The following is a 55,598-nucleotide window of genomic DNA, read 5'->3' on the forward strand; positions in this document are numbered from 1 at the left end:
ACAAGTCGCCCCGGTACCGGCGCTACGGCTGGGCCTCCGCCCGGCTCGACGACGTCGCCGGCTGGCCCGGCGCCCGGCTCACCGCCCTGCTCGCCGTGGCCGCCGGAGGGCGCCCACGCGAGGCGGTCGGCGCCTGGCGGGCGGACGCGGGCCGGCATCCCAGCCCCAACGCGGGCCCGGTCGAGGCCTCGTTCGCGGGGGCGCTCGGCGTACGGCTCGGCGGCACCCTCGCGTACGGCGGACGGGTCGAGCACCGGCCGGTGCTCAACGGCGGAGCCGGGAGGGACGTGCGGGTCACGGACATCGAACGCGCGGTGCGGCTGTCGCGCCGGGTGAGTGTGCTGGCCCTCGTCGTGTGCGCGGCGGGGCGGTCGGCCATGGGACGGAGAGTCGGATGAGCGGCGGACTGCTGGTCGCGGGGACCACTTCGGACGCGGGCAAGAGCGTCGTCACGGCGGGGATCTGCCGGTGGCTGGTGCGCCGGGGGGTGAAGGTCGCGCCGTTCAAGGCGCAGAACATGTCGCTGAACTCGTTCGTCACCCGGGAGGGGGCGGAGATCGGCCGCGCCCAGGCGATGCAGGCGCAGGCCGCCCGGGTGGAGCCGTCGGCGCTGATGAACCCGGTGCTGCTCAAGCCCGGCGGCGACCGGTCGAGCCAGGTCGTCCTGATGGGCAGGCCGGTCGGCGAGATGAGCGCCCGCGGCTATCACGGCGGCCGCCAGGAGGCACTGCTGGGGACGGTCGTGGACTGTCTGGAACAGCTGCGGGGCGCGTACGACGCCGTGATCTGCGAGGGTGCGGGCAGTCCGGCCGAGATCAATCTGCGGCGCACGGACATCGTGAACATGGGCATCGCCCGGGCCGCGCGCTTTCCCGTGCTGGTGGTCGGCGACATCGACCGGGGCGGCGTGTTCGCCTCGTTCTTCGGCACGACGGCGCTGCTGGGCCCCGAGGACCAGTCGCTGGTCGCGGGGTATCTCGTCAACAAGTTCCGCGGTGACGTGTCACTGCTGGAGCCCGGTCTCGACATGCTGCTCGGGCTCACGGGGCGGCCGACGTACGGGGTGCTGCCCTACGCCCACGGTCTGGGCATCGACGAGGAGGACGGTCTGCGCGTGTCGATGCGCGGCACCGTTCGGGAGTCGGTCGTGGCGCCGCCGCACGGCGAGGACGTGCTGCGGGTCGCGGTCTGCGCGGTGCCGCTGATGTCGAACTTCACCGATGTGGACGCGCTGGCGGCCGAGCCGGGTGTGGTGGTGCGGTTCGTGGACCGGGCGGAGGAGCTCGTCGACGCGGACCTCGTGATCGTGCCCGGGACGCGGGGCACCGTGAAGGCACTGGCGTGGCTGCGCGAGCGGGGGCTGGCCGAGGCGCTGCTGCGGCGGGCCGCGGAGGGCCGCCCGGTGCTGGGGATCTGCGGGGGGTTCCAGGTCCTGGGCGAGCGCGTCGAGGACGACGTGGAGTCGCGGGCCGGACTCGTCGAGGGGCTCGGACTGCTGCCCGTAAGCGTCCGGTTCGGCCGGGAGAAGGTCCTGGGACGGCCCGTCGGGTCGGCGCTCGGGGAGCCGGTGGAGGGTTACGAGATCCATCACGGGGTCGCCGAGGTGAGCGGCGGCGAGCCGTTCCTCGACGGGTGCCGGGTGGGCTCGGTCTGGGGGACGCACTGGCACGGGTCGCTGGAGAGCGACGCGTTCCGCCGGGCGTTCCTGGGCGAGGTCGCGCGGGCCGCGGGCCGGCGGTTCACCGCGGCGCCGGACACCAGCTTCGGGGCCTTGCGGGAGGAACAGCTGGACCGGCTGGGAGATCTGATCGAGGAACACGCGGACACGGACGCGCTGTGGCGACTGATCGAGACCGGCGCGCCGAAGGGGCTGCCGTTCATCCCGCCGGGCGCGCCGCCCGCGCCCGGACATGACGTTGTGGTTGCGACAGAGGAGGCCCTGTGAGTACGCCGTATCCCTTCACCGCCATCGTCGGACAGGACGACCTGCGGCTGGGTCTCCTGCTCAACGCGGTCAGTCCCGCCGTCGGCGGGGTCCTGGTCCGCGGCGAGAAGGGCACCGCCAAGTCCACCGCCGTACGCGCGCTCGCCGCGCTGATGCCCGAGGTCGAGGTCGTGGCGGGGTGCCGCTTCTCGTGCGACCCGGGAGCGCCCGATCCGGCGTGTCCCGACGGTCCCCATGAGACGGGTACGGGCGTGTCGCGTCCGGCGCGGACCGTGGAGCTCCCGGTCGGCGCGTCGGAGGACCGGCTGGTCGGCGCCCTCGACATCGAACGGGCCCTCTCGGAGGGGGTGAAGGCCTTCGAGCCGGGGCTCCTCGCCGACGCCCATCGCGGGATCCTCTACGTCGACGAGGTCAATCTCCTCCATGACCATCTGGTGGACCTGCTGCTCGACGCGGCGGCCATGGGCGCCTCGTACGTGGAGCGGGAGGGTGTCTCCGTGCGGCACGCGGCGCGCTTCCTGCTGGTCGGGACGATGAACCCGGAGGAGGGCGAGCTCCGGCCGCAACTGCTGGACCGCTTCGGGCTGACCGTCGAGGTGGCGGCCTCGCGCGATACGGACCTGCGCGTCGAGGTCGTACGGCGCAGGCTCGCCTACGACGACGACCCGGCCGGGTTCGCCGCGCGGTGGGCCGGCGAGGAGGCCGCGTTGCGCGAGCGGATCGTCGCCGCGCGCGCCCTGCTTCCCCAGGTGGTGCTCGGCGACGGCGTGTTGCGGCAGATCGCGGCGACGTGCGCGGCGTTCGAGGTCGACGGGATGCGTGCCGACATCGTCATGGCCCGCACCGCGACGGCGCTGGCGGCGTGGGCGGGACGCGACGAGGTCGTCGCGGACGACGTCCGGCAGGCCGCGCTCCTGGCACTCCCCCACCGGCGCCGGCGCAATCCGTTCGACGCGCCCGGACTGGACGAGGACAAGCTGGACGAGGCCCTCCAGGACGCCGCGGACGGCGACGACGACCCGGACCCCGACGGGCCCGGCGGCGGGGTGCCCCCGCAGGGTGGCGGCCCCGACGACGGCGGTACGGACCCGGACGGGCCGGGCGAAGGCACGCCCGGCCCGGAGCAGGCCGGGAGCGGCGACGCGCCCGCGCCGGGTGCTGGTGCCGGGGATCAGCAGCCCGTGCGGGCCGGCGAGCCGTTCCGTACGAAGATGCTCAGCGTGCCCGGGCTCGGCGAGGGCGCGGCGGGCCGGCGGTCCCGGGCGCGTACCGAGCACGGCCGGACCACCGGTTCGCGGCGGCCCGAGGGCGCGCTGACGAAGCTGCACCTGGCGGCGACCGTGCAGGCGGCGGCTCCGCACCAGCGGGCGCGCGGGCGTTCCGGGCGGGGTCTCGTCGTGCGGCGGGACGATCTGCGGCAGGCGACGCGGGAGGGGCGCGAGGGCAATCTCGTGCTGTTCGTTGTGGACGCCTCCGGGTCGATGGCGGCCCGGCAGCGGATGGCCGCCGTGAAGGGGGCGGTGATGTCGCTGCTGCTGGACGCCTATCAGCGCCGGGACAAGGTCGGCCTGGTCACCTTCCGGGGCAAGGAAGCCGAGGTGGCGCTGCCGCCCACGTCGTCGGTCGACGCGGCGGCCGCGCGGCTGGAGACGCTGCCCACGGGTGGGCGCACCCCGCTGGCCGCCGGGCTGCTCAAGGCGCACGACGTGCTGCGGGTGGAGCGGCTGCGTGATCCGTCGCGCCGGCCGCTGCTCGTGGTCGTGACGGACGGCCGGGCGACCGGGGGCGTCGACCCGGTGGCGCTGGCGGCGCGGGCCGGGCGGCTGCACGCCTCCGAGGGAACCGCGTCGGTCGTCGTGGACTGCGAGTCGGGGATCGTACGCCTCGGGCTCGCCGCACAGCTCGCACGGGATCTGGGAGGCAGCGCGGTCACGCTCGACGAGCTGCGCGCCGACTCGATCGCCGGGCTGGTCAAGGACATCACCGCTACGGGAAGGGCCGCTTGATGCCACAGGGACAGCCGGTATCGGTACCGGACGACGGACTCACGACACGTCAGCGGCGCAACCGCCCGCTGCTGTTCGTCCACACGGGCATCGGCAAGGGCAAGTCGACGGCGGCCTTCGGGCTGGCGCTGCGCGCCTGGAACCAGGGCTGGCCGATCGGGGTGTTCCAGTTCGTGAAGTCGGCGAAGTGGAAGGTCGGCGAGGAGAACGCGCTGAAGGTGCTGGGCGCGAGCGGCGAGGGCGGCAGCGTCGACTGGCACAAGATGGGCGAGGGATGGTCGTGGGTCCAGCGCGGCATCCACGGTGACAACTCCGACAACGAGGAGAAGGCCCGCGAGGGCTGGGAGCAGGTCAAGCGTGACCTGGCCGCCGAGACGTACAAGCTGTACGTGCTCGACGAGTTCGCCTATCCGATGCACTGGGGCTGGATCGACACCGACGAGGTCGTAGAGGTGATGCGGAACCGTCCGGGCACCCAGCACGTGGTGATCACGGGCCGGAACGCCCCGCAGAAGCTGATCGAGGCCGCCGACCTGGTGACCGACATGTCGAAGGTCAAGCACCCGATGGACGCCGGTCAGAAGGGCCAGAGAGGCATCGAGTGGTGAGTGTTCCCCGACTGGTCATCGCCGCACCGGCGTCCGGCAGCGGCAAGACCACCGTCGCCACGGGCCTGATGGCGGCCTTCGCGGGGCTCGGGCTGGCGGTGTCCCCGCACAAGGTGGGGCCGGACTACATCGACCCGGGGTACCACGCGCTGGCCACCGGCCGCCCGGGGCGCAATCTTGACGCGTACATGTGCGGGCCCGGTCTGATCGCCCCGCTGTTCACGCACGGCGCGGCCGGCTGCGACCTGGCCGTCGTCGAAGGGGTGATGGGGCTGTACGACGGGGCCTCGGGTCAGGGTGAACTCGCCTCCACCGCCCAGGTGTCCAAGCTGCTGCGGGCTCCCGTCGTGCTGGTCGTCGACGCCTCCTCGCAGTCACGGTCGGTCGCGGCCCTCGTGCACGGTTTCGCCTCCTGGGACCCGGAGGTGCGGATCGGCGGGGTCATCCTGAACAAGGTGGCCTCGGACCGCCATGAGGCGCTGCTCCGGGAGGCGCTCGACGAGTCCGGGCTGCCGGTGCTCGGGGTGCTCCGGCGGGCGTCGCAGGTGGCGACCCCGTCACGCCATCTGGGCCTGGTCCCGGTGGCCGAGCGGCAGGCCGACGCCCTCGACGCCGTCCGGGCGATGGGTGAACGCGTACGTGCGGGCTGCGATCTGGACGCGCTGACGGCGCTGGCGCGCTCGGCGCCCGCCCTGCCCGACGAGGCGTGGGAGCCGCAGGCCCACCCCCGGGAGGGGGCCCGGCCGGTGGTGGCCGTGGCGGGCGGCGCGGCGTTCACCTTCGCCTACGCGGAGCACGCCGAGCTGCTGACGGCGGCGGGCGCGGAGGTGGCCGTCTTCGACCCGCTGCACGACGAGAAGCTGCCCACGGGCACGGCGGGTCTGGTCATCGGCGGCGGCTTCCCCGAGGTGTACGGGCCGGAGCTGTCCGCGAACGAGCCGTTGCGCCGGGCGGTCACGGAGCTGGCGCTCTCCGGTGCTCCCGTGGCGGCGGAGTGCGCGGGGCTGCTCTATCTGGCGCGTGAGCTGGACGGGCGGCCGATGTGCGGGGTGCTGGACGCCTCGGCCCGGATGTCCGAGCGGCTGACGCTCGGCTACCGGCAGGCGGTGGCGGTGTCCGACAGTGTGCTGGCCGTGGCCGGGACCCGGCTGCGCGGGCACGAGTTCCACCGGACGGTGCTGGAGCCCGGGGCGGGCGCGACGCCCGCCTGGGGCCTGCATCAGCCGGAGCGCCGGGTGGAGGGCTTCGTCCAGCAGGGCGTGCACGCGAGTTATCTGCACACGCACTGGGCGGCGGAGCCCGGGGTGGCCCGGCGTTTCGTGGAGCGGTGCCGGGGGTGACGCCGCTCCGCCCGCGCGGGCCGGGGCCGGGGGCGGTGTCACTCCGCGACGCCGACCACCAGCCAGATGAAGCCCACTCCCGCGACCGTGCAGAGCAGCGTGGAGCGGGCCGGGTGGTCGTGGTGCGCCTCGGGGAGGATCTCGGCGGCGGCGAGGTAGAGGAGCGCCCCGCCGAAGAATCCGAGATAACAGCCGAGCAGTTCCTCCGGAAGGGTGAACAGCAGCGTGGTCGCGGCGCCCACGATCGGGGCAAGCGCGTCCGCGTACAGCATCAGGAGCGCCTTGCGGCGGGCGTTCCCGTAGAGGCTGGTGATCGTGTACGTGTTGAATCCGTCGGCGAAGTCGTGGGTGATGACGGCGAGCGCGACGGCTGCTCCCATCCCGCCGCCGATCTGGAACGCGGCGCCGAGCGCGATGCCGTCCATCAGGCTGTGGCCCACCATCGCGGCCGCCGCCGTCAGCCCGACCTGCGGCACTCTTTCCTCGCCCGCCCCGTGTGCCGCCTGGCGTACGGCCAGCGAGCGCTCGACGAGATGGGCCGTCAGGAAGCCGCCCACGAACAGCAGCAGGGCGGCGGGGACGCCGAACACGACACCGCCCGCGGCCTCCACGGCCTCGGGCAGCAGGTCGAGACCGACGACGCCCAGCATCAGTCCGCCGGCGAAGCCGAGCACGAGGTGGCGGCGGTCGCTGACGCGCTGCGCGACCCAGCCGCCCGCCAGGGTCATCAGGAACGCGCCGAGCGCGACGAATACCGCCATGGGCCCTTGCTAGCGGATTGACCCCGCTTCCCGCACCTCAGGCCGCCCTTACCCGTGTCTCCCAGCCCTGCCCCCGGAAGGACCTTCTGTCATGACCCGAGCCGTGCTCGTCGTCGGCGTCGGCGCGCGTCGCGGCGTCCGGGCCGAGGAGGTGCTCGGGCTGATCCACAGGACGCTCCGGGAGGCCGGGCTCGCGGCCGGCGACGTGACCGAGCTGGCCACCCTCGACAGCAGGGCGGGCGATCCGGGGATCACCGGCGCGGCGGCGCGCCTGGGGGTGCCCGTGCGGTCGTACACGGCCGGAGCGCTGGCGGAGGTGTCCGTGCCCAATCCGTCGGCGGCACCAGGCAAGGCTGTGGCCACCGGGTCGGTCGCGGAGGCAGCGGCGCTCGTGGACGCCTGCGAACTGCTGGTTCCCAAGCGGAAGTCGGCGTCGGCGACCTGCGCTGTGGCGCGCCGGAGCGCGCCGGCCTGTGCCTCGGCATCGACGAATGGCTCCGGGCCGTTCACCATTGCTGCCATGCTGCCCCCCACTGAGCACATCGAGAGCGCCGGGCCCGACCTGCGGCACCACGGCGACGCGGAAGTACGCGGCCTGGATCTGACCGACCTCGCCGTCAACGTACGGACCGGCACTCCCCCGGACTGGCTGCGGCAGCGGATAGCCGCGTCGCTGGTGTCGCTGGCCGCCTATCCGGACGGGCGGCCGGCGCGGGCCGCGGTCGCTGGGCGGCACGGGCTGCCCGAGGAGAGGGTCCTGCTCACGGCGGGCGCGGCCGAGGCGTTCGTGCTGATCGCCCGGGCGCTGCCCGCCCGGCGGCCGGTCGTCGTGCATCCGCAGTTCACGGAACCCGAGGCGGCCCTGCGCGCGGCGGGGCACGAGGTCGGGCGGGTGCTGCTGCGCCCGGAGGACGGCTTCCGGCTGGATCCGGCGGTGGTGCCGGAGGACGCGGACCTGGTGGTCGTCGGCAACCCGACCAACCCGACCTCCGTGCTGCATCCCGCGGGGGTGCTGGAGCGGCTGGCGCGCCCCGGGCGGACCCTGGTGGTCGACGAGGCGTTCATGGACGCCGTACCGGGTGAGCGTGAGGCCCTGTGCGGGCGTACCGACGTCCCGGGGCTGGTGGTGCTGCGGAGCCTGACGAAGACCTGGGGGCTGGCGGGGTTGCGGATCGGCTATGTGCTGGCCGAACCGGCGACGATCGCCCTGCTGCAGGAGGCCCAGCCGCTGTGGCCGGTGTCCTCCCCCGCGCTGGCGGCGGCCGAGGCCTGCATGGAGCCGCGGGCCCTGGTCGAGGCGGCGGACGCGGCGGACCGCGTCGCGGTGGACCGGGCGCATCTGCTGGCCGGGCTCGCGGAGTTCAGCGAGGTGCGGGTGGTGGAGCCGGCCGCCGGGCCGTTCGTGCTGCTGCGGCTGGAGCGAGCGGGCGAGGTACGGGATCTGCTGCGCTCACGCGGATTCGCGGCGCGGCGCGGGGACACGTTTCCCGGGCTGGGCGGTGAGTATCTGCGGCTCGCCGTACGTGACCGTGTGACGACCAACAGGTTCCTGCAGGCGCTCGATCTGGCGTTGCAGGGGCTGCCCCGGAGAACCGTCGGCTGACGGCTCTCCGGGTGGGAGCGGCGCTCCGCCGTGCGGGCACCGCTCCCACCGGAAGGTGATCAGCCCCGGGCGCGCCTACGGGCGAGGACCGTGGCGCCCGCCCCGACCGCCAGCAGGACGGCGGCTCCTCCCGCGATGTACGGGGTCGAGGCGCTGGATCCGGTCTCGGCCAGGTCGCCGGAGCCCGTGGCGGCCTCGACCGGTTCGGAGCCTGTCTGGGGCTTCACGTCGACGGGCTCTTCCTTGCCACCGGTGCCGCCGCTGCCGTCCGTGTCGCCGGAGCCGCTGTCGCCGCCGGTCGATCCGCCGTTGCCGGAGGAACCCCCGCTCTCCGAGCCGCCGTTCCCGGAACCGCCGTTGTCGGAGCCTCCGTTGCCCGAACCGGCGCCCTCGGGTGTCTCGCACGTCGCCTCGGCCAGCGTGATCTCGCCCTCCACCTCGGCGACGTTCAGCTGCGCCGGGTTCACGGAGACCCGCAGCCGAAGCGCCGTCGCGGCCGCCGTCCGCTCGGTCGTCACGGTCTTCGACAGGTCGAGCGTCACATCACCGACGCCGGGCACCTCGACCTTCGTCGTGCCTGCCGACGTGAGCGTGGTCTTCTTGCCGAGCACCGTCACATGCCCCAGCACGTTCGACTCCGCGACGGGCTTGTGGCCCACCTCGCACACGGCCTTGGACGTGACCTTCTGGATCTCGATCAGCGAGAGCGCCCGCAGTCCCGGCACATGCACCCGCGCCGCGGCGAGGTTGCTGGACCCCTCCGCCTTGTGCGCGTCCACCCTGGCGTTCGCCGTGGCGACGTCGGCCTTCAGCATGGAGAAGGGACGGCCCTTGTCGACGCCGTCGAGCTCGACGGTGAGCGCGGTCTTCTCCGCGCTCGCCGGCGCGTGGACCTCGTTGAGCGAGGTCTTGAGAGGCACCTGGACCGACTTGTTGAGGAGCGAGACGTCGAGTCCGGCGCGGAGCACGACCGCGCTCGCCTTCCCGTGGCCTCCGTCCGGAGTGGCCGGGGCCGTCGCGGTGGCTGCGTGCGCGGGGACGGCGACGAGCAGTGCGACGGGAGCTGCGGCGATCGCCAGGGCAGCCGAACGGAAGGTGTTGCTGTTCAAGATGGTGGAACCCCCACAAGAGACATGGAGCCACCGGAGCCGTCCAATGGGGGACATCGCGGGCACCGGCGGCCTCGACTCCGTGAATCTTTACGCACGGAGAGTGAACTGGCGGATACCTTCCGCCAGTTCACTCCAAAGAGGGGTTTCCGTGTGCACATTCGAATCCAACGGCACAGGAGTTCCTCGGAATCACCCGTTCCACGCGTCCTGGACCTGCGTCACAGCTGTCACGGGCAACGCACCGAGGGAGTTCAACGAGAGCCGGGGCCCTGGGTCACCGCCGGTCAACACGGCACCCTCCGGGGGCCGGCGGGCGGTCAGCCCATCACCCGTCCGTTGAGCACGACCGCGCGCGGGGACGCGAGCACCCGTACGTCCGCCCTCGGGTCCTCGTCGTACATCACCAGGTCCGCCGGAGCCCCCTCCTCCAGCACCGGCCGGCCGAGCCACCGCCGTGCCCCCCAGGCCGTGGCGGAGAGGGCGTCGAGGGGCGGGATGCCGGCCTTCACCAGTTCGGCCACCTCGTCCGCGATCAGGCCGTGGGCGAGCGACCCGCCCGCGTCCGTGCCGGTGAAGACCGGGATTCCCGCGTCGTACGCCGCGCGCACGGTGTCGTACCGGTCGGCGTGCAGCCGCCGCATGTGGGCGGACCAGCGGGGGAATCTGGCCTCTCCCCCTGCCGCGAGGTCGGGGAAGGTGGCGATGTTGACCAGGGTCGGGACGATCGCCACACCACGCTCCGCGAAGAGCGGAATGGTGTCCTCCGTCAGACCTGTCGCGTGCTCGACGCAGTCGATCCCGGCCTCCACCAGGTCCCGCAGCGCGTCCTCGGCGAAGCAGTGCGCGGTGACCCGTGCGCCGAGCCGGTGCGCCTCGGCGATCGCGGCCTCGACCTCGCCGCGCGGCCAGCAGGCGGTCAGGTCCCCGGCGTCCCGGTCGATCCAGTCGCCCACGAGCTTCACCCAGCCGTCGCCGCGGCGCGCCTCCTGGGCGACGTAGGCGACGAGGTCGCCGGGCTCGATCTCATGGGCGAAGTTGCGGATGTAACGACGCGTCCTGGCGATGTGCCGACCCGCCCTGATGATCTTCGGCAGATCCTCACGGTCGTCCACCCACCGGGTGTCGGAAGGCGATCCGGCGTCGCGGATGAGCAGCGTGCCGGCCTCCCGGTCGGTGAGGGCCTGCTTCTCGCTGGTCACCGCGTCCACGGGCCCCTGGTGCCCGAGCCCCACATGGCAGTGCGCGTCGACGAGGCCGGGCAGCACCCATCCGGTGAGCGTCACGGCGTCGTCGGCGCCCGGCGGCCGCTCGTAGGTGATGCGCCCGTCGACCGCCCAGAGCCCGTCCCTCACCTCGTCGGGTCCGACGAGCACCTGCCCCTTGATCCGCAGCACCCGCGCCACCTCGTGATCACTCATGCAGAGCACTGTACGAGGCCGTCCGGCCAGGGAGCAGGGCGGTCAGTAACCTCGTCCCAGGCGCTGAGAGCGCACCGGACGACCCGAAGAGAGCAGCACCGTGACACACCCGTTCCTCGACCTGGCCCCGCTCACCCCCGCACGTTTCGCAGCGATCGAGCGGCGGGTGGCAGGCCTCCTCCACACCGAGCAGGACGTCGTCATCATGCAGGGCGAGGCGCTGCTGCCCCTGGAAGGCTGCATCCGGGGCGGCGCCCGGCCCGGCTCGACCGCGCTGAACATCGTCACGGGTCCGTACGGCCGGACCTTCGGCGACTGGCTGCGCGACTGCGGCGCCGAGGTAGTCGATCTGCCGGTGCCGTTCCACACGGCGGTCACGGCCGAGCAGGTCGAGCGCGCGCTGGCCGAGCATCCCGCCATCGACTTCGTGTCGCTCGTGCACGCCGAGGCGGCGACCGGCAACACCAACCCGGTCGCGGAGATCGGTGAGGTCGTGCGGGCACACCGCGCGCTGTTCATGGTGGACGCCGTCGCGTCGGTGGGCGCGGAGCCTCTGCTGGTGGACGACTGGGGCGTGGACCTGTGCGTCATCGGCGCGCAGAAGGCCATGGGCGGCCCGGCCGGGGTGTCCGCGGTGTCGGTGAGCGCGCGGGCGTGGGAGCGGATGACCGCCAACCCGCAGGCCCCGCGGCAGTCGTACCTCTCGCTGCTGGACTGGAAGGCCCGCTGGATCGACGGGGGCCGCAAGGCGCTGCCGCACGCGCCCGCCCAGCTGGAGATGCTGGCGCTCGACGCGTGCCTGGAGCGGATCGAGGCGGACGGCCCGGACACGGTCATGGCGCGGCACGCCTCGGCCGCCGCGGCGACCCGGGCAGGTGCCACGGCGCTCGGCGGCGGGCTGGAGCCGTACGTCCACGACGCCCGTGACGCGGCTCCGGTCGCCACGACACTGCGTGTGCCGGCGGATCTCGACGCCGCGGCGCTGGTCGGCCGGGCCCTCGCGGCGGACTCCTCGCTGCCGCTGATCGCCGGCGGCGGGTCCCTGTCCAAGGAGATGATCCGGGTCAATCACTACGGTGTGCACGCGACGCGGGACGCGGTGCTGTCCTCGCTGGCCGCCCTGGGCGCCGCGCTCGAAGAGGCGGGCCGGAAGACCGATATCGATGCTTCCCGCCGGGCTGTCACGGAAACCTGGCAGAACAAGTGAATTAATTGAAGCCCGCAACTTCGGCAATTCAACCGACGCGAAAGGGGAGCTGCTTTATCGGAAGCAGCTCCCCGCATTCTTCTTCCCCCGTTTCCTGAGGCTAAACGCCACAGTTTTCACCCGATCGGCCTACGCAATGCGAACGGATCTCAGGAGAGTTACAACGTTGTGACCGACTCCACATCGCGTCCGTTATGGCCGATAAATTCCGGACAACACTAGCGAAATCGCCCCTGGGTCAAGCCTGGCCCGCGCCCGCGTGATAGCACAACGGGCTCGCTGACCCAACCCCCTGGGGCGATGCAATTTTGATTTTTGCTGGGTAAATTCAATTCGCATGACCGCCGCACCAGCAGATTTTGCAAGTGCCCGAAGCGAATTCCTCAGAATCGACACCCCGCGAGTGGAGGACGGAGCCGCGATCTGGCGCATCGCCCGCGACTCCGAGGTACTGGACCTCAACTCCTCGTACAGCTACCTGCTGTGGTGCCGTGACTTCGCGGCGACCTCCGTGGTCGCCCGCGACGAGAACGGCGACCCGATCGCCTTCGTGACCGGATACATCCGCCCCGACCGCCCCGAGACGCTCGTCGTCTGGCAGGTGGCCGTCGACCAGGCCCACCGCGGCAAGGGACTGGCGGCCACACTGCTGGACGCACTGACCTCCCGTGTCGCCTCCGACCAGGGCCTGGCCTCGGTAGAGACCACGGTCACCCCGGACAACACCGCCTCCGACCGGCTGTTCACCTCCTTCGCGCAGCGGCACGACGTGCCGCTGGAGCGCGAGGTGCTCTTCGAAGGGGAGCTGTTCCCCGACGGGACGCATCTCCCGGAGGTCCTCTACCGCATCGGTCCGTTCTAGGGCCTCTCAGCGCCCCACCGCGCCCCGCCCGGGCGCGGATTCCCCGGGCATGCCTGACCCGCCGCCCGTCACACCCCCCTCGAGCAGGAGATCCGCTGTGACCATCACCCCGCCCGCCCTGAGTGTCTTCGAGACCCTGGAGTCGGAAGTACGGAGCTACTGCCGCGGTTGGCCCGCAGTCTTCGACCGCGCGCAGGGCGCCCGCCTGACCGACGAGGACGGACACTCGTACCTCGACTTCTTCGCCGGTGCCGGTTCACTGAACTACGGCCACAACAACCCGGTGCTGAAACGCGCGCTGATCGACTACATCGAGCGCGACGGCATCACCCACGGCCTGGACATGGCCACGACGGCCAAACGGGCGTTCCTCGAAACCTTCGAGAACGTGATCCTGCGCCCGCGTGACCTGCCCTACAAGGTGATGTTCCCCGGCCCGACCGGCACCAACGCAGTCGAGGCGGCGCTGAAGCTCGCCCGCAAGGTCAAGGGCCGCGAGTCCGTCGTCTCGTTCACCAACGCCTTCCACGGCATGTCGCTCGGCTCGCTCGCCGTGACCGGCAACGCCTTCAAGCGCGCCGGAGCCGGCATCCCGCTGGTGCACGGCACCCCGATGCCGTTCGACAACTACTTCGACGGCACCGTGCCCGACTTCATCTGGTTCGAGCGGCTCCTGGAGGACCAGGGCTCCGGGCTGAACAAGCCCGCCGCGGTGATCGTGGAGACCGTGCAGGGCGAGGGCGGCATCAATGTCGCCCGGGCCGAGTGGCTCCGCGCCCTCCAGGACCTCTGCCACCGCCAGGACATGCTCCTGATCGTCGACGACATCCAGATGGGCTGCGGCCGGACCGGCGGCTTCTTCTCCTTCGAGGAGGCCGGCATCGTCCCGGACATCGTCACGCTGTCGAAGTCCATCAGCGGCTACGGCATGCCCATGTCGCTCTGTCTCTTCAAGGGCGAGCTGGACATCTGGGAGCCGGGCGAGCACAACGGCACGTTCCGTGGCAACAACCCGGCCTTCGTCACCGCCGCCGCCACGCTCGACGCCTACTGGGCCGACGGTCAGATGGAGAAGCAGACCCTGGCCCGCGGCGAGCAGGTCGAGCAGACCATGCTGGCGATCTGCGGCGAGGAGCCGACCGCGCAGTTCCGTGGCCGCGGCCTGGTCTGGGGCCTGGAGTTCAGCGACCCCGAGCGTGCCTCCGCCGTCTGCGCACGCGCCTTCGAGCTGGGCCTGCTGCTGGAGACCTCCGGCCCGCAGTCCGAGGTCGTGAAGCTGCTGCCGCCGCTGACCATCACCCCCGAAGAGCTGGACGAGGGCCTGCGCACGCTGGCCCGGTCCGTCCGCGAGACCGCCTGAGCGGGGCCCGCACCCCGCGCAGGCACCACAGAGCAGGACAGAAGAGAAAGGCACCACCCCACCGTGATCGTCCGATCTTTCAGTGACATCGAGAACACCGACCGGCACATCAAGTCCGCTTCAGGTACCTGGGAGAGCAAGCGCATCGTGCTCGCCAAGGAGAAGGTGGGCTTCTCGCTCCACGAGACCGTGCTGTACGCGGGCACGGAGACGTCGATGTGGTACGCGAACCACATCGAGGCCGTTCTGTGCACCGAGGGCGAGGCCGAGCTCACCAACGACGAGACCGGCGAGAAGCACTGGATCTCCCCCGGGACGATGTACCTGCTGAACGGGCACGAGCACCACACCCTGCGGCCGAAGACCGACTTCCGCTGCGTCTGCGTCTTCAATCCCCCCGTCACCGGACGGGAGGACCATGACGAGAACGGTGTATACCCGCTGCTGACAGAGGAGGGCTGAACCATGACCACCGATGTACGCGCCGACCTGTACCCCTCGCGCGGCGCCGCCGAGATGACCACTCCCCGCCAGGACCCGGTCATCTGGTCCGCGCCGGGCGCGCCGGGACCGATCGCCGCGAAGGACCTCCAGTCCTTCGAGCACGACGGCTTCCTCGCCATCGACCAGCTCATCTCGCCCGACGAGGTGGCCGGCTACCACGCGGAGCTGGACCGGCTGATCGCCGATCCGCTGGTCCGCGCCGACGAACGCTCGATCATCGAGCCGAAGACGCAGAGCGTGCGGTCCGTCTTCGAGGTCCACAAGCTCAGCGAGGTCTTCGCGAACCTGGTCCGCGACGAGCGTGTGGTGGGCCGGGCCCGCCAGATCCTGGGCTCCGACGTGTACGTCCACCAGTCGAGGATCAACGTCAAGCCGGGCTTCGGCGCGTCGGGCTTCTACTGGCACTCGGACTTCGAGACCTGGCACGCCGAGGACGGTCTGCCGAACATGCGGACCGTGTCGGTCTCGATCGCGCTGACCGAGAACTACGACACCAACGGCGGGCTGATGATCATGCCCGGCTCGCACAAGTCGTTCGTCGGCTGCGCGGGCGAGACGCCGAAGGACAACTACAAGAAGTCCCTGCAGATGCAGGACGCCGGCATCCCGTCCGACGAAGTGCTGACCAAGATGGCCGACCGCCACGGCATCAAGCTCTTCACCGGCAAGGCCGGCTCGGCGACCTGGTTCGACTGCAACGCGATGCACGGGTCGGGCGACAACATCACCCCGTACGCGCGCAGCAACGTCTTCATCGTCTTCAACAGCGTGGAGAACGTGGCGCAGGAGCCCTACGCGGCTCCGATCCGCCGGCCCGAGTTCATCGGGGCGCGTGACTTCACGCCGGTGAAGTAGGGGCGTACGAAGGTCAGGTGGGGCGGGACGCATCGCGCGTCCCGCCCCACCCGCGTCCCGGCACGCCTGGCCGCGCTCGGGGCCCGCCCAACCGCGGACTGTCCCGACTGTGATCAGCATCATCTTCGTGAACCACATGTGCGTGGGAACCTCCCTGCGCCCGAATGCCCTCAAGGAAGACAGATGGACACGGGGCCTTGACTCCGCTTCCACGGGCGACAAAGGGAAGGGACATTCATGAAACTGTCAGTCAGAGGCGCGGCATTAGGAGCAGTCCTCGCCGCCACCGCCGTACTGGCGGCTCCGGGATCCGCATCGGCCGCTGACCCCAAGGACGGGGTCGTGGGCTGCTCGGCAGGTAAGGTCTGCCTCTTCGACGGCCACAGCCTCACCGGGAGCGTCCTGCAGCTCGACGCGGTGGACCACCGCAACATCGGCCCGGCGTGGAACGATCGGGCCGGCTCGCTGTGGAACCGCACCGACAAGCACGTGTGCGTGTGGACCGACGAGAACTTCCGCGGCGAGAACTGGATCATCGAGCCGGGTAAGACACAGGAACTCTTCTTCGCCTACGACAACTCGGTGACCAGCATCGAGGTCCATTACGGCTTCGGCTGCGGGGGCTGAGCCGACCGTTCCCCGATCCCGCCATCCGCTCCCGTTTCACCGGACGATGGCGGGATGGGGCCGGACAGGACCCCGAGGCCGTCACCGTGTCCAAGGCTCGGAGACCCGATGCGCCGCCTCCAGGTGCAGCCTGAGCCTGACCCGTTCGTCCCTCGCCCCGGACGGGGTCGGCCTGCTTGTCGGCCGGCTTCTCCGCGGACACGAGACGGTCGCATTCAGGACACCCGGGCACCGGCTCCGGCGCCGTTGTTAGGCTCCCACTGCCGGTCATGATCGTGATCGTGCACCAGGCGGAGCAGTGGGGGCTCAGTGCGAGCGATATCCAGGACGACGGCGATCACACTGACGTGTCTGCTGGCCGGGGTGGCGCTCGTCGGGTGCGGGGGCGGTGACGACGTGCCCGCGCAGAAGTCGGCCGATGCCATGCTCGACGAGGCCAACACCAGGATGGGCGAGCTGAAATCGCTCACCATCGAGATCTCCAACAAGGTGGGCGCCGACAGGGTGACGTGGCAGATGACGACCGACCTGAAGAGCCGGTGCAAGGTGCGGAACACCTTCTCCCGAAGCGGCACCCTGGAGCAGATCCGGATCGGCGAGACGGATTACGTCCGCCCGGACAAGGCGTACCTGGAGACGTGGAGCGGCACCGATCTCGGTACCGCCCGGCCGGGCAAATGGGCGAAGGTGCCCGTCGCCGAGGCGAAGCCGGGCGGCGGGCTGTCCCAGTGCACCCGTCCGTTCGAGTCGTTCGGCAAGGCGACCAAGGGTGAGTCCACCCGGATCGACGGCCGGGAGGCGCTCGGGGTGAGGGTCACCGATCCGTCGGACGAAGAAGGGGCGTACACCTTCTACGTCGCCACGGAGGGCGAGCCGTACCTGCTGAAGGCCGTGTACAAGGGCGGTGAAGGCGGGAAGCAGCTCACCACCACGTCGTTCAGCGATTTCGACGAGCCGCTGGACATCCGGCCGCCCGCGTCGGCCGAGGTGCTCGACATGAGTGACGTCACCGGCTAGCGCCACCTGTGTCCACGCACCCGCTCACCGGTCAGGCTTGTGGTTCCTGCGGCTTGACCTCGACTTCGCGCAGGCTCTGGTCCGTGCGCTCGGTGCGTGCCTCGGTGCGGTGCCCCCGGGCGATGTAGTCGCGCACGACCGCTTCGACGGCATCCTGAGGTGAGCCGACCCCTGCCAGGACCATCACCTCAACCACCAGCTCGGCGTCGAGGCTGATATTGACCTTGGCCATGGGTGGCCCCCCTTCGTCGGTCCGCGACCGTATCAGCCGTCAGGCCTCCGGTCAGGCGCTCGGCCGGAGCGTCGCTCCGGAGCCACGGGTACGCATCGACACCGCCATGATCAGGGCCACGAACCAGAACAGGCCCGTGACGGCACCGATCAGGCTGACCACGATGACCAGGCCCAGACGCTCCACTCCTCTGCGGTAGGCGATGAACGGCGGCACGCAGAGGGCCAGGAGCGCGATCGGCACCAGGACGAGCAGTTCCATGGGACTGATGGTCGAGATCATCGGGCCACTGTAGATGACTCGAAGCCCGCCGCGTGTCGGTCGTTAAAGCGCCCAACGCCTGTGCTCTGCGGGGCTGTTCACCTCCGACGTCACGTCCGGCCCGCACGACCCCCGGACGTCGGAGATCGGGGGCCAGGGCATGAGCGGACGCTGCGGCCGTCCGTCGCCGCGCGGGACGGACCGTGCGCCGCGACCGCTCGGCCGCCGGTGAGGCGCTGGTGCGGGCATCGTTACCCGTCACTGGGAGGTTACGGACACCCATTTCGTCCGTACCGGTCCGCTTCGCGTCCTCAACTTCCCAACGGCCTGGGGCGCCGTTCGTCGTTCTACTCGCTGGACCGGGGCGCAGGGCAGCGGCCACAGTGGCGCCCATGACTTCGCTCGTACAGCACATCACCATCGACTGCGCCGACGCCTACGAACTGGCCCTCTTCTGGGCCGAGGTGCTCGGTTCGCCCGTGTCCGACGACGACGCGCCCGGTGATCCCGAGGCGCTCGTGGAGGCGCCCGGGGCGGCGCTGCTCTTCGTCACGGTGCCGGAACCCAAGGGCACCAAGAACCGGGTCCATCTCGATGTCCGGCCCGAGGCACGCACCCGTGACGAGGAGGTCGAACGGCTGCTCGCCCTCGGCGCCACCCTGGTCGCCGACCACCGCAAGCCGAACGGGCGGGGCTGGGCGACCCTGGCGGATCCGGAGGGCAACGAGTTCTGCGTGGAGTGCGGCGCGGCGGAGCGCGCGGCGCTGAGCGGGACCCGGCTGCCGGTCACCGCCGACGACGTGACGCTGGCGGTGCGGCTGACGGTCGACACCCTCGCGGGGTCGCCGAAGGCCGACTGGCGTGTCCCGGCGGGGTCGTTGGCGTGGGACTGCTGGGAGACCGTGGAGCATCTGAGCGACGACCTCTTCGCCTACGCCGTCCAGCTCGGTCCTCGCAGGCCCTCGCTGGAGAGCGAGGTCCCCTACCGCTGGGCGCCGGACCGCGAGGGCGGCCCCCGGAACTCGATCTTCGCGAACCCGGAGGCGGGGACCGCCGGGCTGCTCCAGACGCTGGAGGCCAGTGGCGCCCTCCTGACCGCGATGGTGCGGACGGCGTCTCCCGCTCTCCGTTCCTACCACTCGCACGGCGTCTCCGACCCGGAGGGCTTCGCCGCGATGGGCGTGGTCGAGACCCTGGTGCACACCCACGACGTCGCCGCCGGGCTGTCGCTCTCCTGGACCCCGCCCCGGGACCTCTGCGACCGGGTGCTGGCCCGGCTCTTCCCCGACGCCCCGGCCGACGACGACCGGTGGACCGTACTGCTGTGGTCCACCGGCCGTGCGGATCTGCCGGGCCGCGACCGCGTCACCTCCTGGAAGTGGCACGGCGCGCCGCTGGACCGGTGAGCTGCCCGCGCGTCGCTGAAGTGCCCGGACGCGACGGATACCGGCCACATCGAGGCCGATCGCAGCAGTCCGGAGGCGTCCGGGCGGAGTCCGCCGGTAGCGTCACGGTCATGGAACAGCAGACCGGCACCGCACTCACCGACCAGGCGCCGGCTGACCCGGCGGCCACCGAGGACGCACTGGCCACACAGCCCGTCGGGTACTGGTGCGGCCTGGCCCACTCGGCCGTCACCCGCCATGTGCGGGACGCCATGGCCAGGACCGACGTGACGCAGCCCCAGTACTGGGTGCTCAACCGGGTGCACGGCGGGTCCGCCGCGCCCACTCGCGAGGAGGTGGTCGCCCAGCTCACGCCCCTCGCCGACGGACCGCAGGACATCTCCAGGGCCGTCGACCAACTGCTCCACCGCGGCTGGCTCGGCGCGGACGGGCAACGGCTCGGCCTCACCGATGAGGGGGAGGCTGCCCGCGCGCGGCTGCGTGAGCTGGTGACCGCCCTGCGCGCGGAGGTCCACCGGGGCATCAGTGACGCGGAGTACGTGGCCGCGCTCAAGGTGCTGCGCGCCATGGTGGCCAACGTCGAGGGCTCGCGCCCCGTCTGAACGGCTCCCCCGTCCGGGAGGCGTCGTCGGCCCGGGCGCCCGCGGACGGCCCGGGCCGGCACCACGGTCTACCGGTGGGAGAACCACTTCGCCGCCGGGAGCAGCCTGCCGTTGTGGTCGAACACCGCCTGGTTCTCCCAGGCGTTGCCCGACGCCGGGTCGGCCGGGTCCCAGCCGCTGCCGGTGACCGCGGTCCAGGCCGGCTCCCAGTAGACGGCACCGAGTCCCCGGCCGTTCGGGACGGCCTCGACGACGTTCATGACGTCCCGGAGGTTCGCGGCCTGGCCGGCCGGGGTCGCCGGGTAGCCGGGGACCAGCTGGCCGGCGGTGGCGACGTTGTTCTCCAGGCCGTCGTCGTCCGCGAGGGTATGGGCGTAGGCGGTCTCGGCGACCATCACCGGCTTCCCGTAGCGGGAGGCGGCGTCGTCCAGGTTGGTCTGGAGTTCGGCCAGCGAGCCGTGCCAGTAGGCGTAGTACGAGAGGGCGATGACGTCGAAGGGCACCTTCTGCGCCACCGCGTTGTCGAACCACCAGCGGGTGCCCGCGTTGTCGCCGCCCTCGGCGAGGTGCAGGGCCACCTTCGTCGTGGAGGAGACCGCCTTGGCGGCGTTCGCCCCGGAGGTGAGGAGGCCGGCGAGCTGGGACCAGTTGTCCGTGGACCCCTCGGGCCAGAGCATCCCGCCGTTGATCTCGTTGCCGATCTGCACCATGTCGGCCGTGGTGCCCTGGGCCTTGAGCGCGTTCAGCACGTCGTACGTGTGGTTGTAGACGTCCGTACGGAGCCGGCCGTAGCCGTGCCCGGCCCAGGCCGCGGGCTTGTTCTGCTTGCCGGGGTCGGCCCAGGCGTCGGAGTAGTGGAAGTCGACGAGCGTCTTCATGCCGAGGGCCTTGGCGCGCTTGGCCATGGCCAGGACATGGGCCTTGTCGTTGTAGCCGTCGGCCGGGTCCACCCAGACCTTGAGGCGTACGTAGTTCATCCCGGAGCTCTTGAGGATGCTCATGGCGTCCCCGGCCCTGCCGCTCGCGTCGCTGTACGTCGCTCCGTGCGCCTCGTTCTTCGGGAGGGTGGAGAGGTCGCCGCCCCGGACACTCAGCCCGGTGGACCCGGGGGTGAAGCTGATGTCGTCGAAGTTGGCCCACTCCCCCGCGTGCGCGTCGGAGTTGAGGCTGATCGTGCAGGCGCCGCCGGTCACCTTCACGGAGGTGACCAGCCGGACCCAGTCGCCGTTCGCGGTCGGCGGCAGGTCGGTGCGCTGCTCGGCGGCGCCGCAGTTGCGCAGGGCGATGTAGGCGCTGTTCTGGCCGCCGCCGGAGCGGACCCAGGCGCTGAGCGTGTACGTGCCGTCGGTGAGGCCGCTCAGGTACTGGTAGGTCTCGACCTTGTACGCCGATGCCGACCAGTGGCTGAGCCGGGTGCTGCCGCCGTGGCCGCCCGCCTCGGTGAAGGAGGCGGCGTCCTGCCCGCCGGCCGAGTACGTCGACCAGCCGGTCGCGCCCGACTCGAAACCGGTGTTGACGGGAGTGGTGGCCGCGTGGGCGGCCTGGGCGGGGAGCGCGGCGAACACGAGGCCGGACAGTGCGGCCACCGTCCCGGCCGCTTTCGCGCGGGTGTGCGTCGTTCCGTACATCGTCGATGTCCCTTCGACCGTTGTGCGGGGTGAGCGGGGGTGGGCCTCAGCCGTCGAGCCGTACGGCGCGGACCGCCCCCGCCGGAACGGCGAGCTTGTCCACGGCGGGCTCGCCGGTGAGGAGTTCGGTGCCGGGGGCGTCCAGCGCCACGTCGGCGTCGGCGTCCGAGTGGTTGATCACGAAGAGGTAGCTGCCGGTGTCGCCGGTGCGGCGCACCACCTCGACGTCGTACGGGAGAGCGGTGCGGGGCTCGATGCCGGCGTCGGCGGCCGCACGGGCCAGGACGGTGTCCAGGGCGGGGCCGGAGAGCCGGGTGGAGAGGTACCAGGCGGTGCCCTCGCCGAGCTTGTTACGGGTGACGGCGGGGCGGCCGGCCGGGATGCCGTCGGCGTACGCCCAGACGGTCTCGGCGCCGCGCGGGATCACCACGTCCGACCACACGTCGCCGGTCAGCTCCGGGCCTTCGGGGGCGCCCTCGGGGGTGATGAGGCGGACGGTGCCGCCCTCGCCGAGCGGGGAGAACTCCTCGACGGTCAGGCCCAGCACGTCCCGGAGCGCGCCCGGGTAGGGGCCGGGGTGCACCGCGTCGTCGGTGTCGACGATGCCGGAGAAGTACGAGACGACGAGGGTGCCGCCCTGCTCGACGTACCGGCGCAGGTTGCGGCCGGTCTCCTCGGTGGCGAGGTAGAGGGCCGGGACGACGACGAGGGGGTAGCCGGAGAGGTCGGCGTCCGGGTGGGCGAAGTCGACGGTGAGGTGGCGGTCGTAGAGCGAGGCGTAGAAGGTGTCGGCCCGCTCGCGTGCGTCGTGCTCCTCGCTGGGGCGCCACTCCAGGCGCTGCGCCCACCAGGACTCCCAGTCCCAGAGCATCGCCACATCGGCGACGGTGCGGGAGCCCCGGATGCCCTCCAGCCGGCCCAGACCCGCGCCCAGCGCGCTCACCTCGCGCCACACCCGTGAGTCGGTGCCGGCGTGCGGGACCATCGCGGAGTGGAACTTCTCGGCGCCGCGCCGGGACTGCCGCCACTGGAAGAACATCGCGCCCTCGGATCCCCGGGCGACGTGGGCGAGGCTGTTGCGGGCCATCTCGCCGGGGCGCTTGGCGGGGTTGCGGGGCTGCCAGTTGACGCCGCTGGTGGAGTGCTCCAGGAGCAGCCAGGGGGCGCCGCCCGCGACCGAGCGGGTGAGGTCGGCGGCCATGGCCAGGTTGACGTGGGTGCGGCGGCCGTCGGTGATCAGGTAGTGGTCGTTGGTGACGAGGTCGACCTCGCGGCCCCAGGCCCAGTAGTCGACGGAGTCGCACTGGCTGAGGGCGGTCATGAAGTTGGTGGTGACGGGGATGCCGGGGGCGAGCCGGTGCAGGATGTCGCGTTCGGCGGTGAAGTTCTCCCGCATGGTGGCGTCGGCGAAGCGGGCGTAGTCCAGCTGCTGGGCGGGGTTGCCGACGGTCGGGGTCGTGCGGGGCGGGTCGATGTCGTCGAGGGTGCGGTAGCGCTGGCCCCAGAAGGCGGTGCCCCAGGCCTCGTTGACCGCGTCGACCGAGCCGTGCCGGGCAGTGAGCCAGCGGCGGAAGTGGGCGGCGCAGTTGTCGCAGTAGCAGGCGCTGACGGGGACGCCGTACTCGTTGTGGACGTGCCACATCGCGAGTGCGGGGTGGTTGGCGTAGCGGCGGGCGAGCTGCTCGGTGATGTTCGCCGCCGCCTCGCGGTAGGGAGCGGAGCTGTGGCAGATCGCGCCGCGTGACCCGAAGGCGAGGCGCACCCCGTCGCGGCTGAGCGGGAGCGCCTCGGGGTGGGCGCGGTAGAACCAGGCGGGCGGTGCGACGGTCGGCGTGCCGAGGTCGGCGCGGACGCCGTTGACGTGCAGCAGGTCCAGGAGCCGGTCGAGCCAGCCGAAGTCGTAGGTGCCCGGTTCGGGCTCCAGCAGCGCCCAGGAGAAGATCCCGACGCTGACCATGGTCACGCCGGCTTCCCGCATCAGCCGTACGTCCTCGTGCCAGACCTCTTCGGGCCACTGCTCGGGGTTGTAGTCGCCGCCGAAGGCCAGCTTGCGCAGACCGACCGGGTACGGCGTGTCTTCTGAGTGCGGCATGGACAGCTCCTGGCTCTTTCGGACAACTTCTGGGAACGTGCACACACACTCTCGGCGGCGCAGGGCCAACATAACCGCACAGCAACAACCATTGACAAGTGTCGGTTTCGTTTCTCTACTGTGAACGCTCACAGCGCCTTTCCGGCCGGCCCTCAGCGCCTGTTCATCTCGTCAGGGGAGAAACCATGAAGTACCGCACCGTCGCGGTGTCCACAGCCGCCGCACTCGCCGCCACCGCCCTGCTCTCCGGGTGCGGTTCGGACGACGGCGGTGACGAGCCGGCCTCCTCCGGGCCCGCGTCGCTGACCTACTGGGCGTGGGCGCCCGGCATGGACAAGGTCGCGGACATCTGGAACAAGGGCCCGGGCAAGGAGGCCGGCATCACCGTCACGGTGAAGAAGCAGGCGTCCGGCGACGACCTGGTCACCAAGATCATCACTGCGGCGAAGGCCCACAAGGCCCCCGATCTGGTCCAGGCCGAGTACCAGGCGCTCCCCACCCTGGTATCCAACGACGTCCTCGCCGACATATCCGAGGAGGCGGGCGACGCGAAGAGCGAGTTCGCCGACGGGATCTGGCAGCAGACGACGCTCGGCTCGGACGCCCTGTACGCCCTGCCGCAGGACTCCGGCCCGCTGATGTTCTACTACCGCGAGGATCTCTTCGAGCAGTACGGCCTGACCGTGCCCACCACCTGGGACGAGTTCGCCGAGACCGCCCGCGCCCTGAAGAAGAAGGCACCGGACAAGGACCTCACCACGTTCTCGTCCAACGACTCGGGCCTCTTCGCGGGTCTCGCCCAGCAGGCGGGCGCCAAGTGGTGGACGACCGGCGGCGACAAGTGGAAGGTCGCCATCGACGATCCGGCCACGCAGAAGGTCGCCGACTTCTGGGGCGGCCTGGTCGAGGAGGGGGCCATCGACAACCAGCCGATGTACACCCCGGCCTGGAACAAGGCGCTCAACACCGGCAAGCAGGTCGCCTGGGTCAGCGCCGTCTGGGCGCCCGGCACCCTGACCACGGCGGCGCCCGAGACGAAGGGCAAGTGGGCCATGGCCCCGCTCCCCCAGTGGAAGGCCGGCGAGAACGTCACCGGCAGCTGGGGCGGCTCCTCCACGGCGGTCACCAACGACTCGAAGGACAAGAAGGCCGCCGCGGCCTTCGCGAAGTGGCTGAACACCGACCCCACCGCCCTCGCCGCACTGGTGAAGGAGGGCGGCATCTACCCCGCCGCGACGGCCGCCCAGACCGGCGGCGCGCTCTCGAAGGCGCCGGACTACTTCTCGAACCAGCCCGGCTTCTACACCGAGGCCGCCGAGATCGCCCAGGGCACCGCCCCGGCCGCCTGGGGCCCGAACGTCAACGTCGCGTACAGCGCCTTCAAGGACAACTTCGCCGCGGCTGCCAAGAACACGTCGGACTTCGGTGCCGCGCTGTCCGCCATGCAGGACGCCACCGTCGCAGACCTGAAGAAGCAGGGCTTCGGAGTCTCGGAGTGACTCGCACACCCCGCGGAAAGGCGTACGGGGTCAAGAGCGCCCCGTACGCCTTCCTGGTCCCCGCCACCGTCCTGTTCCTGCTCTTCTTCGCCCTGCCCATCGGCTACGCCGTGTACCTCAGCTTCCGCCGCACCGAGGTCAAGGGGCTCGGTCTCGGCAAGGGCGCCCGCGACGAGATCTGGGCCGGGCTCTCCAACTACACCGACGCCCTCTCCGACTCGGAGCTGCTGCACGGAGCGCTGCGCATCCTCGGCTACGGCGCGATCGTCGTCCCGGTGATGCTCGGTCTCGCCCTGCTGTTCGCCCTGCTGCTGGACACCGACGGACTGCGGCTGCGCGGTTTCACCAGGCTGGCGATCTTCCTGCCGTACGCGATCCCCGGAGTCATCGCGGCGCTGATGTGGGGCTTCCTCTACCTGCCCGACGTCAGCCCCTTCCTGTACGTGCTCGACGCGATGGGACTGCCTCGGCCCGATCTGCTGGACGGCGGGCCGCTGTACCTCTCGTTGGCCAACATCGCGGTGTGGGGCGGTACCGGCTTCAACATGATCGTGATCTACACCTCGCTGCGGGCGATCCCCGCCGAGATCTTCGAGGCCGCACGGCTCGACGGCTGCTCGCAGCTCCAGATCGCACTGCGGATCAAGATCCCGATGGTGGCGCCGTCCCTGATCCTGACCTTCTTCTTCTCGATCATCGCGACGCTCCAGGTCTTCAGCGAGCCCACCACCCTGAAGCCGCTCACCAACTCGCTGTCCACCACCTGGAGTCCGCTGATGAAGGTCTACCAGGACGCCTTCGTCAACAACGACATCCACGCGGCGGCGGCCCAGGCGGTCATCATCGCCCTCGCCACACTCGCCCTGTCCTTCGGCTTCCTCAGGGCGGCCAACTCCCGTACGAAGCAGGGAGACTCCCGATGAGTAACCGGTCCCTCGCCGCGCCCGGCCGCCGGCGCCTCCCGCTCGTCCCCACGGCCGCGCTGCTGCTCGGCGCCGTGTACTGCCTGCTGCCCGTCGTCTGGGTGCTGGTGGCCTCGACGAAGTCCGGCAGCGAGCTGTTCTCGACCTTCACCTTCCTGCCCGGCTCCGGGTTCACCGACAACGTCGCCGACCTCACGGAGTACCGCGACGGGGTCTACTGGACGTGGATGGCCAACTCGGCCTTCTACGCCGGGGTGGGCGCCCTGCTGTCCACGGCGGTGTCCGCGGTCTCGGGGTACGCGCTGGCTGTGTACCGCTTCCGCGGCAAGGAGACGGTCTTCAACATCCTGCTCGCCGGGGTGCTGATGCCTCCGGTGATCCTGGCCGTGCCGCAGTACCTGCTGCTGGCCGAGGCCGATCTGACCGACTCCTACCTCTCGGTCCTGCTGCCGCTGATCCTCTCCCCGTACGGCGTCTACCTGGCCCGCATCTACGCGTCCGCCGCCGTGCCGGCCGATGTGATCGAGGCCGGGCGCATGGACGGGGGCGGCGAGTGGCGGATCTTCCGGACCATCGCGCTGCCGATGATGCTGCCGGGGCTGGTGACGGTGTTCCTGTTCCAGTTCGTGGCGGTCTGGAACAACTTCCTGCTGCCCTACATCATGCTCGGCGACGACGAGAAGTTCCCGGTGACCCTGGGGCTCTACACGCTGCTCCAGCAGGGCGCCAACACCCCGGCGCTCTACACGCTGGTCATCACGGGCGCGCTGCTGGCGATCATCCCGCTGATCGCCCTGTTCCTGGTGATCCAGCGGTTCTGGAGCCTGGACCTGCTCTCCGGCGCCGTAAAGTCCTGACTGCTCCTCAACAGGGCGACCTTTGATGAAAGATCATGCAACATGAGCCGCACAGAACAGAACGGCGCGGGACGCCGCAGGCCGCCGACGATCCACGACGTCGCCCGGGAGGCCGGGGTCTCCCGGGGCACGGTCTCCCGGGTGCTCAACGGCGGTCACAACGTCAGCCCGGCCGCGCTCGACGCGGTTCAGTCCGCCATCCGGCGGACCGGCTACACCGTGAACCGGCATGCCCGGTCCCTGATCACCGGACGATCCGACTCGGTGGCGTTCCTGCTGACCGAGCCCCAGGAGCGCTTCTTCGAGGACCCGAACTTCAACGTGCTGCTGCGCGGCTGCACCACCGCGCTCGCCGCGCACGACATCCCGCTGCTCCTGATGATCGCGGGCACGGAGGCGGAACGGCGCCGCAACATGCGTTACATCGCCGGGCACGTGGACGGGGTGCTGCTGGTCTCCAGCCACTCCGGCGACCCGGTCGCCGCCCAGCTGCACGAGGCCGGCGTACCCCTGGTGGCCTGCGGGAAGCCGCTCGGGCAGGGGTCGCGGGTCAGCTATGTGGCCGCCGACGACCGGCACGGCGCCCGGGACATGGTGCGCTTCCTGTACGGGTCGGGGCGCCGCCGGATCGCCACGGTCACCGGGCCCCTGGACACCCCGGGCGGGGTGGACCGGCTGGCGGGTTACCGGGAGACGCTCACGGAGTGCGGGCTTCCGGTCGACGAGGCCCTGATCGTGCCGGGCGACTACAGCCGGGCGGGCGGTGAGGCGGCGGCCGCGCTGCTGCTGGAGCGGGCGCCCGACGTGGACGCGGTGTTCGTCGCGTCGGACCTGATGGCACAGGGGGTGCTGACCACGCTGGAGCGGGCCGGCCGGCGTGTGCCGCAGGACATCGCGGTCGGCGGTTTCGACGACTCACCCGCGGCGCTCGCGGCGCGCCCGGAGCTGACGACGGTCCGCCAGCCGTGGGACCGGATCAGCGCCGAGATGGTGCGGGTCCTGCTGGCACAGATCGGCGGGGAGAACCCGGCCGCGGTCATCCTCCCCACCGAACTGGTGCGCCGGGACTCGGCGTAGCGGGCGGGCGGAACCGGGATAGGGGCGTCCGGACTGCGAGCCCGGGGCCCGGGGCCGCGTGCGCGGGGCTGGGCTGAGCTGGGGCGGGGTGTGCAGGGGCGGGGCTGGGGCGGCGTGTGCAGGGGCGGGAAAATCTGGTGCACCCGGCGTCGGCCAACCCGTCCTTCGGGGACGAGGACGACGAGGACTTCAGGACCCGGGAGGCCTCGTTGTCCCGGCTCCTCCTGGACTACGACCGGGAGTGCGCCGCCTCCGACGAGGTCATCGCCGCGCACGACCTGGGTGAGGCCGGCCGTAACCGGAAGTTCAGCGCCGGTCCGGCCTCGCTGCGCTGGATGGTGCTCCACATGATCGAGGAGACGGCCCGCCACGCGGGCCACCTCGACACGATCCGCGAGCTCCTCGACGGGGAGACCGGTTACTGATGAACCGGTCCGCATTGCGGCCGGCGGATCAGACGGCGTCCAGCGCCGGGTAGTCGGTGTAACCCTTCGCGTCGCCGCCGAAGAAGGTCTTCGGGTCAGGGGTGTTGAAGGGGCCGCCGGCCTTCAGGCGGGCCGGCAGGTCCGGGTTGGCGAGGAACAGGGCGCCGTAGGAGATGATGTCGGCGATCCCGTCGTCGATCACCGTGTGGTGCCCGGGGCCCGTCGGCCCTTCGGAGAAGACGTTGAGGACGAGAGCCCCCGTGAACTGCTTGCGCAGTGCGAGCGTCAGCTCACGGCCGTCCGCCTGCTCCAGCACATGCAGGTACGCCAGTGCGAGCGGCTCCAATTCGGCGACGAGCGCCGTGTAGACGGCGTCCGGCTCGGGCTCGTCGATGCCGTTGTAGGGGTTTCCGGGCGAGATGCGGATCGCGGTCCGCTGGGCGCCGATCTCGGCGACGACCGCCTTGACCACCTCGACGGCGAAGCGGATACGGGCGGCGTCGGAGCCGCCCCACTCGTCGGTGCGCAGGTTGGTGTTGGGCGCCAGGAACTGCTGGATCAGGTATCCGTTGGCTCCGTGCAGCTCGACGCCGTCGAAGCCGGCCTCCACCGCGTTACGGGAGGCCGTGACGAAGTCGCCGATGGTCGCGCGGATCTCCGCGTCGGTGAGCTCGTGCGGCTCGACGAAGTCCTTCGGGCCCGCCTGGGTGTGGACCTGGCCGGGGGCGGCGACCGGGGAGGGTGCCACGGGGATCAGCCCGTCCGGCAGCAGGACGGGGTGGCCGATCCGGCCCGCGTGCATGATCTGGGCGAAGATCCGGCCGCCCGCCGAGTGGACGGAGTCGGTGACCTTGCGCCACGAGGCGACCTGCTCGGCGCTGTGCAGACCGGGGGTCGAGGGGTAGCCCTGGCCCACCACGGAGGGCTGGACACCCTCGGTGATGATCAGTCCGGCCGAGGCGCGCTGGGTGTAGTACTCGACGGTGAGGTCGGTGGCGGTGCCTCCCTCCCCGGCCCGGCTGCGCTTCATGGGGGCGAGGGCGATGCGGTTGGACAGCTGGGTGCCGGAGAGGTCGACGGGGTCGAACACGGTGGTCACGGGAAGCCTCCGAAGTATTTACATGGTCGGCCAACTAAGTGGGCGTCCGGTCACTGTAACCCATTAATTGGCCGACCAAGGTAAAGTTCACGAGGACGTCATGAACCCCGGCACCGACCGGGCCGCGACACCGCCCCGAGGAGCCTCGATGAAGGACGACAGCACCGCCCCCGCCGATGACGCCTGCGCCGGCGCGCTGCCGAGCGCCGCCCTCGGCGGCCCGGTCAGCCATGCCGTGTCCCGGGTCGCCCGGCTGCACAGGATCACGGCGGGCCGCATGCTCAAGGGGCTCGGGCTCTACCCGGGCCAGGAGTTCCTGATGATGCACCTGTGGGACACCGGTGCGGTCCGCCAGGCCGAGCTGATCAAGGCCGTGGACCTCGACCCGTCCACCGTCACCAAGATGCTCCAGCGCCTCGAACAGGCCGGGCACGTACGCCGTCGCCCCGACCCGGACGACCGGCGGGCCGTCCTGGTCGAGGCGACGGAGGAGAGCTGCGCCCTGCACGACGAGGTGCGAAGTGCCTGGTCGGGCCTGGAGGCGCACACCCTCGCGGGGCTGGGCCCGGCCGAGCGCGCGGAGCTGGCCCGGCTGCTCGCCAAGGTGGAGGAGAACCTCTGCCGGGAGACCGGGGAGTGCCCCGCGCAGTAGCTCAGCCGGACAGGACGTCCAGGGCGCGGTCGACGTCGGCCTCGGTGTTGTAGAGGTGGAACGCGGCCCGCAGATTCCCCGCCCGGGCCGAGACCATCACCCCCGCCGCCGCCAGGTCGGGCTCACGGGCGCCCAGACCGGGCACGGCGACGACGGCCGAGGTGCCGGGCACCGCCTCGTGGCCGATCGACGCCAGACCCTCCCGGAAGCGGGCGGCGAGACCGGTGGCGTGCGCGTACACACGGTCCACCCCGACCTCGGCCAGCAGGTCCAGCGACCGCTCGGCCCCGTGGTAGGCGAGGAACGCGACCGCTTCGTCGAAACGCCGGGCGTCGGCGGCGAGCTTCTCGACAGGCCCGTAGGTGCTGTTCCAGCGGTCCTCGGCCGCCACCCAGCCGGCGTAGAGGGCCGGCAGGGTCGGCTGCGCCTCCTCCGTCACGGTCAGGAACGACGCGCCCCGGGGACACATCAGGAACTTGTACCCGCCGGTGACCGTGTAGTCGTACGCTCCGGCGTCCAGCGGCAGCCACCCGGCCGACTGACTGGCGTCGAGCATCGTGCGGGCTCCGTGCGCGGCCGCGGCCGCGCGGACGGCGTCCAGGTCGGCGACCCGGCCGTCGGAGGACTGGACCGCCGAGAAGGCGACGATCGCGGTCCCCGGCCGCACCGCGTCGGCCAGTTCGCTCAACGGGACGTAACGCGTCTTCAGGTCACCGCGCACGGCGAAGGGGCTGACGACGGAGCTGAACTCCCCGGTCGGAGCGAGGACTTCGGCCCCTGCCGGGAGCGAGGCCGCGACGAGCCCCACATGCGCGGCGACGGAGCCGCCGACGGCCACCCGGGCGGGCGCGACACCCGCGATCCGGGCGAACCCGGCGCGAGCGGCGTCCACGGACTCGAAGCTGCCCACCCCGCCCCGGACGCCTACGACACTGTCCGCCACCAGCGCCTTGACGGCCTCGACGGCGCGACGGGGCAGCAGCCCGCAGGTGGAGGTGTTGAGATAGGTGGTCTCTGATGCGAATTCGGTGGCCCTGGCCCGGTCGATCGCAGAAGTCTCCATGCGGGACAGCCTGACGGCCGCTCAACCCCACGTCAATCACGCAAGTTCGAGCGGCGCGCCAAAGGAATCCTTATACGTGCCGGCGGGACGGGCCGACCTCGGGCACTTCGCAGGCCCCGTCCGCGTCGCAGGCCGCGGCGTCCCCGCCGACCTGGGTGAGGCCGGGGACCTCGCGGTCCTTCCACGCCTGCTCCAGGGCCTGCACGAAGACCTCCGCGGGCTGCCCGCCGGAGATCCCGTAGCGACGGTCGAGCACGAAGAACGGCACGGCGTCGGCGCCGAGCTCGGCCGCCTCCCGCTCGTCGGCGCGTACGTCTTCGGCGTACGCCTCGGGGTCGGCCAGCACCCTGCGCGCCTCGTCGGCGTCGAGTCCGGCCTCGACGGCCAGGTCGGCGAGCACCGCGTCGTCGAAGACCGAACGCTCCTCGGCGAAGTTCGCCCGGTAGACGAGCGTCAGCAGCTCGTCCTGGCGCCCGCGGGCCTTGGCGAGGTGGAGCAGCCGGTGGATGTCGAAGGTGTTGCCGTGGTCACGCCCCTCGGTGCGGTAGCCCAAGCCCTCGGCCTGCGCGTTCGCCGCGACGTTGCCCTCCATGGCCCGGGCCTCCTCGGGGCTGCGCCCGTACTTCTGGGCCAGCATGTCGATCACCAGCTCGGTGTCGCCCTTGGCCCTTCCCGGGTCGAGCTCGAAGGAGCGGTGGACCACCTCGACCTCGTCACGGTGGTCGAAGCCGGCCAGCCCCTTCTCGAAGCGCGCCTTTCCGACGTAGCACCACGGGCAGGCGATGTCGCTCCATATCTCGACGCGCATGACTCTTCTGCTCTCCAGTTCTGCGGTACCGGTACGGAGGGAGCCTCCGCCGCCGCTTCAACGCGCGGGGGCAGCGGCTGATTCCCGGAGGGCCACTCCCCCGCCGCATCGCCCCGCCCCGCACCGACACGCGTCCCGGAGCGCCCGGAGAGTCAGGCCACCACCAGCTCCTCGGTGACCATGACCGCCACCGAGTCCATGTCGATGAACCTGCTCTCGTCCGGATTCACCAGCTCCTTGTAATTGCCGGACGCGAAGAAGGCGTCGTGATCCTCCCAGCTCTCGAACCAGATCTCGGTGAGGCCGTCGTAGGCGGGGCTCGGATACCCGTCGGCGGGCACCGGGTGGGAGACGGTGTACTTCTTCACGTACTGCCGCGCCTCCGGAATGGAGGTGAACAGCGGGGCATGACGGTCCCGGTGATGCTCGACGAATTCCTCGGAGCTCATTCCGTCGACACGGTTGATCATGAAGGCAAGCTTGATCACAGACTTCTCCTCTTGTGCTCGCGGATGCGCGGCGCCGGCGGCCGGACACCTGCCGGCGCGCCGTCGACCTGGGGGTTAACCTAAACGCTCACATCGATGTCAAGGGCAAGCCGCCGTGGCCTGACGCACGAGGGAGGTTCAGATGCGGATCGGCGAACTCTCCGCCAGGACGGGAGCGAGCCGTCGGTCGCTGCGCTACTACGAGCAGCAGGGCCTGCTGGTCAGTGCGAGGTCCCCGAGCGGCCAGCGGTACTACGACGAGGACCATGTGCGGCGGGTGGCATTGGTCCAGGTGTTCCTGGCCGCCGGAATGTCCAGCAGGGCCATCGCCCAGATGGTCCCCTGCATGACGGAGCCCACTGCGGACAAGGCCCGGACAGCCTTGTCGGCGATGAATCAGGAACGGACACGCATTTCCTCGACGATCGACAGCTTGACCGCCGCCAGAGAGGCACTCGATCAACTGATCGACGTGAACCGGGACTTCCTGGCAGCCGGAACGGACACCTGAGCCGACTTCCCGCCCTCCTCATCACCGTGCGGGACGCCACGGACGCACAGCTCACCGAGAGGTCCACGGTGAGCGAGCTGACGCTCGGTGGCATCCAGAGGCCGGATCCCGGACGGGATGTGGGACATGAGCCAGTACCCTCGCCGGTCCGCGCGGCGCCTACGAGGAGGCCGCCCGCGCCACCGACGGGGCCGCCGCGAAGGCGGACCCGGACGCGGAGGTCCCCCTGCCGGAGACCGCCTGGGAGCCCGGGACCGTCCGCCACTGGCCGGTACGCGGCATCCTGCTGCGCCTCCTCCAGGAGACGGCCCAGCACACCGGGCACGCGGACATCATCCGCGCGGCGGCGGACGGCGCGAACAGCACGGCGCGGCGGGCCTGAGCTTCCGTAGCCTGTGGGGATGGATCTGCGACTGGCCGCGTACGCCGTGTGCATGGAGGACGGGCGGGTGCTGCTCGCCCGTCATGTACCACCGGAGGGCGAGTCCAACTGGACTCTTCCGGGCGGCAGGGTCGAGCACGCCGAGGACCCGTTCGACGCGGTGGTCCGGGAGGTCGCCGAGGAGACCGGTCTGGAGGCGGTGGTCGAGCGTCTGCTGGGCGTGGACTCACGGGTGGTCCCGGCGGGCGAACGCCGACTGCCCGGCCGGCCCGAGCTCCAGAACGTGGGGATCTTCTACCGGGTCCGCGTCACCGGAGGCCGCCTCCGCCCCGAGCCGAACGGCGAGACCGCCGAGTCGGTCTGGACCCCGCTCCCCGACGTCGCCGGCCTCGGCCGGTCCTCGCTGGTCGACATCGGCCTGGCCCTGGCACGGACCGTCCCGCCGACGGGCCACGTCGTTCCGGTCCCGGTCGGCGGCCTGATCCGGCACTGACGTCACTGCCCCCGGACGGTCTCGGCCCGCACGGTCTTCCCTGACGGCGGTGGGGACGTATGCCGGCCCGCCTTCAGGACGGCCGGCACGGACACGCGAGAGGCCGCATGAGGAAGCCGTGAGGAACACGGGTCGATCGCTGAGGATTCCGGGAGATCCAGGTGGACCCCGGGCACTGTCGGAGCCCGGGTCCCCAGCACCGAGGGCCCGGAATCCTCTCGGATCCGGGCCCTCGGTGGGTGTACGTGTGCGGGGTCAGCTGCCGTCGCGCAGGTCGCCGGGGCCGGTGGGCCGGAAGGCGATCCGGTCGAACGTCACCGTGCAGCCGTCGCCGGTGGGTGACTGGGCGAGGAAGCCGATGCGGGCGGCGGCCCGCTCCTCCTCCGTGCCGAGGGTGAACAGCCGGACGAAGGTCCAGCGTTCACCGTCCGCCGAGGCGTGGAAGGCGAAGGCGTCGCCGATGCGGCTGAGGCGCAGCCAGGAGCTGTCCCCCTCCACGACCGCGGAGTTCACGTCGTCGGAGTGGCCGCGGGTGACCACGGTGCAGATCGTCGGGCGCTCCGGGGAGAGCTCCAGGCAGAGCTTGGCCCACTCCCGCTCCCCGACGTGGAGGTAGAGCACCCCCGCGTCGAAGGCGGCGGCGAAGCCGACGCTCACCCGGGCGATCAGCTGGAAGTCGCCCTGCGGCGCCGGGCCCAGCAGGCGCGGCGCGTCGGATGCGGGCTCCAGGGAGTCGCCGCCGGGCGGGACGAAACGGTCCTGCTTCGCCCCGGCCGTGCCGGTCAGCACACCGTTCTCGTACGCCCATCCGCCCTCGGGCCCGAAGGGCTCCAGGGCGAAGGGCAGCTCCGGGAGCTGGACGGCCGTCATGCGCGGCGCCCGTCGACCCGGCGCGGCAGGTTCTGCGGGTTGTCCTCGCGGAGCTCCGGCGGCAGGAGCGCCTCGGGCGTGGACTGGTAGCTGACCGGGCGCAGCCAGCGCTCGATCGCGGTGGCGCCGACCGAGGTGGAGGTGGAGGTGGTGGCCGGGTAGGGGCCGCCGTGGTGCTGGGCGGGGGCGACGGCGACACCGGTCGGCCAGCCGTTGACCAGGACGCGTCCGGCCACCGGGGTGAGCTCGGCCAGCAGTCCTGCGGCGCTGCCGTCGGCCTCCTCCGTGGCGATCTGGAGGGTGGCGGTGAGGTTCCCCGGGAGGCGCGACAGCACGGCGGTGATCTCGTCCGCGGAGTCGTAGCGCGCCACGACGGTGACCGGGCCGAAGCACTCCTCCAGGAGCGCGTCGTGCGGCCCCTCCTGGGCGAGCCGTCGCGCCGGCACGGTGAGGAAGCCGGCGGAGACCGTGTGCTCGCCGCCCGCGCCCGGGGTGACCGGGGCGTCCACGTCCGGGAGCGCGGCCCGCTCGGCCACTCCGTGGACGAAGGCGTCGCGCATCCGGTGGTCGAGCATGACCCCGGCGCCCGTACCGCTCACCGTCTCGGTCAGCGACTTCAGCAGCTGGTCGCCGGCCTCCCCGGACGGGGCGAACACGAAGCCGGGCTTGGTGCAGAACTGTCCGGCGCCCATGGTCATCGAGCCGCCGAGCCCGGCACCGATCTGCTCACCGCGCTCGGCGGCGGCCGCCTGGGTGACGACGACGGGGTTGAGCGAACCGAGCTCACCGTGGAAGGGGATCGGGGTGGGGCGGGAGGCCGCCGCGTCGAACAGGGCGCGGCCGCCGCGGATCGAGCCGGTGAACCCGGCGGCGGAGACGAGCGGGTGCTTCACCAGCTCGACACCCGCCTCGAAGCCGTGGACCACGGTCAGGACGTCCTCGGGCAGACCGTGCCGCGCCGCGGCCCTGCGCAGGAGCGAGGCGCAGATCTCCGAGGTGGCGGGGTGGTCGGGGTGCGCCTTGACGACGACCGGGCAGCCCGCGGCGAGCGCGCTCGCGGTGTCGCCGCCGGGGACGGAGAAGGCGAGCGGGAAGTTGCTGGCCGCGTAGACGGCGACGACGCCGAGCGGGATCTTGTAGCGGCGCAGATCCGGCCACGGCGGGGTGCGGCTGCCGTCCTCGTGGTCGATGTGGATGTCGAGGTACGCGCCCTCGTCGACGACCTCGGCGAAGGCCCGCAGCTGGGCCGCCGTGCGGGCCAGTTCGCCGGTCAGCCGGGCGGGGCCGAGCGCGGTCTCCGCGTCGGCGGCCTCGATGACGTGCTCCTCGGCCTCGGCGAGGAGGTCGGCCGCGGTGCGGAGGAACGCGGCGCGCACGGTGCGGTCGGCCAGCGCCCCGCGAACGGCGTGCGCCGCCCGGACCGCGCGGTCGACCTCCTCCGCTGTAGCCTCCACCGCAACCTGCTCACGCGGGTTCCCCGTTCGGGGGTCGACGCTCCAGACTGGTGCTGCTGCCACCGTGATTCCTTCCGTTCCACTGCCACACAGGAGAGGTTGTTCGGTATTCTGAACAGCGTTCCTGAACGTGAATACACAGGAACTCTATTTCCGGGCGTTCCGTGTTGGCAAGAAGTCGCAGGGTCGTACAAGCAGGCTGGAAGGGACATAAGGCATGTCGGTTGGCGAGTCCGGTGGGGCACAGGTCAAGTCCGCTGTACGGACGGTGGAACTCCTCGAATACTTCGCGGGGCGCCCCGGTATGCACTCGCTGGCCGCGGTGCAGGAAGCGGTCGGCTACCCCAAGTCCAGCCTCTACATGCTGCTGCGGACCCTGGTGGAGCTCGGCTGGGTGGAGACCGACGCCACCGGCACGCGGTACGGGATCGGCGTGCGCGCCCTGCTCGTCGGCACCTCGTACATCGACGGCGACGAGGTCGTCGCGGCCGCCCGGCCCACGCTTGACCGGCTCTCCGACGACACCACGGAGACCATCCACCTGGCCCGGCTGGACGGGACGAACGTGGTCTATCTCGCCACCCGGCAGTCCCAGCACTACCTCCGGCCCTTCACCCGTGTCGGCCGCCGGCTGCCCGCGCACTCCACCTCGCTGGGCAAGGCGCTGCTGGCGACCCACAGCGACGAGCAGGTCCGCAAGATGCTGCCCGAGACGCTGCCGGCGCTGACGGAGCACACCCTCACCGACCGCGAGAAGCTGATCGAGGAGCTGCACCTCATCCGCGAGCAGGGTTACGCGGTGGACCGCGAGGAGAACACCCTGGGGCTGCGCTGCTTCGGCGTCGCCATCCCGTACCGCACTCCGGCGCGCGACGCGATCAGCTGCTCGGTGCCGGTCGCCCGGCTCACGCCGGCGCACGAGCAGATGGTCAAGGACGCCCTGTTCGACGCCCGCGACCGGCTCACGCTCGCGACCCGCAGGCTCTGAGCGCCGGAACGCCCGGCGCGGCGCGCCCTCAGCGGCGCGCCCACCCGCGCCGCGTCTGAGAAACCGGTGAGAAGGAACACGGACGGGAACGCCCCCGGTGTCCCCGTTCGTCCCTCCAGCGGGATGAACAAGACGATCAGGCGCGCTTCGGTCTTCTGTCTGCTCATGGTCCTCGCCCTGCTGGTGCGGGCGACCTGGGTGCAGGCGTACGAGGCACGGGCGCTCGCAGACGACGAACACAACCGGCGGAACACGATCGCGCAGTACGCGCAGCCGCTCGGCGACATCATCGTGGCCGGATCCCCGGTCACCGGTTCGAAGGAGACGGACGGCGACGACCTCCGCTACAAACGCACCTACACCCAGGGCGATCTGTACGCGGCGGTCACCGGCTACAGCTCGCAGGCCTACGGCGCCACACAGCTGGAAGGCATCTACAGCGACGTCCTCGACGGCACGGACGACCGGCTGAAGAACCCCACCGATCTGCTCACCGGTGAGCAGACGTCCCCGGGCGACGTGCTGACGACCATCGATCCGGACGTGCAGAAGGCGGCCTTCGAGGCGCTCGGTGACGACCAGGGCGCGGCGGTGGCGATGGACCCGGAGACCGGTCGGATCCTGGGCATGGTCTCCTCCCCGTCGTACGATCCCTCCGACATCAGCGGGACGAACGACGGCGACGCCTGGCAGAAGCTGCTGGACGACAAGACCAAGCCCCTGGTCAACAGGGCGCTGCGGCAGCCGCTGCCCCCCGGTTCGACGTTCAAGCTGGTGGTGGCCTCGGCGGCGCTGGAGAACGGCCTGTACGGCTCGGTCGACGAGCCCACGGACAGCCCCGACCCGTACACCCTGCCGAACACGAGCACGGTCCTGTCCAACGAGAACCCCTCGGCCCCCTGCGAGAACGCCACCCTGCGCACCGCCCTCCAGTACTCCTGCAACAACGTCTTCGCGAAGGTCGCGGCCGATCTCGGCCAGGGCAAGCTGAAGGCGATGGCGGACGCCTTCGGATTCGACACCGAGAAGCTGGACGTGCCGGTGCGGGCGTCGCAGAGCGTGTACCCGACCGGGATGGACAAGGCGCAGACCGCGCTGACCGGCATCGGCCAGTTCGAGGTGACCGCGACGCCGATGCAGATGGCCATGGTCTCGGCCGCCCTCTCCAACGGCGGCGAGCTGGCCTCGCCGCACATGGTCGCGAAGGTGAGCGACGCCGACGGCTCCACGCTCCAGCGGTATCCGGACGGCGAGACCGAGCGGGTCGTGAAGGAGTCGACGGCCGAGCAGCTGCGCAGTGCGATGGTCACCGTCGTGGAGAAGGGGACCGGCAGCAACGCGCGGATCGACGGCGCCGAGGTGGGCGGCAAGACGGGAACCGCGCAGAACGGCGTGGACAACAGCAACACCCCGTACGCCTGGTTCACGTCGTACGCGAAGGACGAGTCGACCGGCAAGCAGGTCGCGGTCGCGGTGCTCGTCGAGGACTCAGGGGCGGAGCGTTCGGAGGTCAGCGGCAACGGCCTGGCGGCGCCGATCGCCCAGAAGATGATGAAGGCCGCCCTGAAGAGGTGATCCGTACCGCCACCGCCGGCGTGAAGAAGTGATGTGCACCGCCCCCGATGCCCTGACCGGCTGATCACCTGTCACAGGCGTCGCATACGCTGCGACCCGACGGGGGCGATCACACAACTTCTTCACCCTGGGGGGTACGGATCATGGTGCGAAGACAGAAGCACAGACGCACGGTCACCACCGCGACGGCGCTCGCGGTCCTCTTCAGCTCGGCGGCGCTGAGCGTCACGGCGGCCGGTCCGGCCGCGGCGGCGGACGCCTCGAAGGTCCTCTCCCTGAAGTCCGCGGGAGACGTCCTGGTGGACGGCGTCCACCAGCGGGTCTACATCTCGGACCCGAAGGCCGGCAGGATCGTCGTCACCGACTACACGGCGACGGTCGTCGCCACGCTCACCGGCCTGTCCGGTGTGAACGGCCTGGAACTCTCGGCCGACTCGGGCCTGGTGTACGCGGCCGTCACCGGCGGCAGCCGGATCGTCGCGGTCGACACGCAGACGTACGCGCAGAGCGCGAGCTACGCACTGGGCGGCCTCGACGGGGTCAGCACGCTCGCCCAGGCCGGCGGCAGGCTGTGGTTCGGGTACAAGGAGGAGCACACCGGCGCCATCGGCTCGCTGGACCTGTCGGGCCCCGAACCCGTCGTCCAGCTCTCCCAGCAGAGCTCCGACACCTACAGCGGCAGCATCGCCCCGGAGTTCGGCTCCGACCCGGCCGCCCCCGGCGTGCTGGCCGTCGGCGCGCTGGAGAGCAACGTCGTCGGCATCTACGACGTGACGGACTCCGGTCTGACACTGCGCGTCAGCGAGTCGGTGGCGGGGAACCTCCAGGAGCTGGACATCACCCCGGACGGCAAGGAAGTCATCACCGCGAGCGGCGCGCCGTACGTGCACCCGGCGTTCTCCACCACCGACCTGTCGCCGGTCGTGACCTACCAGTCGTCCGACTACCCCAACGCCGTGGACGTCGCCCCGGGCGGCGAGGTCGCGGGCGGCACCTTCTCCTGGTACGGGCCGGACGTCCACATCTTCTCGCACGGCGACCCGAAGACGGTCCGGACCTTCGAGTTCCCCAACACGGGCAACTCCTCCGGCGGGGACACCCTCGCGTCGGGCGCCCTGGCCTGGGCGCCGGACGGCAGCCGGATCTTCGCGGTGTCGGTGAACAGCCAGGGCGTGTTCTCCCTGCGCGTCCTGGGCGACCCCACGAAGTCGCTCCCGGCGATCACGGTGAGCGCGCCTTCCAGCGCGGCGCGCGCCAAGGCCCTGACGGTCACCGGCCGGATCAGCGCGAGCCTGGCGGTCCCCGCCGGGACCCGTCTGACGGTGACGCGCACCGACCTCGAGTCCCCCAAAGGCAAGGCGCTGCCCGCCGTCGTCACCAAGGCGGGCGGCACGTTCTCCTTCTCCGACACCCCGCCGGCCGGCGGGAAGGTGACGTACAAGGTCTCCTACGCCGGCGACGCCACGCACACGTCGGCGAGCGGTTCCGACACCGTCGCGGTGTCACGGAGCGCGGTCACCCTCAGCCTGAACAACAACAAGAAGGTCTTCTCCTACGGGAAGCCGGTCGCCTTCACAGCCTCACTCGGCAAGACGTACAAGAACCGCACGGTGAAGATCTACGCGGACCGGGCCGGGGACGGCAAGGGCAAGTACCTGATCAAGTCGGGCACGGTGAACAGCGCGGGCAAGCTCTCCGGCAACCTGAACATGTTCCGGGACTCCTCCGTCTACGCCGTGTACGACGGCGACGCACGGACCGCGGCGAAGACCGTGACCGTGTGGGCGGGAGGCCGGGCCAAGGTGGGCACGTCCATCTCCCGGCACTACAAGACCGGGAAGATCGGCTCGACGACGTACTCCTACGTCCACAAGACGTCGCAGCCGTACTTCAACACCACGATGAACCCCTACCCGGGCCGCAAACAGCGTCTGGACATCCAGATGTACTACCAGGGCGCCTGGCGCAGCGGCGGCTCCGAGTACTTCAAGCTGAACTCGTCGGGCAAGTCGGTCGTCAACCTCGGGAAGCCGGGGTCGAGTGCCGTGGGCTACAAGTTCCGGTTCCGGTCGGCGTACGTCAGGGGCGCCGGCTACTCCGGCGACGGCGTGAACTCGACGGTCTACGGCTCGTGGAAGTACATGTACGTCACCAAGTGACGTAGCGTCCCGTACGACAGCGCGGCCTTCGAGCGCCCCGACCGGGTCTCGGAGGCCGACGCGCATGGGCGTCGATCCGCGGGGGACGCCGGCGGAGAAGAAGTGGACCGGGGGCTTCAGGTTTTCGCCGTGTTACGCCTTACTGGGAGGCGCACGCGTCGAAGCGCTTCCGGGTACGCACCGATACCCTCTCTCCCCGCGAACGGGAACGGGGCGGGGAACGGAGCTGGGAACGTACACAGTCTGTCCGGGCGCGCAGGGATCCAGGGCCGAGGAGAGGTACCCGTGGGCACAGTCGTGGATGATGCCGCTGCCGCTGAGTTCCATGCGTTCTTCGAGGCGCACTACGCCGAACTCGCCCGGCTCGCCCATCTGCTGACGGGTGAGGCGGACGCGGCGGACGACGTGGCCGCCGACGCGCTGATGGCGCTCTGGCACCGCTGGGACCGGGTCAGAGCCGCCGACCACCCCGTGGCGTACGCGAGGGGGGTCGTCGCCAACCTGGCCCGCACGCGCATCCGCAGCGCGGTGCGTGAGCGCCGCAGGATCGCGCTTTTCTGGGCGCCCCGCGGCGCCGGGGACGGCTGTGCGGCGGACGGCCCCGACGTGTCGGCCGTGGTGGACGTCCAAGGCGCCCTGCGCCGCCTGCCGTTCCGCAAGCGCGCGTGCGTGGTGCTGAGGCACGCCTTCGACCTGTCGGAACGCGACACCGCTCTGGTCCTCGGGGTCTCGGTGGGTACGGTGAAGAGCCAGACCTCGCGCGGTGTGGCGGAACTCCAGCGGCTGCTGGGACCCGGAACCCCGGCGGCCCGGGTACAGGTGGCGGCAGCCGGGCAGCACACCGGAGAAGGGCAGTGATGGACGAGGACCTGCGGGAGCGGCTGCGCACCGCCGCCGCTTCGCACCGCCCCGATCGGGCGCGGATGCTGGCCCGGATCGAGCGCGGCATGGCGGAGGAACCGCAGGCCCGCCCCGTGCGCGGCCCTCGGGCGCCGATGCCGTGGCTGCGGGTGGTCGGCGCGACGGCGGCGGTGTGCGGGGTGCTGACGGCCGGGGCGTTCGCCGTCACGTCGGCGGGCCGGGAGGAGCCGGCGGGCGGGCAGCGGACGGCCGCCGGGCCCGCGTCACCGACCCTCGCGACGCCGTCCCCGGGCCGGGGCGGCGCGCTGCCCCCCGAGGCCGGCCCGCTGTCGTCGGGCGGTTCGCTGAACCCGCACGGCAACGCCTACTGGGCGCAGAGCGAAGTGACGGTCACGACGTCCCGCCCGCTGTCCGCGCTGACGGTCGAGCTGCGGATCGCCCTGAACGGCGCGGTGGCCACCACCGGTTCCTGGCGCTCCCTGCCGGAGCAGGACTTCGCCACGTCGGCGCGCGAGGAGGACGGTTTCCTCGTCTACCGCTGGACCCTGAAGCCGGGACGGAGCGTGCCGACCGGTACGCACACCTTCGCGGGGCAGTACAACCACGCGGAGGGCACCCGCGACGCGGGGCGGGACGACTACACGGCGCGGGCGCGTACAGCGACCGGACCGGTGGCGGTGGGTGGCGGCTTCGGCGCCACACGCTGAGCGCCCGACGGCGTCCCCGGGCGCCGGCGGAAACAATCGCGGAACCCGGCAACCCTTCCGTGGACGGTGGCGACTCAGAGGTGCAGGACGCTCCCCCCACCTCCTAGGAATCAGGACCAGCCAACATGAGTGAACGAGCGCACACGCACCGCCGCCGCCGCGGAAAGCGCCGTATGGCCGCGGCGCTGACCGCGGCCCTGGGCCTCACCGGTGCGGCCCTGGCCACGAACATCGTGCTCCAGCCCGCCGGAGCGGCGACTTCGGACGCAACGACGGCCGCCGCGGCCGAGTGGCCCGACCCCAGCGGCAGCCAGGCCGTCTCGGAGACAATCGAGGTCTCGGGGACCTACGACGGTGACCTCAAGGAGTTCTACGGCGAGGGCGATCTGGGCGGCGACGGTCAGGAGGAGGGCCAGGACGCACTCTTCGAACTCGCCGACGGGGCGACCCTCAAGAACGTCGTCCTGGGCACCCCGGCCGCCGACGGCGTGCACTGCTCCGGCAGCTGCACCATCGAGAACGTCTGGTGGACGGACGTCGGCGAGGACGCCGCGAGCTTCAAGGGCAAGTCGACGGGCTCCGTGTACACGGTGAGCGGCGGCGGCGCCAAGGGGGCCGACGACAAGGTGTTCCAGTTCAACGGCGCGGGCAGGCTGACCGTCTCGGGCTTCCAGGTCGAGGACTTCGGCAAGCTCGTCCGGTCCTGCGGCAACTGCTCCACCATGTACAAGCGCGACATCGTCGTGAAGGACGTCGACGTCACGGCACCGGGCACCTCCCTGGTCGGCATCAACAGCAACTACGGGGACACCGCCACGCTGAGCTCGATCAGGATCCACGGCGACAGCGACAGGAAGATCGAGCCGTGCGTCCGCTACGAGGGCAACGACAACGGTGACGAGCCGGAAGAGGTGGGCAGCGGCCCCGACGGCGAATACTGCCTCTACTCCGAGTCGGACATCAGCTACGAGTAGTCACCCGGCCCGCACACGGTCCGCCCCCACCTGCCGCGCCCCGGCCCGGTGGGGGCGGACCGCGTCGTCCGGGCGGCGCACGGAACCGGCGATTGCGACATGGTTTCGCCCGGTCGACACTGGGACGTGAGGATCCTGCTCGGGGAACCTACCTAGGATGTGCGCCCCATGCCCAGCTCCCACAGCACCGGCCGCGAGGACCGGGACCCGGACGCCGGGACCGCGGTCCCGGAGGACGACGGCGGCCCTGATACCGGACCGTCAGATGTCTTCCTGGACGTCCCGGCGCTCCATGTGGACAAGCTGGGCCTGGAGGTCGACGACCTGGAGGCCCATGTCTCCCTGAAGGCCGAGGTGCTCGACCTCCTCAAGCTGAACGTCGGAGCGGACGTGCGGCTCGGGAGCGTCCAGCTGGACATCGAGGGCGTGGATGTCCAGGCACAGCTCAAGGTGCGGCTCCACCACATCGCGGCCATCGTCACCCGGCTGCTGGCCACGGTCGACCGCAATCCCCAGATCCTCGAACAGCTGACCCGCGGAGTGGGTGCGGCGGTCGAGGACGTCGGGGCCGGCACCGGCCGGGCCGCCGGAGAGCTGGGCGAGGGCGCCGGTGCCGCGGTGAGCGAGGTCGGCCGGGGAGCGGGGACCGCGGTCGAGTCCGTCGGTGCGGGCACGGGCACGGCGGTGGAAGGCGTCGGCGACGCGGCGGGCTCCGCCGTCGAGGACGTGGGCCGCGGCGCCGCGGACGCGGTCGACGAGGGCAGCCAGGAGGAGGCCCGAGAACCCGGCCGCCCGGCCGCCCGCCGCAGGCGCAGGGCTCCTGAGCACTCCGCCGAGCCGGACGAGCCCCGCCGTACGCCTCCCGCGAAGAAGGCGCGACGGAGCGGGAAGGCGGCCACCGGGACCGCGTCCGCGGAGGGGGGCGAGGCCCCCTCCAGGAAGCCGGGGGCCGTGGCCAGGAAGAAGACGGCAGCCGGGAAACCGGTGGCCGGGAAGGCCGCGGCGAAGAAGTCGTCCGCGGCGAAGACGGTCACGAAGAAGACTGCGGGCCGCCCCAGGCACCGGACCTAGGGTCTCGGGCCGGCGGGGCTCCGGCTCGGGTTTTCGGCCGGAGCGCCCAGCCAGGTGTCCAGCCAGGCGTACACCTCGTCCTGCATGTCGGCCGTGAAGGCGTGGCCGGTGTCCGGCCGGACACCGGTGGTGAGCCGGTCGCCCGCTCCCTGCGACTCCCAGACCGCGCGCAGCTTCGCGTACGCCGCCGCCACCCCGGCCGGTGTGAAGAGGTGGTCCCGGCCGCCCGCGAGGAACAGCGCGGGCTTGGGGGCGGCGAGGGAGGCCACATCCGGGATGTCGAGGCTGCGGTGCAGCCCTGGGTGGAGCATGAAGTACGCGGACTGGCCGCGCAGCGCGTTGTCGCCCGGGACCATCATCTCCTTGAGCCCTGTCATCCAGCAGACGGCCGCCGCCGCCCTGACACCGTCGAAGAGGGCGGACAGCTGCCAGGCACGGTAGGCGCCCATGGAGAACCCCAGGGCCCCGACGCGCCGCTCGTCCACCTCGGGCAGTGAGGCGAGGAAGGCCGCGGCACGGATGTCCTCATGGGCGGCGAGTCCGGCCGGCGAGGTGCCCAGCTGGAGCAGGTTGGCGGCCAGGGCCTGCTGGTCCTCGTAGGCGAGCGGTCCCCGGTCGCCCCAGCCCAGGGTGTCCACGGCGAGCACGGCGTAACCGCGGGCGGCCAGTTCGTCGCCGATGAACCTGCCGCCGTAGTTCCGGTCCGCCCACGCGGTGGCGCGCGCGAGGCGGTCCGGATCCGACCGGGGCCGTACGGCTTTCTCGCGGCCGATCGTGAACTCGCTCCCGTGGTCGTGCAGGACCAGCACCGCCGGGAAGGGGCCGGGCCCGTGCGGGATCAGCAGGGAGCCGCGGGCCCGTCCGTAACGGCTGAGGGCGAACTCCACGGTGCGCGCGGTGTACTGGCCGGCGTCGGACGCTTCGACGGTCACCGGGTCGAAGGGCTCGGGGCCGGGGTCCGGGGGCTGCATCAGTGACTTCCCGGCCACGGCGCGCGCCCCGGCGCGCCAGGCCGGGAAGTCGCGGCCCCCGGACCTCTCCCAGGAGAGCGGGAAGGTGAGTTCGTCCCTGAGCCGCTCGTGGAAGGCGGGCAGCACCCCTCCGGTGATCCCCAGGTTCACGCGTACGGCCGCCAGTCGCCCAGGTACGCCGCCGCGGTGTGCGTCCTGGCCTCGGTGGCGGTCAGCTGCGGGCGGTTGCCGGGGACCGTGATGCGCGCGCCGGGGCCGGTGTTGCGGTACTCGGCGAAGCGCTGGTCCTGCCAGGGGAAACCCGAGGACATCGTGCCGTACGGCGTGACCGCGTCGATGCCCGCGCCGAGGTGGCTGTCGCGGACGGTCAGCATCGGGTGCGCGGTCAGGTCCGACGAGGGCACCCAGGGGCGGGCCAGCTTGTAGTACGCGTCGGGGGCGGTGCTGGTGATCCGGGAGCGCAGGACCAGGTAGCCGCGCGGGTTGGCCCCGGCGGTGCTGGGCGCGAAGACGAAGCCGTACGGGGCCGAGGCCAGGTCGGTGCGGGTCAGGGTTCGGAAGTGGCAGCGGTCGTAGACGGCGGTGGCGCGGCCGAAGACGAAGTCGACGTCCCCTTCCACGTAGCAGTCGCGGTAGTACTGCCGGGCGAAGGCGGTGAGGGCGAGGGTATCGGCGTACAGGGTGTCCTGGTGGCCGAGGAAGCGGCAGCCGTAGAACGCTGAGCGGTCGCCCTGCACCTTGATGGCGACGGCCTGGGTGCCGGTGTACTCGGGGTTGTCGGAGCGCAGCCAGTCGTTGGCGAAGGTGATGTCGCGGGCGGTGAAGCCGGCGGCCTGGACGGTGACGGTGGCCGATCCGCTGGTGCCGTAGGTGCCGGACCCGTCGGGCTTGGGCGTGCCGGCGGCGTTGTCGTACACGATGACGGTGTCACGGGGGTCGCCGCTGGCGCCGATCAGCGTGAGCTCCGCCCGGTCGGCGGTGACGAGGACCGGCGAGCGGTAGGTGCCGGGCGCGAGTACCAGGGTGCGGCCGGTGCCGGACGCGGCGTCGACGGCGGACCGCACGTCGGTGTGGTCGCCCCTGCCGCGCGGGTCGACGTAGAGCGTTTGTGGGTCGAGCCTGCGGGACGGCGAGCCGTAGCGGCCGAAGGGGCGGGGGTGCGCGGGGCGGGCCCGGGCGGCGGGCGTACCGAGGGCGAGGGCTGCGCCCGCGCCCGCGAAGAGGGTCAGCGCACTGCGTCTGCTGGGCATGGCGTTACTCCTTGCGAAGAGGGGCGGGCCGGAGCGGCGCCTTCCGGGGTGGTGGAAGGGTGCGGTGCCGCTCCGGCCGGTCAGAGGGTGGGTCAGCGGGCCGACGTCTTGCCGGCACCCGCCTTGAGCCCCACCAGCAGGGGGACGACGAGGGGGTGGTCGACCTTCGTGCGCAGCGTCGGGGTCCAGCCGGCGCCTTCGGTGAGCTGCTCGGCGGGAACGCCCGCGTTGTGCACGGCGATCAGGTCGGTCTTCCGCCCGTTGACGTAGTTGTTCCCGGCCGTGAGGGAGGACTCGGACCACTTCTTGAGGATGGTCGCCTTGTCGAAGCCCTTGGGGACGGTGAACGCGTTGTGCTCCGCGACGAGGTGGGACTCGGCGCCGATGCCGTACGTGTAGCCGTACGCGGCGCCCTTGGTGGCGGCGAACCAGTTGTTGTACGAGTCGACCTGGCCGAAGCGGACGCGGGGCGCGCGCTCCTTCACGTCCTTGAAGAGGTTGTGGTGCAGCGTCACGCGGAGCTTGCCCCGGTCGCTGGCCCCGGCGCCGTCGCTGTTGCCGATGAGCATGGTCTTGTCGTGGTCCTTGAGGACGTTCCACGACACGGTGACGAGGTCGGCGCCGCGCACGATGTCGAAGAGGCCGTCGTGCTGCTGGTACACCTGCCCGAAGTAGTGCGGCTGGTCGGCGTCGGGGCGGTCGCCGTCGCTGAAGGTGTTGTGGTCGACCCAGACGTGGCTGGAGCCGTAGACGACGAGGTTGTCGTACTCGGAGTTCCAGGCGCCCTGGTCACCGTCGGTGGGGTCCCACTGGGGGAAGCAGTCGTAGGTGTCCTCGAACGAGATGTTGCGGACGATGACGTTGGAGACGTTCTTCACCTGGAGGCTGGCGCCGATGATCGTGGCGTCCTTGCCGACGCCGACGAGCGTGGTGTTGGACGGGACGTTCACGTTGACCGCGGCGGCCTGCAGCTTCGCGGAAGCGGCGCGGGCGTCCTCCAGCGGGCCCGACGGGACCGCGTCGGTGCCCCAGACGGCCGGGTCGTAGGCCGCGAGGTACTTCTCCAGGGTGTAGCCGTCCTGCTGGTATGCCTCGCAGCCGATCGGTGTGCCGGCGGCGTCGGAGTTGCCGTGGACGGTGCCGGCGACCCTGACGATCTTCGGCGCGTCCCCGGCGTCCTCGAAGGCGGCGATGAGCTCGGCCCGGTTGCTCACGGTGTAGACGTGGTCGGGGGTGGCCTTCGCGCCCCCCGTGGTGGAGCCCTCGGCGGCGGCCCAGCCGTCGCCCGAGGGAAGTACGGCGCGTTCGATGCCCTTGGTGTGGTGGGACGAGGCCTGGGCGGGGAGGCTCACGGCGAGGGCGAGCGAGGCGCAGCCCATCACCACGGCGATGGCGCGGACGTGTCTCATGCGTGCGGGCATGGCGGATCCCTAACTGTCGAGCGGGGAATGGGATGAGGAGGTGATCGGGGAGCGGGGATCAGGCCTGGGGCCAGGTGATCCACGTCCCGGGCACGGGATCGTCGAGGCGGCGCAGGTCACGCCGGCCGAGCACGCGCCGGTCCAGCAGGGCGCGGGCGGTCATCCTGGCCACCTCCACGGCGCCGTCGGGCCTGAAGTGGGTGTTGTCCTGCTTGCCGTCGGGGTAGTTCGGCGACTCGCCGGGCTCCAGCCAGTTGAAGTACGCCTCGGTCCCGTCGGGGCCGAGTTCCTGCCAGCGGGCGAGGGAGAGCGCCTGGAGGTCGAGCAGGGGCACGTCCTCCTCGGACGCCAGGGCGCGCATCGCGGCGGGGTACTCCCCGTGGGTGGGTTTCGCGGTGCCGTCCTCTGCGAACCGTCGCCGCTCGACCGGGGTGAGCAGCACGGGTTCCGCGCGACGGGCGCGGGCGCCCTTGACGTACTGGCGCAGATACTCCTGGTAGGTGGTGTACGGGTCGGTGCCTCGGGCGGGGTCCTCGGTCTTCTCGTCGTTGTGCCCGAACTGGACGAGGACGATGTCGCCGGGGCGGACGCCGTCCAGGAGGGCGGTGAGGCGGCCCTCGTCGATGAAGCTCTTGGAACTCCGGCCGTTCATGGCGTGGTTGGCGACGGTGAGCGACCGGCCGAGGAAGAAGGGCAGGGCCATGCCCCAGCCGGTCTCGGGCGCGGCGTCCGCGTATTTCCGGGCCGCCGTGGAGTCGCCCGCGATGTGGAGTGTCCGGGGCCGGGGCCTGCCGCCATCGCTGTGCGCGAACGCGGGAGTGGCGGAGAGGGCGAGGGGCAGCGCGAGGAGCGCGGCTGCCGTCCGTCTGCGGGTGAGTGACACAGGTCGACTGCCTCTCTCGGAGGTCGGACGTGTGGTGGGGCGTGGGAAGAGGGACCGGCGGCGGGGTGCGACCCGGACCGCCGCCGGTCCCCCGTTCGGTGGGGGTGGGGCTGGAGTGGGGGGCGGCCGGGATCAGCCGTTGCCCAGCTCCGTCCACTCCTTCTGGGCGGCGTTCAGCTCATCGGCCATCTTGTCGAGGAAGTCCTTGGCCGTGACCTTGCCGAGAAGCAGCTTCTGGAACTCCGGCTCGTTGTCGGCCTTGCTGATGTTGTTCCAGTCGGGCAGGTAGTACGGCAGGTCGACGATCTTGGTGGAGCCGTCGGTGAGGGCCTTCGCGGCGAGCGCCGTGGGCTCGGTCTCGTTGATCCACGGGTCCTTGGCCGCTTCGGTGTTGGCCGGGATGGCGCCCGCGGACTCGTTCCACTTGCTGTTGGACTCGTGCGAGGCCGCGAACTCGATGAACTTCCAGGCAGCGTTCTTGTTCTTGCTGGACCGGAAGAGGCCGAGACCGTCGACGGGGTTGGAGACCTGGACGCGCGTGCCGCCCTCCCCGATGGGGGCGGGTATACCGGCGAACTTGTCCTCGCCCAGCGCCTTCAGGTGGTCCTGGTAGGAGCCGAGGTTGTGGCTGAGCATTCCGATGGTGCCGGTGTCCCACTGGGCGACCATCTTGGTGAAGTCGTTGTTGACGTCGGCGGCCGGCGTCGTCTTCTTGAAGAGGCCGGCGTACTTCTCCAGTGCCGCGACGTTCTTGGGGTCGTTCAGGGTGGTCTTGTCGCCGTCCCAGAACTCCGTGATGCCGGTCTGGCCGTAGATCGCGTCCAGGGCCTGCGCGATGGAGCCGGCGCCGCCGCGGATGGTGTAGCCGAACTTGTTGTTCTTCGCGTCGGTGAGCTTGTCGGCGGCCTCGTAGAACTTGGGCCAGGTGGTGGGTGCCTCCAGCTTCGCCGCCTCGAACAGGTCGGTGCGGTACCAGAGGGCGCCGTTGTTCGCGGAGGTCGGGACGGTGTACATGTCGTCGCCCCGGCCGGCCGCGGCTCTGACGCTCTCGACCATGTTCTCGACGAGCTTGCCCTTCAGCTCCGACTTCTCCAGCCGGTCGCTGATCGGCTCCAGTGCCTCCTGGGACACGATGTTGGCCAGGTACGCGGTGCCCACGCCGCCCACGTCGGGCAGACCGCCGCCCGCGATGGCCGTGTCGTACTTGGACTGGACGTCGGCGATCGGGATCGGGACGTACTTGACCTTGATGTCCGGGTTCTCCTTCTCGAAGTCCTTGATGATCTCGGTCCAGATCGCGGTGCGCGGGCCACCGTTGTTGTCCCAGAAGGTGATCTCGCCCTTCCCGCTGCCCTCCGTGCCTGAGCTGCTGCCGTCGTCGCCACAGCCGGTGGCCGCGAGTGCCAGGACCGCGGTGAGGGACACCGCGGTCGCGGTACGCCCCCGGAACGTCTTCGAGATGTTCATGTCGGCTCTTCTCTCTCGGAATCTGTACGCGTTCGTGGGGGGAGGTCAGTGGTGTGTGCGGTACGGCGTGACGCCGACGCGTTTCCGTCGACCCGCATCCCGGGTCACGCGCTGCGGTCCGGTGGCGGCCGTGAAGGCCGGGGCCGTGAACAGCGTTCTCACTCTGGTGCGCTCGGTACGGAGGTGCGTCATTGCGGCTCCCATACAGCGGTGCGGAGGTCAGACGGTGCGAGATCCCGCGGTGGTGCGGAATGTGGTGAAGCCGGCGGTTCCGGACGGCCCGGTCCCCGCGGGCGCGGTGGCGAAGAGGCCCAGGAGCGCTCCCACCCAACGCCAGGGGGTGGCCGCGAAGACCTGGCCGGAGGCCTGGAAGCCGGTCCCGTCGCCGGTGTCGGCGTAGAAGCGGCAGCGGGCGCCCCGGGTGACCTCGATACGGACGCGGACGGCGGCCCCGGGCGCGGGGCGCGGGTGTTCCGCGTCCCGCTCGTGCTCGGCGACCGTCTCGGCGTACCGGTGCACGAGCCTGGCCGTCCCGTCGGCCCCGGCCTCCAGGCCGATCCACGAGAAGGCGTCCCCGAGCACGGCGAGCCCGGCCTTGGCCCCGGGTTCGGCGGAGTCCAGCGTGATGCCGGTCTCCACGGTGAACTCCTCGGCCGGCAGCCGCTGCACCAGGACGTTGGGCAGGGCGCGCAGGTCATGGGCGTACGCGGTCCGTACGCAGCTGAGGCGCAGCCCGTCGCCGCCGTGCCCGACCGTCCAGCCGGGCCGCGGGTTGGCCGTCCACTGCCACTGCCGGCCGTAGCGGCCGCCGGGGAAGTCGTCGCCGGACGCGGGGGCTTCGACGGGCTGCTCGGGGGCGGTGGGGCGGCGGTGTGTGAGGACGGGCTCGCCCTCGTCGCCGATGACCGGCCAGCCTCCCTCCCAGCGCATCGGCTGGAGGTGCACCACACGGCCGTACGCTCCGCGGGCCTGGAAGTGCAGGAACCAGTCCTCACCGGCGGCTGTCCTGACCCAGCCGCCCTGGTGCGGGCCGTTGACCTCGGTGGTGCCCTGCGCGAGGACGACCCGCTCCTCGTAGGGCCCGTCGAACGTCCGCGAGCGGAAGGCGCCCTGCCAGCCGGTCTCCACTCCCCCTGCCGGGGCGAAGATCCAGAACCAGCCGTCGTGCCGGTAGAGCTTGGGGCCCTCCAGGGTGAACCAGCCCGGGATCGTGTCGGCGTCGACGAGGGTGGTGCCCTCGTCGAGCAGCTCCCGTCCGTCGGGGCTCATCCGGTGGCCGGTGAGCCGGTTCTTGATGCCGGAGCGGGACTTCGCCCAGGCGTGCACCAGGTATGCCTCGCCGGTCTCCTCGTCCCACAAAGGGCACGCGTCGATCAGGCCCTTGCCGGACTTCACGAGGTGCGGGGCGCTCCAGGGACCGCGGATGTCCTCGGCGTTGATCTGCTGGATGCCGTGGTCGGGGTCGCCCCAGAAGATCCAGAAGCGTCCCGCGTGGTGGCGCAGCGAGGGCGCCCACACCCCGCAGTCGTGGCGGGGCACGGCGAAGTCGGCGTCCGGTCCGATCCGGTCGAGGGCGTGGCCGACCAGGGTCCAGTTGACGAGGTCACGGGAGTGCAGCAGGGGCAGTCCGGGGACGCGGCCGAAGCTGGACGCGGTGAGGTAGTGGTCGTCGCCGACGCGCACGACGTCGGGGTCGGACCAGTCGGCGTTCAGGACCGGGTTGCGGTAGGTGCCGTCCCCGAGGTCCGCCGTCCAGGGCATCGTCATGCGGAGACCGCCTTGCGGACGTGGGCGGCCGCGGTGTCCCGGTCGAGGCGTCCGTCGGCGACGACGGTGACGACCCGGCGCACGACGGTGTCCCCGGCGGGGACGGCGAGCCGGCGGTCCGCGGCGAGGGAGGAGCCGACCCCGGGGTATTGGGTGGTCCGTACGAACCACGGGTCGCGCCGGGTCTCGTCGGTGGCGCCGGCGAAGACCAGCGTCCAGCCGTCCCCGGCGAGGGCCAGCCAGTCGGCGGCCTTGCCGTGGACCGCTTCCTCGCCGTCGAGCGTTCCGCTGAACACGTCGGGCGGCGCTGCCTCCTTGGGGGCGCGCCAGAAGAAGCCGCCGTAACCGGCGCCGGGGCGGCCGTTGGTGGCGGGGCTGCCGATGGAGAGGTCCGTGGAGCCGCGGTTGGAGAGGGAGAAGGAGAAGTCCAGCGCCCAGGCGGTGCCGGAGATCTCGGCCACGGCGACCGTGCGGTGCTCGCGCAGCAGTTCGGCGCCGTCGGCCTCCCAGCTGAGCTCCTCCACGAAGCCGTCCGGGTCGCGCAGCTTCCAGCCGAGGTGGCGCTGGGTCCCGTGGTTGTCGAGCGCGGTGGGGCCCTGGCCGCGGACGAAGGTGCGGCCGCCCCAGAAGTTGTGTCCGGACACGTCGGGCACCGCGACGGACGCGCCGAGGTGGTGGATGTGGTCGGCCGGACGCTCCTCGGTGACGAGGGTGCCGGCAAGCGTGGTGACGGGGTGCAGACGGGGGCGGCTGTCCGTCTCCTGCCCGTAGCCGTAGCGGCCGACGGGGCGTCCGGCGCAGCTGAGGAGTGCGCTGGTCATGGGGTGCTCACCTCGCTGGGTCGCGCCCAGGAGGCGCCTAGTTCGGAGAAGAGGGTGAGGGTGTCGGCGGCGGCGGCGACGGTGCCGTCGATGCCGCGCACGATGCGCCGTACGCCGTCGCCGGTGTCGGCGGGCCGGGTGTGCCAGGCGGTGGCGGGCAGCGCGGTGGGTTCGGGGGCGGTGCGTACGGCGTCGAGGACCCGCATGAAGGCGCCGGTGCGCTCCGGCGGCACGAGGAGCGCGGTGCCGTTCTCCAGGTGGTCGACGAGGTTCTCCAGGAGGTCGGTCCGCCCGTGCACGGTCTCCTCGGGACCGTGTCCGGCGCGCTGGACGAGGACCCGGTCCTGCTTGTACCAGAAGGTGACGCGGCCGCGGTCGCCGTGGACGATCACATACGGTTCGCCGGCCTCCTCCGCGCAGAGGGTGACCGCGACGGTCACCGGCAGCCCGTCGGTGGTGGTGACCCGGACGCAGCTGGTGTCGTCGGACTCGATGTCGTGGGCCCGGAAGAGCTCGGTCTCGATGGACGCGACGTCCTCGGCCGTCCCCCGGTCCGCGAGTTCGAGCGCGGTGGCGACGGCGTGCGCCAGCGGGTTGGTGAGCACCCCGTCGACCACGTCGGTCCCGCCCATCCGGCGGCGCCCGGCCCAGGGCGCGCGCCGGAAGTAGGCGTCGTCGCGGACCCAGGCACCGGCGGCTCCGATCCCCCGCACGGTGCCGATGGCCCCGGTACGCACGAGGTCCTTGACGGCGGTCACGGCGTGCGAGCCGAAGGACTGGAAGCCGATCTGGCAGGCCACGCCCGCCTCCCGCACCCCGTCGGCCATGCGGGCGTAGTCGTCCCAGGTCGCGGCGGGCGGCTTCTCCAGGAGGAGGTGCACGCCCCGGGCCGCCGCGGTCAGGGCCAGCGTGGTGTGGGTGGGGATGGGGGTGCAGACGACGGCGGCGCGCGCGCCGGTGGAGTCCAGGAGGGCCCCGAAGTCGGCGGACTGCTCGGGCATCTCGTCGGCGAACATGTCGAGTTCGGCGTCGGTCAGCGGGTTCAGTTCGCAGACGCCGGCCAGTCTGACCAGGCCCTGGTGCTGGAGGCGGCGGATGTTGGCGAGGTGCCAGCGTCCGTGGCCGCGGGCGCCGGCCAGGACGATGGGCACAGGAGTGGTGGTCACGCCCATCGGGCCGCCTCCCCTCTCCGGAGCTCGTGGGTCATGTCCCTCATCCCTTCACGGCGCCGGCGCTGAAGCCGGTGATGAGCCACTTCTGGATGAAGGCGAAGACGATCACCACGGGCACGGCGGCGATGACACCGCCCGCGGCCAGCGCCCCGAGGTCGACGCTGTCGGCGCCGATCAGGGTGTTGAGGCCGACCGGGATCGTCTGCTTGTCCTGTTCGCTGAGGAACATCAGGGCGAACAGGAAGTGGTTCCAGCTGTGGACGAAGGCGAACGAGCCGACCGCGATGAGTCCGGGGCGCAGCAGCGGCAGGACGACGGCGCAGAAGGCCTTGAAGCGCGAGCAGCCGTCCACCCAGGCGGCCTCTTCGAGGGAGACCGGCACGTTCTTGATGAAGCCGCTGATCAGGATGATCGACAGGGGGAGCTGGAAGACGGTCTCCGCGATGACGACACTCCCCAGGGAGTTGATCATCTGGAGGTTCTTGAAGATCTCGAAGAGCGGCACGAGCATCAGGGCGCCCGGGATGAACTGCGAGCAGAGCAGCGCCAGCATGAAGGCGCCCTTGATCTTGAAGTCGAACCGGGCGAGGGCGTAGCCGCCGGCCAGCGCGACCAGGGTCGTGGCGATCAGTGTGGCGACGCCGACGATCATGCTGTTCTGGAAGAAGACGGCGAAGCTGCGCTCGTTCCAGACCTTGGAGAAGTGCTCTCCCGTCATGGGCCAGGGCACCAGCGAGGTCGAGCCGGCGGGCCGTACGGCGAAGAGGAGCATCCAGTAGAACGGGATGAGCGTGAAGAGCAGATAGATGCCGAGGGGCACGTAGATCTGCCAGCGCGGTACGTCGTCGAAGGCGCGCTCGCGCTTGGAGCGGCGGTGCGAGGAGGGCGGCGGGAGGTCGTTGCCCCCGGACGGTCCCGGCGTGCGGGTGTCCTTCTTCTCCACGAGTGCGGCGGTCACTTGTTGTCGCCTCCGAACTTGCTCAGGCGCAGATAGACGATCGAGCAGAAGAGGAGGATCACGAATGCGACGGTGGTGAGCGCGGAGGCGTATCCGAAGTCGTGGCCCTCGATGCCTGTGTTGGCGACGTAGAGGGGCAAGGTGGTGGTCTCGCCCGCCGGTCCGCCGCCGGTGAGGGTGTAGAGCAGGTCGACGTTGTTGAACTCCCAGACCCCGCGCAGCAGGGTGGCCAGGATGATCGCGTCGCGCAGGTGCGGGAGCGTGATGTGGAAGAACTGCCGCAGCCGGCCCGCTCCGTCCACCGACGCCGCCTCGTACAGCTCCTTGGAGACGGACTGGAGGTCGGCGAGGATGAGGATGGCGAAGAAGGGGACTCCGCGCCAGAGCTCGGTGACGGTCGCCGCCCAGAACACGGTCCCGGTGTCGGAGAGGACGGAGGTTCCGTACTCGCCGAACCCGGCGTCCGCGAGGTAGCGGCTGAAGCCGGTCGAGGAGTTGTAGAGCAG

General features: G+C 71.4%; 53 protein-coding genes and 1 pseudogene (2 of these 54 cut by a window edge). 31 read left to right on the forward strand and 23 right to left on the reverse strand.

From position 1 onward, the window contains the following. The 5 genes in view from ACZ32T_RS00295 to ACZ32T_RS00315 are tightly spaced (each overlapping or abutting the next) and all read left to right on the forward strand, a layout consistent with a single transcriptional unit that may run on beyond the window. Positions 1-398, forward strand: partial view of a cobalamin biosynthesis protein gene (locus ACZ32T_RS00295; protein WP_467364617.1) — the 3' end only. Its footprint begins 547 nt before the window's first position; only the last 398 of its 945 coding nucleotides appear in the window; the start codon falls outside the window, past its left edge; the stop codon is at positions 396-398. Beyond that, positions 395-1,945 carry a cobyric acid synthase gene (locus tag ACZ32T_RS00300; RefSeq protein ID WP_467267543.1) on the forward strand — a complete coding sequence of 517 codons (1,551 nt, stop codon included), beginning with the start codon at positions 395-397 and terminating at the stop codon, positions 1,943-1,945. The genes ACZ32T_RS00295 and ACZ32T_RS00300 overlap by 4 nt, the downstream gene beginning before the upstream one ends. Continuing rightward, positions 1,942-3,951, forward strand: a complete 2,010-nt coding sequence (locus ACZ32T_RS00305) for a putative cobaltochelatase (RefSeq protein ID WP_467364619.1) — start codon at positions 1,942-1,944, stop codon at positions 3,949-3,951. Before ACZ32T_RS00300 ends, ACZ32T_RS00305 begins: the two co-directional genes overlap by 4 nt. Beyond that, entirely contained in the window at positions 3,951-4,559 is a 609-nt protein-coding gene (gene cobO, locus ACZ32T_RS00310) for a cob(I)yrinic acid a,c-diamide adenosyltransferase (RefSeq protein ID WP_467364621.1), read from the forward strand. The genes ACZ32T_RS00305 and cobO overlap by 1 nt, the downstream gene beginning before the upstream one ends. Then, on the forward strand, positions 4,553-5,899 hold the full coding sequence (locus ACZ32T_RS00315) for a cobyrinate a,c-diamide synthase (protein WP_467267538.1): 1,347 nt from the start codon (positions 4,553-4,555) through the stop codon (positions 5,897-5,899). The genes cobO and ACZ32T_RS00315 overlap by 7 nt, the downstream gene beginning before the upstream one ends. Positions 5,900-5,937: 38 nt before the next feature. Here the strand turns inward: ACZ32T_RS00315 and ACZ32T_RS00320 are convergent, their stop codons facing one another. Next, the gene (locus tag ACZ32T_RS00320; RefSeq protein ID WP_104790046.1) at positions 5,938-6,660 is read right to left on the reverse strand and encodes a ZIP family metal transporter; all 723 of its coding nucleotides are present in this window, start codon (positions 6,658-6,660) and stop codon (positions 5,938-5,940) included. A 91-nt stretch (positions 6,661-6,751) separates the two neighbouring features. Between ACZ32T_RS00320 and cobC the strand changes: the two genes are divergently transcribed. Then, the gene (gene cobC / locus ACZ32T_RS00325; RefSeq protein ID WP_467364624.1) at positions 6,752-8,263 is read left to right on the forward strand and encodes an Rv2231c family pyridoxal phosphate-dependent protein CobC; all 1,512 of its coding nucleotides are present in this window, start codon (positions 6,752-6,754) and stop codon (positions 8,261-8,263) included. A gap of 59 nt (positions 8,264-8,322) precedes the next feature. Here cobC and ACZ32T_RS00330 read toward each other — a convergent pair whose 3' ends face one another. After that, a complete protein-coding gene (locus ACZ32T_RS00330; protein WP_467364626.1) occupies positions 8,323-9,372 on the reverse strand; it encodes an SCO1860 family LAETG-anchored protein in 1,050 nt (349 codons plus the stop codon). A 320-nt stretch (positions 9,373-9,692) separates the two neighbouring features. Next, the gene (locus ACZ32T_RS00335) at positions 9,693-10,793 is read right to left on the reverse strand and encodes an amidohydrolase family protein (RefSeq protein WP_467364628.1); all 1,101 of its coding nucleotides are present in this window, start codon (positions 10,791-10,793) and stop codon (positions 9,693-9,695) included. Positions 10,794-10,893: 100 nt separating this feature from the next. Between ACZ32T_RS00335 and ACZ32T_RS00340 the strand changes: the two genes are divergently transcribed. From ACZ32T_RS00340 to ACZ32T_RS00370, 7 genes are all read left to right on the forward strand, one after another. Further along, a complete protein-coding gene (locus ACZ32T_RS00340; RefSeq protein WP_467267528.1) occupies positions 10,894-12,000 on the forward strand; it encodes a pyridoxal-phosphate-dependent aminotransferase family protein in 1,107 nt (368 codons plus the stop codon). Positions 12,001-12,337: 337 nt separating this feature from the next. Then, positions 12,338-12,862 carry a diaminobutyrate acetyltransferase gene (ectA, locus tag ACZ32T_RS00345; RefSeq protein WP_467267526.1) on the forward strand — a complete coding sequence of 175 codons (525 nt, stop codon included), beginning with the start codon at positions 12,338-12,340 and terminating at the stop codon, positions 12,860-12,862. A gap of 97 nt (positions 12,863-12,959) precedes the next feature. Continuing rightward, a complete protein-coding gene (ectB, locus tag ACZ32T_RS00350; RefSeq protein WP_467267525.1) occupies positions 12,960-14,222 on the forward strand; it encodes a diaminobutyrate--2-oxoglutarate transaminase in 1,263 nt (420 codons plus the stop codon). Between the two features lie 63 nt (positions 14,223-14,285). Continuing rightward, complete coding sequence (locus ACZ32T_RS00355) at positions 14,286-14,684, forward strand: ectoine synthase (protein ID WP_099176037.1); 399 nt, start codon at positions 14,286-14,288, stop codon at positions 14,682-14,684. Positions 14,685-14,687: 3 nt separating this feature from the next. Beyond that, entirely contained in the window at positions 14,688-15,581 is an 894-nt protein-coding gene (thpD, locus tag ACZ32T_RS00360; protein ID WP_467267523.1) for an ectoine hydroxylase, read from the forward strand. Positions 15,582-15,818: 237 nt separating this feature from the next. Then, positions 15,819-16,208, forward strand: coding sequence for a peptidase inhibitor family I36 protein (locus ACZ32T_RS00365; protein WP_467267521.1), 390 nt, complete (start codon positions 15,819-15,821; stop codon positions 16,206-16,208). 309 nt (positions 16,209-16,517) lie between these two features. Beyond that, positions 16,518-17,225: a hypothetical protein gene (locus tag ACZ32T_RS00370; protein WP_467364630.1), complete on the forward strand. Its 708-nt coding sequence runs from the start codon at positions 16,518-16,520 to the stop codon at positions 17,223-17,225. A 31-nt stretch (positions 17,226-17,256) separates the two neighbouring features. Here ACZ32T_RS00370 and ACZ32T_RS00375 read toward each other — a convergent pair whose 3' ends face one another. After that, positions 17,257-17,457: a type II toxin-antitoxin system VapB family antitoxin gene (locus ACZ32T_RS00375; RefSeq protein WP_356736612.1), complete on the reverse strand. Its 201-nt coding sequence runs from the start codon at positions 17,455-17,457 to the stop codon at positions 17,257-17,259. A gap of 51 nt (positions 17,458-17,508) precedes the next feature. Continuing rightward, the gene (locus tag ACZ32T_RS00380) at positions 17,509-17,739 is read right to left on the reverse strand and encodes a superinfection immunity protein (protein ID WP_467364632.1); all 231 of its coding nucleotides are present in this window, start codon (positions 17,737-17,739) and stop codon (positions 17,509-17,511) included. A gap of 371 nt (positions 17,740-18,110) precedes the next feature. Between ACZ32T_RS00380 and ACZ32T_RS00385 the strand changes: the two genes are divergently transcribed. Together ACZ32T_RS00385 and ACZ32T_RS00390 are read left to right on the forward strand one after the other, a co-directional pair. Continuing rightward, entirely contained in the window at positions 18,111-19,124 is a 1,014-nt protein-coding gene (locus ACZ32T_RS00385; protein ID WP_467364634.1) for a VOC family protein, read from the forward strand. 110 nt (positions 19,125-19,234) lie between these two features. Further along, a complete protein-coding gene (locus tag ACZ32T_RS00390) occupies positions 19,235-19,726 on the forward strand; it encodes a MarR family winged helix-turn-helix transcriptional regulator (protein WP_467364636.1) in 492 nt (163 codons plus the stop codon). A gap of 68 nt (positions 19,727-19,794) precedes the next feature. Here the strand turns inward: ACZ32T_RS00390 and ACZ32T_RS00395 are convergent, their stop codons facing one another. Together ACZ32T_RS00395 and ACZ32T_RS00400 are read right to left on the reverse strand one after the other, a co-directional pair. Further along, positions 19,795-21,354, reverse strand: coding sequence for a glycoside hydrolase family 53 protein (locus tag ACZ32T_RS00395; protein WP_467364638.1), 1,560 nt, complete (start codon positions 21,352-21,354; stop codon positions 19,795-19,797). Between the two features lie 46 nt (positions 21,355-21,400). Then, entirely contained in the window at positions 21,401-23,446 is a 2,046-nt protein-coding gene (locus tag ACZ32T_RS00400) for a beta-galactosidase (protein WP_467364640.1), read from the reverse strand. Positions 23,447-23,631: 185 nt separating this feature from the next. On the opposite strand from ACZ32T_RS00400, the gene ACZ32T_RS00405 reads away from it, so the two are divergent. From ACZ32T_RS00405 to ACZ32T_RS00425, 5 genes are all read left to right on the forward strand, one after another. After that, on the forward strand, positions 23,632-24,945 hold the full coding sequence (locus ACZ32T_RS00405) for an ABC transporter substrate-binding protein (RefSeq protein WP_467267507.1): 1,314 nt from the start codon (positions 23,632-23,634) through the stop codon (positions 24,943-24,945). Next, positions 24,942-25,868, forward strand: coding sequence for a carbohydrate ABC transporter permease (locus tag ACZ32T_RS00410; protein ID WP_467267505.1), 927 nt, complete (start codon positions 24,942-24,944; stop codon positions 25,866-25,868). Before ACZ32T_RS00405 ends, ACZ32T_RS00410 begins: the two co-directional genes overlap by 4 nt. After that, positions 25,865-26,725, forward strand: a complete 861-nt coding sequence (locus ACZ32T_RS00415) for a carbohydrate ABC transporter permease (protein ID WP_467267504.1) — start codon at positions 25,865-25,867, stop codon at positions 26,723-26,725. Before ACZ32T_RS00410 ends, ACZ32T_RS00415 begins: the two co-directional genes overlap by 4 nt. 42 nt (positions 26,726-26,767) lie before the next feature. Continuing rightward, a complete protein-coding gene (locus ACZ32T_RS00420) occupies positions 26,768-27,802 on the forward strand; it encodes a LacI family DNA-binding transcriptional regulator (protein WP_467267502.1) in 1,035 nt (344 codons plus the stop codon). Between the two features lie 137 nt (positions 27,803-27,939). Continuing rightward, positions 27,940-28,227: a mycothiol transferase gene (locus ACZ32T_RS00425; RefSeq protein ID WP_467267500.1), complete on the forward strand. Its 288-nt coding sequence runs from the start codon at positions 27,940-27,942 to the stop codon at positions 28,225-28,227. Positions 28,228-28,255: 28 nt separating this feature from the next. Here the strand turns inward: ACZ32T_RS00425 and ACZ32T_RS00430 are convergent, their stop codons facing one another. After that, entirely contained in the window at positions 28,256-29,326 is a 1,071-nt protein-coding gene (locus tag ACZ32T_RS00430; protein ID WP_467364642.1) for an alkene reductase, read from the reverse strand. Between the two features lie 148 nt (positions 29,327-29,474). Between ACZ32T_RS00430 and ACZ32T_RS00435 the strand changes: the two genes are divergently transcribed. Next, a complete protein-coding gene (locus tag ACZ32T_RS00435; RefSeq protein WP_467267496.1) occupies positions 29,475-29,978 on the forward strand; it encodes a MarR family winged helix-turn-helix transcriptional regulator in 504 nt (167 codons plus the stop codon). Position 29,979: 1 nt separating this feature from the next. Here ACZ32T_RS00435 and ACZ32T_RS00440 read toward each other — a convergent pair whose 3' ends face one another. The 3 genes from ACZ32T_RS00440 to ACZ32T_RS00450 form a co-directional block, all read right to left on the reverse strand. Continuing rightward, complete coding sequence (locus ACZ32T_RS00440; RefSeq protein WP_467267494.1) at positions 29,980-31,041, reverse strand: aminotransferase class V-fold PLP-dependent enzyme; 1,062 nt, start codon at positions 31,039-31,041, stop codon at positions 29,980-29,982. A 70-nt stretch (positions 31,042-31,111) separates the two neighbouring features. Then, positions 31,112-31,849: a DsbA family oxidoreductase gene (locus tag ACZ32T_RS00445; RefSeq protein WP_467364644.1), complete on the reverse strand. Its 738-nt coding sequence runs from the start codon at positions 31,847-31,849 to the stop codon at positions 31,112-31,114. Between the two features lie 152 nt (positions 31,850-32,001). Next, positions 32,002-32,337, reverse strand: a complete 336-nt coding sequence (locus ACZ32T_RS00450; RefSeq protein ID WP_467267491.1) for an EthD domain-containing protein — start codon at positions 32,335-32,337, stop codon at positions 32,002-32,004. Between the two features lie 142 nt (positions 32,338-32,479). On the opposite strand from ACZ32T_RS00450, the gene ACZ32T_RS00455 reads away from it, so the two are divergent. The 3 genes and pseudogenes from ACZ32T_RS00455 to ACZ32T_RS00465 all read left to right on the forward strand — a co-directional run bounded on the left by ACZ32T_RS00455 (position 32,480) and on the right by ACZ32T_RS00465 (position 33,723). Continuing rightward, positions 32,480-32,848, forward strand: coding sequence for a MerR family transcriptional regulator (locus ACZ32T_RS00455; RefSeq protein WP_467267490.1), 369 nt, complete (start codon positions 32,480-32,482; stop codon positions 32,846-32,848). Positions 32,849-33,044: 196 nt separating this feature from the next. Next, a pseudogene (locus tag ACZ32T_RS00460) lies at positions 33,045-33,230 on the forward strand (mycothiol transferase); the annotation flags it as partial. Positions 33,231-33,249: 19 nt separating this feature from the next. After that, positions 33,250-33,723 carry an NUDIX hydrolase gene (locus ACZ32T_RS00465; protein WP_467267486.1) on the forward strand — a complete coding sequence of 158 codons (474 nt, stop codon included), beginning with the start codon at positions 33,250-33,252 and terminating at the stop codon, positions 33,721-33,723. Positions 33,724-33,978: 255 nt separating this feature from the next. Here ACZ32T_RS00465 and ACZ32T_RS00470 read toward each other — a convergent pair whose 3' ends face one another. Together ACZ32T_RS00470 and ACZ32T_RS00475 are read right to left on the reverse strand one after the other, a co-directional pair. Beyond that, positions 33,979-34,593, reverse strand: coding sequence for a DUF1349 domain-containing protein (locus tag ACZ32T_RS00470; RefSeq protein WP_467267484.1), 615 nt, complete (start codon positions 34,591-34,593; stop codon positions 33,979-33,981). After that, on the reverse strand, positions 34,590-36,110 hold the full coding sequence (locus tag ACZ32T_RS00475) for an aldehyde dehydrogenase (NADP(+)) (RefSeq protein WP_467267483.1): 1,521 nt from the start codon (positions 36,108-36,110) through the stop codon (positions 34,590-34,592). The genes ACZ32T_RS00470 and ACZ32T_RS00475 overlap by 4 nt, the downstream gene beginning before the upstream one ends. A 154-nt stretch (positions 36,111-36,264) precedes the next feature. Between ACZ32T_RS00475 and ACZ32T_RS00480 the strand changes: the two genes are divergently transcribed. From ACZ32T_RS00480 to ACZ32T_RS00510, 7 genes are all read left to right on the forward strand, one after another. After that, positions 36,265-37,035: an IclR family transcriptional regulator gene (locus ACZ32T_RS00480; protein ID WP_033305764.1), complete on the forward strand. Its 771-nt coding sequence runs from the start codon at positions 36,265-36,267 to the stop codon at positions 37,033-37,035. A gap of 123 nt (positions 37,036-37,158) precedes the next feature. Beyond that, complete coding sequence (locus tag ACZ32T_RS00485) at positions 37,159-38,610, forward strand: peptidoglycan D,D-transpeptidase FtsI family protein (RefSeq protein WP_467364646.1); 1,452 nt, start codon at positions 37,159-37,161, stop codon at positions 38,608-38,610. Between the two features lie 143 nt (positions 38,611-38,753). Next, the gene (locus tag ACZ32T_RS00490; RefSeq protein ID WP_467364648.1) at positions 38,754-40,769 is read left to right on the forward strand and encodes a YncE family protein; all 2,016 of its coding nucleotides are present in this window, start codon (positions 38,754-38,756) and stop codon (positions 40,767-40,769) included. A 285-nt stretch (positions 40,770-41,054) separates the two neighbouring features. Next, positions 41,055-41,627 (forward strand): SigE family RNA polymerase sigma factor, encoded by a 573-nt coding sequence (locus ACZ32T_RS00495; RefSeq protein ID WP_467364650.1) that lies wholly within the window; start codon positions 41,055-41,057, stop codon positions 41,625-41,627. Further along, on the forward strand, positions 41,627-42,337 hold the full coding sequence (locus ACZ32T_RS00500; RefSeq protein ID WP_467267477.1) for a hypothetical protein: 711 nt from the start codon (positions 41,627-41,629) through the stop codon (positions 42,335-42,337). Before ACZ32T_RS00495 ends, ACZ32T_RS00500 begins: the two co-directional genes overlap by 1 nt. 125 nt (positions 42,338-42,462) lie before the next feature. Continuing rightward, positions 42,463-43,311, forward strand: coding sequence for a pectate lyase (locus ACZ32T_RS00505; protein ID WP_467364652.1), 849 nt, complete (start codon positions 42,463-42,465; stop codon positions 43,309-43,311). A gap of 168 nt (positions 43,312-43,479) precedes the next feature. Beyond that, positions 43,480-44,382 (forward strand): hypothetical protein, encoded by a 903-nt coding sequence (locus tag ACZ32T_RS00510; RefSeq protein ID WP_467364654.1) that lies wholly within the window; start codon positions 43,480-43,482, stop codon positions 44,380-44,382. On the opposite strand, the gene ACZ32T_RS00515 is transcribed toward ACZ32T_RS00510, so the two are convergent. The 10 genes from ACZ32T_RS00515 to ACZ32T_RS00560 all read right to left on the reverse strand — a co-directional run. After that, a complete protein-coding gene (locus ACZ32T_RS00515) occupies positions 44,379-45,503 on the reverse strand; it encodes a dienelactone hydrolase family protein (protein WP_467364655.1) in 1,125 nt (374 codons plus the stop codon). The two genes, ACZ32T_RS00510 and ACZ32T_RS00515, sit on opposite strands and share 4 nt — an antisense overlap. After that, entirely contained in the window at positions 45,500-46,603 is a 1,104-nt protein-coding gene (locus tag ACZ32T_RS00520) for a pectinesterase family protein (protein ID WP_467267469.1), read from the reverse strand. Before ACZ32T_RS00520 ends, ACZ32T_RS00515 begins: the two co-directional genes overlap by 4 nt. 92 nt (positions 46,604-46,695) lie before the next feature. Continuing rightward, positions 46,696-48,024 carry a pectate lyase family protein gene (locus tag ACZ32T_RS00525; protein ID WP_467267467.1) on the reverse strand — a complete coding sequence of 443 codons (1,329 nt, stop codon included), beginning with the start codon at positions 48,022-48,024 and terminating at the stop codon, positions 46,696-46,698. 58 nt (positions 48,025-48,082) lie between these two features. Then, entirely contained in the window at positions 48,083-48,907 is an 825-nt protein-coding gene (locus ACZ32T_RS00530) for a rhamnogalacturonan acetylesterase (protein WP_467364657.1), read from the reverse strand. Positions 48,908-49,039: 132 nt separating this feature from the next. Then, positions 49,040-50,374, reverse strand: coding sequence for an ABC transporter substrate-binding protein (locus tag ACZ32T_RS00535; RefSeq protein ID WP_467364659.1), 1,335 nt, complete (start codon positions 50,372-50,374; stop codon positions 49,040-49,042). A 219-nt stretch (positions 50,375-50,593) separates the two neighbouring features. Then, complete coding sequence (locus ACZ32T_RS00540) at positions 50,594-52,141, reverse strand: glycoside hydrolase family 43 protein (RefSeq protein WP_467267461.1); 1,548 nt, start codon at positions 52,139-52,141, stop codon at positions 50,594-50,596. After that, complete coding sequence (locus ACZ32T_RS00545; protein WP_467267459.1) at positions 52,138-52,962, reverse strand: DUF6807 domain-containing protein; 825 nt, start codon at positions 52,960-52,962, stop codon at positions 52,138-52,140. Before ACZ32T_RS00545 ends, ACZ32T_RS00540 begins: the two co-directional genes overlap by 4 nt. Beyond that, positions 52,959-54,128: a Gfo/Idh/MocA family protein gene (locus ACZ32T_RS00550; RefSeq protein ID WP_467364662.1), complete on the reverse strand. Its 1,170-nt coding sequence runs from the start codon at positions 54,126-54,128 to the stop codon at positions 52,959-52,961. The genes ACZ32T_RS00545 and ACZ32T_RS00550 overlap by 4 nt, the downstream gene beginning before the upstream one ends. Before the next feature lie 46 nt (positions 54,129-54,174). After that, positions 54,175-55,092 (reverse strand): carbohydrate ABC transporter permease, encoded by a 918-nt coding sequence (locus ACZ32T_RS00555; protein ID WP_467267455.1) that lies wholly within the window; start codon positions 55,090-55,092, stop codon positions 54,175-54,177. After that, positions 55,089-55,598: the 3' portion of a carbohydrate ABC transporter permease gene (locus ACZ32T_RS00560; protein ID WP_467267453.1), read on the reverse strand. The gene runs 429 nt beyond the window's last position; only the last 510 of its 939 coding nucleotides appear in the window; its start codon lies beyond the right edge, outside the window; its stop codon occupies positions 55,089-55,091. The genes ACZ32T_RS00555 and ACZ32T_RS00560 overlap by 4 nt, the downstream gene beginning before the upstream one ends.

The organism is Streptomyces sp. NPDC023573, assembly GCF_055559735.1.

What these genes read in the sequence shown, in the direction of transcription:
- ACZ32T_RS00300 (WP_467267543.1), top strand. Translation starts at nt 395, where the DNA reads ATGAGCGGCGGACTGCTGGTCGCGGGGACCACTTCGGACGCGGGCAAG.
- cobO (WP_467364621.1), top strand. Translation starts at nt 3,951, where the DNA reads ATGCCACAGGGACAGCCGGTATCGGTACCGGACGACGGACTCACGACA.
- ACZ32T_RS00320 (WP_104790046.1), bottom strand. Translation starts at nt 6,660, where the DNA reads ATGGCGGTATTCGTCGCGCTCGGCGCGTTCCTGATGACCCTGGCGGGC.
- cobC (WP_467364624.1), top strand. Translation starts at nt 6,752, where the DNA reads ATGACCCGAGCCGTGCTCGTCGTCGGCGTCGGCGCGCGTCGCGGCGTC.
- ACZ32T_RS00335 (WP_467364628.1), bottom strand. Translation starts at nt 10,793, where the DNA reads ATGAGTGATCACGAGGTGGCGCGGGTGCTGCGGATCAAGGGGCAGGTG.
- ectA (WP_467267526.1), top strand. Translation starts at nt 12,338, where the DNA reads ATGACCGCCGCACCAGCAGATTTTGCAAGTGCCCGAAGCGAATTCCTC.
- thpD (WP_467267523.1), top strand. Translation starts at nt 14,688, where the DNA reads ATGACCACCGATGTACGCGCCGACCTGTACCCCTCGCGCGGCGCCGCC.
- ACZ32T_RS00365 (WP_467267521.1), top strand. Translation starts at nt 15,819, where the DNA reads ATGAAACTGTCAGTCAGAGGCGCGGCATTAGGAGCAGTCCTCGCCGCC.
- ACZ32T_RS00375 (WP_356736612.1), bottom strand. Translation starts at nt 17,457, where the DNA reads ATGGCCAAGGTCAATATCAGCCTCGACGCCGAGCTGGTGGTTGAGGTG.
- ACZ32T_RS00380 (WP_467364632.1), bottom strand. Translation starts at nt 17,739, where the DNA reads ATGATCTCGACCATCAGTCCCATGGAACTGCTCGTCCTGGTGCCGATC.
- ACZ32T_RS00385 (WP_467364634.1), top strand. Translation starts at nt 18,111, where the DNA reads ATGACTTCGCTCGTACAGCACATCACCATCGACTGCGCCGACGCCTAC.
- ACZ32T_RS00390 (WP_467364636.1), top strand. Translation starts at nt 19,235, where the DNA reads ATGGAACAGCAGACCGGCACCGCACTCACCGACCAGGCGCCGGCTGAC.
- ACZ32T_RS00395 (WP_467364638.1), bottom strand. Translation starts at nt 21,354, where the DNA reads ATGTACGGAACGACGCACACCCGCGCGAAAGCGGCCGGGACGGTGGCC.
- ACZ32T_RS00400 (WP_467364640.1), bottom strand. Translation starts at nt 23,446, where the DNA reads ATGCCGCACTCAGAAGACACGCCGTACCCGGTCGGTCTGCGCAAGCTG.
- ACZ32T_RS00405 (WP_467267507.1), top strand. Translation starts at nt 23,632, where the DNA reads ATGAAGTACCGCACCGTCGCGGTGTCCACAGCCGCCGCACTCGCCGCC.
- ACZ32T_RS00415 (WP_467267504.1), top strand. Translation starts at nt 25,865, where the DNA reads ATGAGTAACCGGTCCCTCGCCGCGCCCGGCCGCCGGCGCCTCCCGCTC.
- ACZ32T_RS00420 (WP_467267502.1), top strand. Translation starts at nt 26,768, where the DNA reads ATGAGCCGCACAGAACAGAACGGCGCGGGACGCCGCAGGCCGCCGACG.
- ACZ32T_RS00435 (WP_467267496.1), top strand. Translation starts at nt 29,475, where the DNA reads ATGAAGGACGACAGCACCGCCCCCGCCGATGACGCCTGCGCCGGCGCG.
- ACZ32T_RS00440 (WP_467267494.1), bottom strand. Translation starts at nt 31,041, where the DNA reads ATGGAGACTTCTGCGATCGACCGGGCCAGGGCCACCGAATTCGCATCA.
- ACZ32T_RS00445 (WP_467364644.1), bottom strand. Translation starts at nt 31,849, where the DNA reads ATGCGCGTCGAGATATGGAGCGACATCGCCTGCCCGTGGTGCTACGTC.
- ACZ32T_RS00455 (WP_467267490.1), top strand. Translation starts at nt 32,480, where the DNA reads ATGCGGATCGGCGAACTCTCCGCCAGGACGGGAGCGAGCCGTCGGTCG.
- ACZ32T_RS00465 (WP_467267486.1), top strand. Translation starts at nt 33,250, where the DNA reads ATGGATCTGCGACTGGCCGCGTACGCCGTGTGCATGGAGGACGGGCGG.
- ACZ32T_RS00470 (WP_467267484.1), bottom strand. Translation starts at nt 34,593, where the DNA reads ATGACGGCCGTCCAGCTCCCGGAGCTGCCCTTCGCCCTGGAGCCCTTC.
- ACZ32T_RS00480 (WP_033305764.1), top strand. Translation starts at nt 36,265, where the DNA reads ATGTCGGTTGGCGAGTCCGGTGGGGCACAGGTCAAGTCCGCTGTACGG.
- ACZ32T_RS00485 (WP_467364646.1), top strand. Translation starts at nt 37,159, where the DNA reads ATGAACAAGACGATCAGGCGCGCTTCGGTCTTCTGTCTGCTCATGGTC.
- ACZ32T_RS00490 (WP_467364648.1), top strand. Translation starts at nt 38,754, where the DNA reads ATGGTGCGAAGACAGAAGCACAGACGCACGGTCACCACCGCGACGGCG.
- ACZ32T_RS00500 (WP_467267477.1), top strand. Translation starts at nt 41,627, where the DNA reads ATGGACGAGGACCTGCGGGAGCGGCTGCGCACCGCCGCCGCTTCGCAC.
- ACZ32T_RS00505 (WP_467364652.1), top strand. Translation starts at nt 42,463, where the DNA reads ATGAGTGAACGAGCGCACACGCACCGCCGCCGCCGCGGAAAGCGCCGT.
- ACZ32T_RS00510 (WP_467364654.1), top strand. Translation starts at nt 43,480, where the DNA reads ATGCCCAGCTCCCACAGCACCGGCCGCGAGGACCGGGACCCGGACGCC.
- ACZ32T_RS00520 (WP_467267469.1), bottom strand. Translation starts at nt 46,603, where the DNA reads ATGCCCAGCAGACGCAGTGCGCTGACCCTCTTCGCGGGCGCGGGCGCA.
- ACZ32T_RS00525 (WP_467267467.1), bottom strand. Translation starts at nt 48,024, where the DNA reads ATGCCCGCACGCATGAGACACGTCCGCGCCATCGCCGTGGTGATGGGC.
- ACZ32T_RS00535 (WP_467364659.1), bottom strand. Translation starts at nt 50,374, where the DNA reads ATGAACATCTCGAAGACGTTCCGGGGGCGTACCGCGACCGCGGTGTCC.
- ACZ32T_RS00540 (WP_467267461.1), bottom strand. Translation starts at nt 52,141, where the DNA reads ATGACGATGCCCTGGACGGCGGACCTCGGGGACGGCACCTACCGCAAC.
- ACZ32T_RS00545 (WP_467267459.1), bottom strand. Translation starts at nt 52,962, where the DNA reads ATGACCAGCGCACTCCTCAGCTGCGCCGGACGCCCCGTCGGCCGCTAC.